Source organism: Paenibacillus sp. LjRoot153, assembly GCF_964253085.1.
Taxonomy (GTDB): Bacteria; Bacillota; Bacilli; order Paenibacillales; family NBRC-103111; genus Paenibacillus_E.
This window is the reverse complement of the sequence record NZ_CAXUQH020000001.1, coordinates 1549387-1607057: the sequence shown is the minus strand read 5'-3', so window position 1 is coordinate 1607057 and position 57671 is coordinate 1549387. Positions and strand designations below refer to the sequence as shown.

General features: G+C 47.0%; 43 protein-coding genes (2 of these 43 only partly in view). 5 read left to right on the top strand and 38 right to left on the bottom strand.

Annotated elements, in window-relative coordinates; translation table 11 throughout:
* The 5 genes from ACSQ8P_RS07010 to ACSQ8P_RS06990 form a co-directional block, all read right to left on the bottom strand.
* A protein-coding gene (locus ACSQ8P_RS07010) for a glycoside hydrolase family 66 protein (protein ID WP_436234548.1) crosses the window boundary here: on the bottom strand, window positions 1-1901 show its 5' portion. 1006 nt of this gene lie to the left of the window's left edge; 1901 of the gene's 2907 nt are visible here — the first part of the coding sequence; the start codon lies at window positions 1899-1901; the stop codon falls past the left edge of the window.
* Window positions 1902-2156: 255 nt separating this feature from the next.
* Entirely contained in the window at window positions 2157-3878 is a 1722-nt protein-coding gene (locus ACSQ8P_RS07005; RefSeq protein ID WP_436234547.1) for a glycoside hydrolase family 66 protein, read from the bottom strand.
* Entirely contained in the window at window positions 3875-4699 is an 825-nt protein-coding gene (locus ACSQ8P_RS07000) for a carbohydrate ABC transporter permease (RefSeq protein WP_436234546.1), read from the bottom strand. Before ACSQ8P_RS07000 ends, ACSQ8P_RS07005 begins: the two co-directional genes overlap by 4 nt.
* A gap of 10 nt (window positions 4700-4709) precedes the next feature.
* Window positions 4710-5591, bottom strand: a complete 882-nt coding sequence (locus ACSQ8P_RS06995) for a carbohydrate ABC transporter permease (RefSeq protein WP_436234545.1) — start codon at window positions 5589-5591, stop codon at window positions 4710-4712.
* Window positions 5592-5680: 89 nt separating this feature from the next.
* A complete protein-coding gene (locus tag ACSQ8P_RS06990; RefSeq protein WP_436234544.1) occupies window positions 5681-7024 on the bottom strand; it encodes an ABC transporter substrate-binding protein in 1344 nt (447 codons plus the stop codon).
* Window positions 7025-7205: 181 nt separating this feature from the next.
* Between ACSQ8P_RS06990 and ACSQ8P_RS06985 the strand changes: the two genes are divergently transcribed.
* From ACSQ8P_RS06985 to ACSQ8P_RS06975, 3 genes are all read left to right on the top strand, one after another.
* Window positions 7206-9020, top strand: a complete 1815-nt coding sequence (locus ACSQ8P_RS06985; RefSeq protein ID WP_436234543.1) for a cache domain-containing sensor histidine kinase — start codon at window positions 7206-7208, stop codon at window positions 9018-9020.
* A complete protein-coding gene (locus tag ACSQ8P_RS06980) occupies window positions 9013-10629 on the top strand; it encodes a response regulator (RefSeq protein WP_436234542.1) in 1617 nt (538 codons plus the stop codon). The genes ACSQ8P_RS06985 and ACSQ8P_RS06980 overlap by 8 nt, the downstream gene beginning before the upstream one ends.
* 222 nt (window positions 10630-10851) lie before the next feature.
* Window positions 10852-12330 carry an oligosaccharide flippase family protein gene (locus tag ACSQ8P_RS06975; RefSeq protein ID WP_436234541.1) on the top strand — a complete coding sequence of 493 codons (1479 nt, stop codon included), beginning with the start codon at window positions 10852-10854 and terminating at the stop codon, window positions 12328-12330.
* 72 nt (window positions 12331-12402) lie between these two features.
* On the opposite strand, the gene ACSQ8P_RS06970 is transcribed toward ACSQ8P_RS06975, so the two are convergent.
* From ACSQ8P_RS06970 to ACSQ8P_RS06930, 9 genes are all read right to left on the bottom strand, one after another.
* Window positions 12403-13182 carry an ATP-binding cassette domain-containing protein gene (locus tag ACSQ8P_RS06970; protein WP_436234540.1) on the bottom strand — a complete coding sequence of 260 codons (780 nt, stop codon included), beginning with the start codon at window positions 13180-13182 and terminating at the stop codon, window positions 12403-12405.
* 15 nt (window positions 13183-13197) lie between these two features.
* Window positions 13198-13980, bottom strand: coding sequence for an aliphatic sulfonate ABC transporter permease SsuC (gene ssuC, locus ACSQ8P_RS06965; RefSeq protein WP_436234539.1), 783 nt, complete (start codon window positions 13978-13980; stop codon window positions 13198-13200).
* Entirely contained in the window at window positions 13949-15133 is a 1185-nt protein-coding gene (gene ssuD, locus ACSQ8P_RS06960; protein ID WP_436234538.1) for an FMNH2-dependent alkanesulfonate monooxygenase, read from the bottom strand. The genes ssuC and ssuD overlap by 32 nt, the downstream gene beginning before the upstream one ends.
* A gap of 38 nt (window positions 15134-15171) precedes the next feature.
* Window positions 15172-16176, bottom strand: a complete 1005-nt coding sequence (locus tag ACSQ8P_RS06955) for a sulfonate ABC transporter substrate-binding protein (RefSeq protein WP_436234537.1) — start codon at window positions 16174-16176, stop codon at window positions 15172-15174.
* 655 nt (window positions 16177-16831) lie between these two features.
* Window positions 16832-18319 (bottom strand): protein adenylyltransferase SelO, encoded by a 1488-nt coding sequence (locus ACSQ8P_RS06950; RefSeq protein WP_436234536.1) that lies wholly within the window; start codon window positions 18317-18319, stop codon window positions 16832-16834.
* Between the two features lie 111 nt (window positions 18320-18430).
* Window positions 18431-18907 (bottom strand): DinB family protein, encoded by a 477-nt coding sequence (locus tag ACSQ8P_RS06945; RefSeq protein WP_436234535.1) that lies wholly within the window; start codon window positions 18905-18907, stop codon window positions 18431-18433.
* 18 nt (window positions 18908-18925) lie between these two features.
* Window positions 18926-19801, bottom strand: coding sequence for a sugar phosphate isomerase/epimerase family protein (locus tag ACSQ8P_RS06940; protein WP_436234534.1), 876 nt, complete (start codon window positions 19799-19801; stop codon window positions 18926-18928).
* Between the two features lie 5 nt (window positions 19802-19806).
* Window positions 19807-21093: a hypothetical protein gene (locus ACSQ8P_RS06935; protein WP_436234533.1), complete on the bottom strand. Its 1287-nt coding sequence runs from the start codon at window positions 21091-21093 to the stop codon at window positions 19807-19809.
* 123 nt (window positions 21094-21216) lie between these two features.
* On the bottom strand, window positions 21217-21909 hold the full coding sequence (locus ACSQ8P_RS06930; RefSeq protein ID WP_436234532.1) for a hypothetical protein: 693 nt from the start codon (window positions 21907-21909) through the stop codon (window positions 21217-21219).
* A gap of 72 nt (window positions 21910-21981) precedes the next feature.
* Between ACSQ8P_RS06930 and ACSQ8P_RS06925 the strand changes: the two genes are divergently transcribed.
* Both ACSQ8P_RS06925 and ACSQ8P_RS06920 read left to right on the top strand, forming a co-directional pair.
* On the top strand, window positions 21982-22113 hold the full coding sequence (locus tag ACSQ8P_RS06925; RefSeq protein ID WP_436234531.1) for a hypothetical protein: 132 nt from the start codon (window positions 21982-21984) through the stop codon (window positions 22111-22113).
* A 71-nt stretch (window positions 22114-22184) separates the two neighbouring features.
* On the top strand, window positions 22185-22817 hold the full coding sequence (locus ACSQ8P_RS06920; protein WP_436234530.1) for a DUF2306 domain-containing protein: 633 nt from the start codon (window positions 22185-22187) through the stop codon (window positions 22815-22817).
* Between the two features lie 65 nt (window positions 22818-22882).
* On the opposite strand, the gene ACSQ8P_RS06915 is transcribed toward ACSQ8P_RS06920, so the two are convergent.
* The 24 genes from ACSQ8P_RS06915 to ACSQ8P_RS06800 form a co-directional block, all read right to left on the bottom strand.
* On the bottom strand, window positions 22883-24937 hold the full coding sequence (locus ACSQ8P_RS06915; protein ID WP_436234529.1) for a Na+/H+ antiporter: 2055 nt from the start codon (window positions 24935-24937) through the stop codon (window positions 22883-22885).
* A 116-nt stretch (window positions 24938-25053) separates the two neighbouring features.
* Window positions 25054-26274 (bottom strand): ABC transporter permease, encoded by a 1221-nt coding sequence (locus tag ACSQ8P_RS06910; protein WP_436234528.1) that lies wholly within the window; start codon window positions 26272-26274, stop codon window positions 25054-25056.
* 17 nt (window positions 26275-26291) lie between these two features.
* Window positions 26292-27005: an ABC transporter ATP-binding protein gene (locus ACSQ8P_RS06905; RefSeq protein WP_436234527.1), complete on the bottom strand. Its 714-nt coding sequence runs from the start codon at window positions 27003-27005 to the stop codon at window positions 26292-26294.
* A gap of 934 nt (window positions 27006-27939) precedes the next feature.
* Window positions 27940-28179, bottom strand: a complete 240-nt coding sequence (locus tag ACSQ8P_RS06900) for a hypothetical protein (RefSeq protein WP_436234526.1) — start codon at window positions 28177-28179, stop codon at window positions 27940-27942.
* 84 nt (window positions 28180-28263) lie between these two features.
* Window positions 28264-29604 carry a glycoside hydrolase gene (locus tag ACSQ8P_RS06895; protein ID WP_436234525.1) on the bottom strand — a complete coding sequence of 447 codons (1341 nt, stop codon included), beginning with the start codon at window positions 29602-29604 and terminating at the stop codon, window positions 28264-28266.
* A 143-nt stretch (window positions 29605-29747) separates the two neighbouring features.
* Window positions 29748-30836 (bottom strand): response regulator transcription factor, encoded by a 1089-nt coding sequence (locus ACSQ8P_RS06890; protein WP_436234524.1) that lies wholly within the window; start codon window positions 30834-30836, stop codon window positions 29748-29750.
* A gap of 18 nt (window positions 30837-30854) precedes the next feature.
* Complete coding sequence (locus tag ACSQ8P_RS06885; protein ID WP_436234523.1) at window positions 30855-31124, bottom strand: sensor histidine kinase; 270 nt, start codon at window positions 31122-31124, stop codon at window positions 30855-30857.
* Window positions 31049-32653, bottom strand: coding sequence for a cache domain-containing sensor histidine kinase (locus ACSQ8P_RS06880; protein ID WP_436234522.1), 1605 nt, complete (start codon window positions 32651-32653; stop codon window positions 31049-31051). Before ACSQ8P_RS06880 ends, ACSQ8P_RS06885 begins: the two co-directional genes overlap by 76 nt.
* A gap of 178 nt (window positions 32654-32831) precedes the next feature.
* Window positions 32832-39383: a fibronectin type III domain-containing protein gene (locus ACSQ8P_RS06875; RefSeq protein WP_436234521.1), complete on the bottom strand. Its 6552-nt coding sequence runs from the start codon at window positions 39381-39383 to the stop codon at window positions 32832-32834.
* 127 nt (window positions 39384-39510) lie between these two features.
* Window positions 39511-41079, bottom strand: coding sequence for an extracellular solute-binding protein (locus tag ACSQ8P_RS06870; protein ID WP_436234520.1), 1569 nt, complete (start codon window positions 41077-41079; stop codon window positions 39511-39513).
* Window positions 41080-41213: 134 nt separating this feature from the next.
* Window positions 41214-42095, bottom strand: coding sequence for a carbohydrate ABC transporter permease (locus ACSQ8P_RS06865; protein ID WP_436234519.1), 882 nt, complete (start codon window positions 42093-42095; stop codon window positions 41214-41216).
* Between the two features lie 15 nt (window positions 42096-42110).
* Window positions 42111-43070 (bottom strand): ABC transporter permease, encoded by a 960-nt coding sequence (locus tag ACSQ8P_RS06860; RefSeq protein WP_436234518.1) that lies wholly within the window; start codon window positions 43068-43070, stop codon window positions 42111-42113.
* 479 nt (window positions 43071-43549) lie between these two features.
* Window positions 43550-44677, bottom strand: a complete 1128-nt coding sequence (locus ACSQ8P_RS06855) for a glycoside hydrolase family 88 protein (RefSeq protein WP_436239470.1) — start codon at window positions 44675-44677, stop codon at window positions 43550-43552.
* A 100-nt stretch (window positions 44678-44777) separates the two neighbouring features.
* Entirely contained in the window at window positions 44778-46277 is a 1500-nt protein-coding gene (locus tag ACSQ8P_RS06850) for a glycoside hydrolase family 32 protein (protein ID WP_436234517.1), read from the bottom strand.
* Window positions 46278-46283: 6 nt separating this feature from the next.
* A complete protein-coding gene (locus tag ACSQ8P_RS06845; protein ID WP_436234516.1) occupies window positions 46284-46658 on the bottom strand; it encodes a PfkB family carbohydrate kinase in 375 nt (124 codons plus the stop codon).
* Between the two features lie 17 nt (window positions 46659-46675).
* A complete protein-coding gene (locus ACSQ8P_RS06840; protein WP_436234515.1) occupies window positions 46676-46870 on the bottom strand; it encodes a PfkB family carbohydrate kinase in 195 nt (64 codons plus the stop codon).
* Window positions 46871-46893: 23 nt separating this feature from the next.
* The gene (locus ACSQ8P_RS06835; protein WP_436234514.1) at window positions 46894-47730 is read right to left on the bottom strand and encodes a carbohydrate ABC transporter permease; all 837 of its coding nucleotides are present in this window, start codon (window positions 47728-47730) and stop codon (window positions 46894-46896) included.
* 19 nt (window positions 47731-47749) lie between these two features.
* Complete coding sequence (locus ACSQ8P_RS06830) at window positions 47750-48682, bottom strand: carbohydrate ABC transporter permease (protein ID WP_436234513.1); 933 nt, start codon at window positions 48680-48682, stop codon at window positions 47750-47752.
* Between the two features lie 24 nt (window positions 48683-48706).
* Window positions 48707-50554, bottom strand: a complete 1848-nt coding sequence (locus ACSQ8P_RS06825) for a GH32 C-terminal domain-containing protein (protein ID WP_436234512.1) — start codon at window positions 50552-50554, stop codon at window positions 48707-48709.
* 312 nt (window positions 50555-50866) lie between these two features.
* A complete protein-coding gene (locus ACSQ8P_RS06820) occupies window positions 50867-52480 on the bottom strand; it encodes a response regulator transcription factor (RefSeq protein WP_436234511.1) in 1614 nt (537 codons plus the stop codon).
* 10 nt (window positions 52481-52490) lie between these two features.
* Entirely contained in the window at window positions 52491-54245 is a 1755-nt protein-coding gene (locus ACSQ8P_RS06815; RefSeq protein ID WP_436234510.1) for a sensor histidine kinase, read from the bottom strand.
* 137 nt (window positions 54246-54382) lie between these two features.
* Window positions 54383-55741 (bottom strand): ABC transporter substrate-binding protein, encoded by a 1359-nt coding sequence (locus ACSQ8P_RS06810; protein WP_436234509.1) that lies wholly within the window; start codon window positions 55739-55741, stop codon window positions 54383-54385.
* Window positions 55742-55960: 219 nt separating this feature from the next.
* Window positions 55961-57220 (bottom strand): MFS transporter, encoded by a 1260-nt coding sequence (locus tag ACSQ8P_RS06805; protein WP_436234508.1) that lies wholly within the window; start codon window positions 57218-57220, stop codon window positions 55961-55963.
* A gap of 4 nt (window positions 57221-57224) precedes the next feature.
* Window positions 57225-57671, bottom strand: the 3' portion of a protein-coding gene (locus ACSQ8P_RS06800) for a nitroreductase family protein (protein ID WP_436234507.1). It continues 168 nt past the right edge of the window; 447 of the gene's 615 nt are visible here — the last part of the coding sequence; its start codon lies beyond the right edge, outside the window; it ends in the stop codon at window positions 57225-57227.

The following is a 57671-nucleotide window of genomic DNA, read 5'->3' as shown; positions in this document are numbered from 1 at the left end:
GCTGCGTCCCCACTTACGGTTTGACCCGTAATGCTAGCGAACTGAGTGCCCGAATCGTTATTGACTACGTCAGTATCAAACAATAAGTTTTCATAGCCTGTGATAAAATTATAGTGATCCTTCATGCCTTCCCGCAGTGTACTTCTCATTTGCTTGCTGAAGTTGGGAAAGTAAGGATGTCCTAGCATCTGATCGGCCTCACCCATCTCAATGTGGAAAGCCCCACTGGCTGCAATCGCTGCATTCGTCAAACGAACGGAATTTTCCTCGAATGTACCGAGCGTCAAGCTATCCAGGTTAATGAAGCCAGTACTTGCCGTATCTTTTTTCAGTCGAATTGTATGGGAGCCGGCACTCAGCTGGACTACACTGTAGGCATCAAATGCCCATGTGTTCCAATCCGCTTGATCCAGGAATTCAATCTCCTTGTTGAGCACACCATCCACATATACGTTTCTCGTGGATTTGGAACCCGTATCATTAGCATAGCGGAACACTAAAGCATATTTGCCTGTTTCCGGAGCAGAAATTGCGAAATCCACATAGTCACCATTATCTCCAAAGCCATCCACAAATCCAGTTCCAGTATACCCAGTATGATTGGTGTTAGCTGCCACACCATTCAACGTAGCAGATTCAGCTTCATACTTTGTACCGAGATTCTCCTCATAGTTCATGTAAGCCGCGAGGACAAATGCTTTGCCGCCATTATTTTGACGAGCATAATTGACATAATCCTTCAGTTCGATGTAATCATCCGAGCCTTCCCAGATTTCACTGTAATCAAAATCAGTTTGGGCATTCTTGGTGACATCGGGAGCTGCCCAGCCATCAACAGCACCATTCACTACATTGAAGGTTACTACTTTATTGGACAACGAATTTGCATTCAGATTGGTTCTTAAATTGTTGACGAATCCAGCGAACGTGTTATCCAGATCAATGGTTGACCCATTATACGCGTAGGGGTCACTTCTTTGACCCATTTGATCCAGATGAATGCCGTCAAATCCTGCTGTGTTCAAAATATCTCTATACTGTCCGTAAATATGGTTCTGCCAGCTCGTGCTTGCCGGATTGAACAACCATAAGTTGGTGTTGGGATTGTTATCTACGAAATCAAAAACCAACTGATTGGCATGGGCAGCATCATAGAACATTCCCCATTGATTGCTAACGCCAGAGATGGTGGAATAATCTTGAAGCGCCGCATAAGTCATCGTATAAGGCATAGCTGCGGCATTATAATTATGCATGGAGGAGATCAGATTCTGAACCGTTGGCCATGCAATGGTCAACTTCCCGCTCCAATCCGTCCAGGAACTGTCAATAACGCCTGATGTACGTTTGATCATATTCTCATGCCGCCACATCCAGTCGTACAATTGGAACGATACGGTATGATAATCCTGCATCGTCTTCTTTACACGAGCATCGGTTGTACTGCTTGATTCACCAACCGGAAATTCACTCATGAATCCATAACGCGGATACTTTATCCAGTCATTGGACACATCAATGGCTGTAGCACCTGTCCCAGCCGACCCACCAGCAGTAATTTTTACGAAGTAGCCAATATGATTTGTTGATGGCGGGGTCCATGTGAAGTTCACCGTTGTAGAACTTCCATTCGCGAGAGATACTGGAGTCGATGTCGTATACTTTTGGGTTTCACCTTGGTAAATCGTTATCGTAACATTGTTACTATAGGAAGTGCCTGTATCATTCGTAAGTTCTGCCGAGACTGTAACCGTATTTCCCGTGTTGTACCGTGCTTTGTCCGTATATACTCGCTTTACGATTCCGCTGGTTGCGGCATTAGCTACAACGACGAAGAGCATCCCAATTGCAAGGACGATCACAGCTAACACGACTGCTTTTCTATAGATCGTTGACAACATTCATGAATTCCTCCTTTAAGATTTGCACAATTGTTGACTCCAATGGCTGTTATTTTCAAGATCTGTATTCCTGCTCACCTCCTTTTCAAGACAGAAAAACCCCTAATCGATACACTGAGAAAAATGGACATTTTTCCGTTCGATTAAGGGTTGCTAGTCTTTCATAAATTGAAGTGGTAGCTTTGTTACAGCTTTATTGTAAACCCATCTGATTGCACTTGAAACACCTTAATATTGCTATTAAGGTACGTATTTTTATTGTACAAGCTCAATAACCACTAAAGTCCATATATCAAGGTGAGGGATTGTCAAGACGAGTGTTTTGCCGCGATCTCTATCCTCTATCTCGTATTGTGCTTGCTGCGGCCTCCCCATCTCGTCATCCGGAGTCGAAATAAAGACCGATTTCACATTCGATTCAAGCAAAATAGTTAATGAAAAATCATTCTGCGGAGTTGGTTTTTCCTTCCCTGTATTCCAGTAATCGTCTGATACACCACAAAGGTTAATCAGGTTCACCACTTTCAGTCCCGGCTTTTCTTTGATTAGTGTCCAAACCTTGTTCGCTTCACCGTAAGTACTGTATGAAACCTTTTCGAAAACATATTCAAGATTATCGCCATCCACATGTGTCATCGAAACGTCCCTTAACTCTGGGTCAAACAGGACAGTAGCATACCTGATGATGAAATCGTAATACAATCGAATGTCTCGGAAGAAGGAATCAGACAACTTAGAATGATCCACATAATAGCCTTGGGTTAGCACACCTTTATTCTCACCCAACAGCAAATGGTAACCGCCACTGGCCGAGATCACTGCCGTTAGAATCAGTGCAGCATGGTTTGCTCTGTCCATGGATGCATCACCTGTCTCCATGAAGGGCTTTAAATAAGCTGCTAATATCACCGGCTTCCCCTCACCGTATTGCTGCGCCCAGCGTAAGATTTGAACGATATGATGATACCGCTCATAAGGTTTCCAAACTTCAATATAAATAACATCCTGTTCAGCGCGCGCAACCGTGTCAACCGGCCAATTCCCCACATTATTAAAAATCAAGCATAAGTCATCTATACTTCGCTGCAGCGTCATCCGAGTGTTATTGATCAGTACCGGAAAGTGCTCATCCAGCCTCACAATCTTATCCTCATTAGCTAGCTTGGATATGGCTATTTTCGGTGAACCATACGTATCCATGTGAATACCATCAAATTGCAACTCCTCAATCGTCCGCTTATACTGCTCAATGATATGGTAATGCCAAGGTGACTCTTCAGCTATGTTCATCAAGTAAAAAATGTGAATAAAATCGAGAACCTTTCCATTGCTGCCATAAAGTGCCCAATCGGGGTGCTGTTCATAAAACTCTCGACTTGCCGCATATACAGCGCCATAAGCAATCGCCTTCATGCCGAAGCTGTGACACAGGTCAATCTTCTCTTGAATCACCTTTCGGCTGGACACCTTGCCCATTAAATCGGAGTAGACTTCTACCTTGGCTACCAGATCATCATGACGATACATCCAATCGTAGAATTGTACGAGATTGATGTGAAGCTTGGTCATTTGCTTGATATCTTCACTGTCGCCAGCTTCATTCGGGTGAAAGTCGCTTAGAAATCCATATCTTGGCGATTGTCTCCAGTTCGTAACCACATCGAATGAGGTAGAACTTACCTGGAGCCATTCCTCCTTCAAATACAAATGAACATCAACTCCATAGCCTTTAAACGTTACATCCTTAGGGCTAATCATCAACTGGATGGTTTGCTGTCCAGGACCTGATCTTCCAATCTTGTGACGATAGACTTCAATCTCCAGGTTCAAATCGTAAATTTTCGCTTCCAATTCAACTTGCCCGTCATCCAATGCAAATGGAAGATCTAACTCAACGGCAATGGAGATCGGTTGATTTCGCAGGAACTGTGCTTTTACCGGATAAACATCATGGATATATGGCTTCACTCTTCTCATCCCTTCAATGCACCTGCCGTGATGCCTTTAATAAAATATTTTTGGAAAATAAGAAACGCGAGTACAGCTGGAGCGAGCCCAATCACTGCGGCGGCGGCCATTAAATTCCACTGTGCGCCATATTTTTGAAAAAAAATGGAGATGGCGAGGGGGACGGTATGCATCGTCTGACTTTGCAGGAAAAAGACCGCCTGACCGTAATTGTTCCATATCCCAAGTCCCGATAAAATCACAACAGCAGCGGTTACCGGCTTAACAAAATGAAAAGTTATTCGCCAAAATGCAGTAAAATAGGTGCACCCATCCATAATCGCAGACTCCTCAACCTCTCTGGGAAGCTGCTTAATAAAGCTGGCATAGAGAAAGACTGATAACGGCAAAGCAGTAGCTGCGGTAAGAAGAATCATCGCCCAATGCGTATTAATACCGCCAATCGATTTCATCAAGGTGTATAGGGGAACCGTAATAATAATGGCGGGAATCATCATACAAAGTAAGAGCAGTTGAAAGACAATCCGATTAAATCGACTGTTAAAACGAGCAATGGAATAGCCTGCTGCACTTGCGAACAGTACGATAATAGCCACAGATCCTACGGTAATGATCAGCGAATTTACAATGGCATTGCCAATTTTGGATATTTTCCAAGCGTTCACGTAGTTAGCCCAATGAAAATCCGGCAGCAGGATGTTGCCATCGAAGAAGGAGCTGGACGGCGTGTTCAGCGATAAATACAGCAGTGCATAGAATGGAATGAGCGATAAGAGGACCATGAGCGTTACGACGATATATTTCCCTAGCCTAAGTGTTGAGTTTCGCATCGCCTTCTCCTCACATCTCAATCTCTCTGGATTTCGTTAAGCGCATAAAGATGATTACAGGAATCACAATGACGACAAATAAAATTAACGCCACTGCCGTTGAATACCCTGTGAAACTGCCATACAGCATGCGCAAAATATAAATACTTAAAGATTCCGTGCTGTAACCGGGCCCCCCGTCTGTTAAGGCGACAATAATTTCAAATACACTCAAGGAGCCTATGATATTCGTCACGACATTGATTTGGATAGCCGGGTAAAGCAATGGAATGGTGATAGAGCGTAAGGTGGCAAAGTAACCAGCTCCATCGATTTTGCTGGATTCATATAACTCTGCCGGTATGGATTGAAGCCCAGCCAGATAAATAATCATAGTCATACCTACGAACTGCCAGACGTTGACCAACACGAGTACCTTCAACGCAGATGAACTATCGCCAAGCCAATTCGTGTTCATAAATCCTAAGTTCATATTCTCCAAAATATGATAGAGAAAGCCTCTTCTCGGCTGTAAAATAAAATACCAAACGTACCCCATAATCAATGGACTAATGACTGCCGGCAAATATACGATGGCTCTTACTACGCCCTTCCCCTTAAAATTCCGATCCAAAATAAGCGCGTACACGAGTCCGAAAATATTGAGCAGCGGCGCACTTCCGAGCGCAAAAAACAGTGTATTGTACAGATCGTGCTTGGCTCTATCATCATGGAAGAAATCGATGAAATTATGCAGCCCGACAAATTCAGCTTGGGACACACCGTTCCAATTCGTTAAGCTAATTCCTATCCCCTGTGTGAGTGGGTATATGAAGAACATCGCGAATAATAGGATGGCAGGTACTGCCATAAATTTGTGCAGATTGGTATTAATGATGCGCAAGAGATACATTGCAATCCTCTCCTAAACCCGAATGTATGAACGGCTAGTGAAAAAGGGAAGAGATCGGTGATCCTTCCCTTTTCGCAAGTTCATTCTATTTACTTAGAAGCTTTCCAGCCTTTGTCCCACGTCTCCTTGTACGTCTTAGCGAAATCAGCTGGTGTCTTATATTTGCCGGCAATCAACTCTTGCACCATACGGCCAACATCATCGCCCGAGAAGCCAGAAGGTGTATCTGTGAAGGCAATGTTCACACCTGTTTTTAGTGCTTGCGTTGCTTGATCTTGCAGCGGGCCCCAATCAGCTTTCACATCGGTGAAGGCGGAAGGCGATTTAATCGCTTCACTGTATGACTTTAGATTCTCCGCCTTGAAGAGGAAATCAAGGAATTTCTTAGCCTCTTCCGGATGCTTGGATGCAGAAGTGATCGCATACTTGGAATCCTCGGCGGATAATACGACTGGCTTACCTCCATCTTGTAAAGCAGGGAATGGGCTGAAGCCAATATTTTTAGCAAAATCCGGATTGATCTTGAGCAGATCGCCCAGTACCCACATGCCTTGGCTGAACATGGCTGCTTTTCCGGCAACAAAATCCTCTTTTTCATTATCATAGGTAGCCGTCAAGGCATCCGCATTGATCAACCCTTCATTCTTAAGCTCCATGATTCGAGCAGCGAAGGTCTCCATACTGCCGCCTGGGGCATCAAACGCAAGTTTTGCCCCATCGTTGTTAATGAACGCTTTGCGTGATTCATAAACACCATACTGCTGCTTGATGATGCCATGAGCCATAAATTCGATCAAATGTCCCATCGACCATGCTTCTTTACCAGGCAAGAACATCGGTACGACGCCTTTTTTCTTGTCTTTGATTGTTTTCAAGTTTGTTTTGAAATCAGCCCATGTGAGTGCTTCCTTTAAGCCTAATTCAGAGAAAATTTGCTTGTTGTAAAATATACCGCCCATTGTAACTGTTGCTGCTGCCGAGAACTGCTTGCCCGTTTTAATATCCGTATTCAAATCTTTGACAGCCGGCAGCACTCTCGACCAGAAGGCAGCGTTCGATAAGTCGAGGTATTTTCCTTGATCAATGTAATCTTGGCTAACGACCGTAGTGATATCAGGTACATCACCGGAAGCGAACTTGATCTTGATCACATTGCTGGCATCCTTCTGATATTCCTGCTCTACTTTGATACCTGGATTCTCTGTTTGAAACTTGGCGATCATTTGATTAACTAAATCTACCGTTTCTACTTTACCTGTCAAAAACTTTAGTGTGACGACTTCCTTCGGTTTCTCTACTGGTTTCTCTGTTGCTTTGGCCGGTTCGCTGCTTATGGTCGCCGACGGTTTTACCTCTTCCTTGGTTCCGCATCCTGCGGCAATACCCAAAATAACTGAGAAACACATGACCATGGATAGCGCTCTGTTTAACACGTTGTTTCCTCCCTTTTGTCTCACATAAGAAAACTTTGTAAACAGTTCCTTCTATTTCATCTTACTTTCAATCCAATCATTCGTTAAGACCTCAATTTTCTTGATTGGAGTGCGGTTTTTTTAGAAGTGCTGATGTTACTGAACCTGATGTGATATATTGGGCATAGAGGGAGGTAATGGAATGAAGAAATGGAGCATTAAGTTCAAGCTGCTAATCATGACTGGCCTATTAATTCTATTTTCCGTGATCCTAGTTTCCTTCGTCTCTTATCATCAGTACACCAAAGACTTCGAGAATCAGTCCACCGAAAGGGTTCAGCAAATTATCGAGCAAGCCTCTCTGAACATCGACAATTATCTCGACGACTTATCGCGTTTATCAGTCGCCCCTTACCGAAATTCGGCCGTGATGGCCGCACTTGAAACTACTCACCCCGATTCAGAGATCGAACAACTCAAGAAGACTCGTACGATTGAAGATTTTCTGGATGAGATTATGATCATTCCAAGAAATGATATTCTTACTGTTTTTGTACTAACGGATACGGCATACTCGAGCGGCAGGGTGCAGACCAACATCGATTCAAAGGTCGATTTCCACAACTTCAATTGGTATACGGAAGCGCTTTCAACACAAGAGTCTATCTTCGTCCCCGCGCATATGCAGCAAATTATTAAGAACCCGAAGAATAAGGTCTTCTCGATCGTACGGCAGCTTCGCAGCACTAAGGATACGGAGAAAATTATCGGCATTATTAAGGTGGATGCCAATTACAGCGGTATTGAAGCCATTGGCAATAAAGTGAACATGGGCAGCAAAGGCGGGCTCTTCATTGTGGATGCAGATCATAATCTTATATTTTCCAATGTCAAAGGCGGTCATGAACTGGACCTCTATCAAACTATGCTGAAAACCAGCCATTCTAAGACAACGATCCGGTTGGATAATGAGAACTATCTGCTTAATGCCACTCCCATTTCACGAGCTAACTGGACCGTTGTTGCCGTAAACGCCATTGCCGAGCTCAATCACAATGCCATCAAAACAAGAAACATCGCATTTTTAATGGCGATTATTAGCTCCTTTCTCGCTATTCTTGTCTATTTCTTCTTCATCAAAAGATATCTCAATCCGTTGCTAACCATTGTTAAGCTAATGAAAGAGATTGATCATGGCAATTTATCCGTCACCTTCCCGAACCACAGGCATGATGAAATTGGCTACCTAGGGTCCTCCTTTAATGAGATGGTTCACCGCATTCAAGAGATGCTCGAAGAGAACACGAAACTTGTCAGAGAAGTGTATGAGGCTAAGTTCCTGCAAAAGGAAGCGCAAATCAAAGCATTGTTCAATCAGATTAGACCTCATTTTATTTTCAACACACTCAATATGATCTCCCTTCTGATGCAGAGCGGCAGAGAGGAGCAAGCCGTCGACCAAATTAACAAGCTTAGTTCCCTCCTAAGGGGTATGACGACCTGGGATAAGGAAATCACGATTGGGCAGGAAGTCAGCTTATTGGAGGCTTACCTCAGTATTCAACGCAGCAGATTTGACGGACGGCTTGCATATACAATTACTATTGCTAATTCGCTTAACAGTTATTATATTCCTGCGCTGCTCCTGCAACCTGCCGTTGAGAATGCTGTTATTCATGGGTGCGAGATGAAGAAAGAGAAAACGGTCATACACATTTATAGTGAGGAAGATGATACTAATCTCTATTTCTATGTTCGCGATAATGGAAAAGGGATAGATGCCGATAAGCTGGCAAAACTACGGGAACGTGTGGAATCATTGGTTTATAACGAGGATCTCCAAGGTTTACCTAATCGGGCAAGTACGGGAGTCGGACTTGTCAATGTGAATAAGCGGATCAAGCTGAAGTATGGGACGGAGTATGGACTTACGATTGATAGTACGCCAGATGTAGGTACGTGCGTCACGATCATTTTACCCAAACTAGACGTTAGAAGGGAGAAGCCGCATGTATAAAATGCTCGTAGTCGACGATGAGTCGCTTACTAGAGATTATCTGAAGCTAACTATTCCGCAGATTAATGCCCAGTGGGAGGTTGTACATGTCGCCTCGGATGGCAAGGAAGCGCTCGAGCTTCTTGATCAATATGCCGTTGATTTAATCCTCACCGATATTAAAATGCCCGTCATGGACGGCCTGACTTTATGTAAAATCGTCTCGCAAAAGTCTCCTCGTCCGAGAATAGTCATCCTATCAGGCCATGATGAATTTTCCTTTGCTAAGGAAGCCATTACTTATGGTGTAAATGAATATTTACTGAAGCCCATTGTTAAGGATGAGCTGCGCGTCGTCCTCGAACGTATTATGAAAGATTTAGATAGAGAGAAAAGTCAGCTGCTTACCCAGCACTCGATGCATATACTCTCAGAGGATTCCAAAAATCATGTGGTCAAAAATTTCCTCAAAGCAGTCATTGAAGACAGTTATGCTGAGATCAAAGTACTCTACCCGCTTCTCTTCCGTCTTAAGGTGAGCTTAATCGAGTCTGAAGGTAATCTGATGATCCTCTCTTTGGATGAAGATATGATCATTCGGAAATCTATTCCATATGCCGATATTCCTGTATTTAAATATATTTTGCAACAAATTGCAACGGAGATTGTGGAGGAAGGACGTGTGTTCTACGACTCAGAGGAAAATACAATAATACTTGTAACTGGTGAGAACCAAGATGACCTGATTGAACAATGCCGAGTCATTCATGCGAAAGTAGCTGACGCGATCTATAGGAGTACGGGTATTACGATCACTGGTGCTATTGGTAATTGTGTCAACGATGTACTTCGCTTGAGCTCCTCTTACCGCAAAGCGCACAAGATGCTGCTGAGCCGTCTGTTAAATGGCGGCAACTCCTGCTTCTCCTTCAGCGGTGAAAGTACAGAAATGCCTTCCATTCTAGAACTGGATAAAACCATGATGGCCATTCAATCTGGATTGCTTGATGGTAGTGAGACGAACTACATGGTTTCCGTCCGGCATTATGCCGAGCTTATGGACAACTACCATCTTCCCGTTGTTTACCGGTATGGCGTACACTTAATTAGATGCATGGCAGACATGAATCCGAACTTCACAGATGAAGGGATACAAACGGCTCAGACAATCCTTAGGAAGCTGGAAAGCTTCACGCTACAGGAACCATCCAAGGAAGATGTGCTGCTTATCTTTTATGAAATTCTCAAATCCTTCAACCTGCATGCTATGTCGAGACCCACGAACGAGAACGAGCACGACCTTGTAGCTAAGGCCAAGGAATACATCTATTCGCACTATTCGGAGCCCATATCCCTCGCCATTATTGCAGATAAAATAGGCGTTTCAGCAAGCTACTTGAGCAATGTTTTTCATAAAAGCGTGAATGAATCTTATATTAAATTTTTAACTAGAGTGCGCATGGAGCAAGCCGCCAAGCTTCTAAGAGCAAGACCTGCTGAGAAGATTGTAGAAGTATCGGACAAAGTTGGATATGTAAGTGTCAAGCATTTCTCCCATGTATTCAAGCAGCACTTCCACATGCCTCCTGGAGAGTATCAAGAAAAGCAGGCTGCCGCGTTAAAAGGATGAGAAAAGCCGTCAGGGAAGATCTTCCTGCCGGCATATTTTAGGTTTAACATACTAGGGGATTTGCAATCCCCGTATTACTCTTTCAACCATTCGAGGCAACATATAATCTCCGAATATCTCCATTTATCTCCGTTTATCTTCTATTCCTTCGGTTGTCAACACCTTAGGGGTCTGCTACTCTTTGGATAACAAGACCTATTAACGGGAAAAGGGGCTACCCCCATGCTGATTCGGAATGTCATGTTAACGGATACGCAGCGATTTTTGCTTCGAAATGTATCCATCATTGTACTCGGTCTCTTCATTAATCAAATGCTCCAAACAGTGGGAAGCATCGTTCTAGCTCGTGTATTGGACGATCCTACCAAATTCGGCCAAGTGAATCTCTTATTGCAAATTTTCGGTATGGCCTCTTTGTTTCTCAATGTCGGATTCAACTCCTCCCTAATTTATACCTTTTCTAGGAAGCCGGCCCAGGCGGTACAAACCAATTTTCGCGTCGCGTTGTTCGGGAGCTCTCTATTCGGAATTATCTTTGGACTCCTGTTCGCCTTACTAGCTCCATATCTAGCGGATTTCTATCATTTGCCTGAGCTAAAAGGAGCCTTGATCCTAAGCTCGATCATGTTTATTTTCAACTCCATCATCAATATTGGCGTTGCTTCCTTCTCGGGAAACCGTGATTTCAGCGTCCAAGCCTTCTTCATGGTCATAACGACAACACTTGCCACTTCTGGTACGGTTGTCGGTGTTTTATTGCCCATTGGCTCATTGAACCTTCTCGAAAATATTTCAGTGTGGATGAGCGTAGGGGCGATCCTGACGGCTCTTTTTATTGGCTGGAAAGTTGAACGTGTGCATAATCCGAAATGGTTCGGTGGCATCCCTATGCAAGAGGTGAGGACCATGATGGCGTATGGTCTCCCGTCCTGGGCAGGGAACATTGCCAAAGCATTCCAACAACCCTTTCTGGTCATGATGGTCGGTTCCAGTTCGGTTATCGCTGTCGGTTATTTATCCAATGGATTCCGTATAACGGGCTTCATCGGCATCATTACATGGGCATTCATGATTGTCACCTTCCCATTCGTGGCCGAAAGCGCGCAGGATTTGAAAGAAAGCAAGCACCGTGGGACGAGCTGTGTCCGGTATAACAACATTTTTCTGTATCCACTGACAGCGCTCATCTGTTTATATCCCGATCAAATCAACGGTTTTCTATTCGGGGAAAGCTTCACATCCGGTGATTCCGCTGCTTATATTCGACTGATGGCTTTAGGCGTCTTATTCTCCTCCGTAGGTCGTCTTGGCGGAAGCATTTTAGCGGGAATTGGCAAAACGAAGGCCAACTTCTGGGTCATGATCGTGGCTGGGATTTTCGTCATTGCCATTGTGCCCTTCATTGCGGCTGAAAGTCCCGTCTTGGCCGTTTGGATTTATACAGGGGGATGGGCCGTCTCCGCGCTCGCGATGATTGGATTTTTCTACTACGAAAAGTTTCCGCTTGACTGGTGGAAGGCTTATGGACAGCCAATTTTGCCTACGATCGGGATGATAGTGATCATGGAAGCCGGCTCGTTAGCGAAGGCTTGGTATCCCATTTTCATCATCGCTGGTCTAGTAGGTCTACTCGCACTAACGATCATGATTGAAAAGCGCCCCTATACTGGGACCGATGTTCATACACCAGAAGCCCGCTGAATATAGGGTTACATGCAGAAAAGCACTTCAAAGGCAGTCATACCGCTTTGGAGTGCTTTTTGTTTGCAAATGCTAGATTGAATACGCGTATTTGTTATTTGCTGTAATATCCCCTAGGGCAGGATTCTGCTCCTTCACCAATATGCGATCCAGAATCAACTGTTCAAAATAAGCAAACCCGCTGTCCCGCACGCGAGGGCGTGGGAGTGTGATTTTCACATCGAGGGCGATTTGCCCCTCTTCGATTAAAATAACACGATCCGCCAGCTGAACGGCTTCCGAGACATCATGCGTAACGAGCAGCGCCGTAAACTTCTGCTGATACCACAGCCGCTCAATGAGCTGCTGCATCTCAATGCGGGTCAACGCATCGAGCGCGCCGAGCGGCTCATCCAACAGCAGCAGGCGAGGCTGCCCAGCCAAAGCACGGGCCAGAGCAACGCGTTGGCGTTGCCCCCCAGATAGAACCCCCGGCCATTCATTCGTTCTGTCCGCAAGACCTACTTGCGCAAGAACCTCCTCAGCTCTCCAGCGCGAGCCATCTCTCACGCCAACCTGAACATTCGCGAGCACGCGTTTCCAAGGAAGCAGGCGAGCATCCTGAAACAACACACGTGTTTCAGAATGGATGCCTTTGAGCGTCTGGCCATCGACCTCGATTTGGCCGCTCGAGGGCTTATCCAGCCCGGCGATTAAGCGCAGCAGTGTGCTTTTGCCGCAGCCGCTTCGACCGACAATCGCGATAAACTCGCCAGGTGCTACATCCAACTCTACACCTTGCAGCACTTGCTTTTGGCCAAAAACTTTCGCGGCCTGCTTCACTTGCAATCGAATGCCTTTACCTTCCGCCATCGTGCTCACTCTCCTTTATGGTTTCAAGAAATTAGGATGCCATTGCAGCCATGCGTGTTCCAGAAGCTTCGCTATATAGTCGGATATTTTGCCTAGTAGGGCATAGACGATAATACTTAGAATCACAACATCCATTTGCAAAAATTCTCTAGCATTCATCGCCATATAGCCAATCCCTGAACTGGACGAAATCGTTTCGGCCACGATTAAAGTTATCCACATAATACCTAGTGAAAAGCGAACCCCAACCAAAATGGAGGGCAGCGCACCGGGAATAATGATTTTGCGGAACAAATGAAAATGGCGAAGCCCATATACACGCCCCATTTCGATTAAACCCGGATCAACGGATCGAATACCGTGGAACGTATTTAAATAAATCGGGAAGAACACACCTAATGCAACTAAGAAGAGCTTACCTTCTTCACCAATACCAAACCAGAGGATGACCAAAGGAATCATCGCTAGATGAGGGATATTCCGCAGCATTTGTACGGATGTGTCCGTCACCTTTTCAAGGATAGGAAAGAGTCCATTAATTAAACCTAGGGCAAATCCGATACTGCCGCCAATCGCAAAGCCGATAAATGCTCGTTTGGAGCTGGCACCGATATACGTAAACAAGGTCCCTTTCTCTGCCAAATGAACACCAGCTGCGAATACAGCTGAAGGTGTAGATAGAATTCGGGTGGAAATGACCCCAAATTGCCCCAACAGCTGCCACAAAACAATCAGTACAATTGGAAGCGCCCAAGGAAGCAGTTGTTTAGCCAGAGACTTTGACAGGTTGGCTTTCATCGGACCGAACCCCCTTTGCTGGCTTCGGCAACTCGGTGTTGGCGATGAGTTCCCCAAACGGACTTACGTAATTCGCAGATGTGGTCGTTCGTTTCTCATTTGATTTCAAAGGCAAATGCGGGAACAGCAGCTCCGCTGTCCGATAAGCCTCCTCCAAGTGTGGGTAACCAGAGAAAATAAATGTCTCAATACCTAGGTCCGCATACTCTCTCATTCGTGCGGCAACCGTCTCCGGATCACCGACTAAGGCTGTCCCTGCGCCTCCGCGCACAAGCCCGATGCCTGCCCACAGATTAGGACTAATTTCCAACTTGGTCCGATCACCCTTGTGCAGCTCTGCCATACGGCGTTGGCCAACAGAGTCCATGGTTGCGAATATTTTCTGCGCAGAAGCAATGGTCTCGTCGTCCAGATGAGAAATGAGGCGATTGGCATCTGCCCAAGCTTCCTCTGAGGTTTCACGTACGATGACATGCAATCGAATACCAAACTTCACCGTGCGGCCTCGCTTCGCCGCAGCTTCGCGAACTGTCTTGATTTTCTCAGCGACTTGAGCTGGAGGCTCTCCCCACGTTAAGTACACATCGACATGATCTGCTGCTACTTCAATCCCAGCTGGTGAGGATCCACCGAAATAGATCGGCGGGTATGGTGCTTGGATTGGCGGATAAACAATCTTCCCGCCTTTGACTTTCAAATGTTCACCTGTGAAATCGACTTGTTCACCGGCAAGCTCTTTCCGCCAAATGTGCAGGAATTCGTCGGTCAACTGATAGCGGGCATCATGCTCCAGAAAGAGTCCCTCCGCTTCAAGCTCCTTCGCATCACCGCCTGTGACGACGTTGATCAATAAGCGACCATCCGATAACCGATCGAAGGTGGAAGCCATTCTGGCCGAAAGGGTCGGCGACATTAAGCCCGGTCTGACTGCAACTAGGAACTTCAGCCGCTCTGTCACGGGAATCAACGAAGATGCGACTACCCATGCATCCTCGCAAGATCTGCCCGTCGGCAACAGTACGCCGCCATAGCCTAGTTGATCAGCTGCTTGCGCAATCTGCTTCATGTAGCCATAATCTACTGCGCGTGCCCCTTTCGTTGTTCCAATGTATCTGCTGTCTCCGTGTGTCGGAATGAACCAGAATACTTCCATCTTCATCGTCTCCCTTATTCTTTATGAGTAGCTCGAACCTATTTCGTAGCTGGCAATACGGCGTCTTTCACTTTAATTTCTTTCGGTATTAGACCTAGTTTGAAAAAGGTATCAGCAATTTTCTGTTGTTCACTGATCAAAGCATCATCGATGGGTTGAATACCGTAAGATCTGCGTTTAGCAGCGCGTTCCAGGGAAGGAACATCAATACCTAACTGCGGAGACAACGTTTCGGCAAGCTCTTTCGGATGATCTTTGGACCATGTATCTACTTTGGCCAATTGATCTAATACGATTTTGACTGTGTCTTTATTGTTTTCTGCATAAGAACGTGTTGCTAGATAAAACTCGTGATTGGCAACGGTGTCTTTGCCGTCTGCCAAAATTTTCGCTTTAGCTGAAGTTTCTGCTGCTGAGAAGAAGGGATCCCAGATGACCCACGCATCGACGCTGCCTTTCTCAAACGCTGCTCTGGCATCTGCCGGTGGAAGGAAAACAACTTGAATATCTTCATATTTCAAACCAGCTTTTTCGAGCTGCTTCACTAACAAATAGTGCACGTTAGAACCTTTATTCAAGGCAACCTTCTTCCCTTTCAGCTCGGCAACGGACTTAATCTCCGACTTCTCCGGTATCAGGATTGCTTCACTAGCTGGACTTGCCGGTTCATGCCCCAAGTAAACGAGCGGTGTCCCTGCAGCCTGTGCAAAAATCGGTGGCGCTTCACCGGTATGGCCTACATCAATGCTGCCAACGTTCATGGCTTCTAGCAGTTGAGGACCACCTGGAAATTCCGTCCATTGAATGGTGATGCCTTTTTCTTTTAACGCTTTATCTAGCTCCCCGTTCGCTTTCAGGAAGTTTACTGTGCCGTATTTCTGATAGCCAATGCGTAGTGTTGTGCTTTTCTCCGATTTCGTTGTGGCCGCAGGCGCCTTCGTGTCAGCTGCACCCGTTGTCGACTTGGAAGCCGCTCCGCAACCGCTCAACACCGTAACTAGCAAAGTGGATAAAACGAAACTCATGATTAGATTTTTTTTCATGATAAAGCCCCCTTATTTCTTATATAGTTTGCTTACAGCTTGCACCGATTGGATACAAAAAAAGAGACACAGCACTCCCCATTCATGGAAGTTTCGCTTGTGTCTCCGGTGGTCCGGTCGATACATGATTATTCTGATAAGATTACTTGGTTTTAATTTATCAGCATTCTTGTTGTTCGTCAATAGTTTTTATGAAATAACATTCTGCCCTAAGCAACTGCCTATGAAGCGTAGCAAAGAAGGAAGACCAACCGCCTCAGTTGGCAGTGGGACGCCCCTACGTCCAGTCTGTGTTTGAAGGAGCGAGGAGGCTTACTCACCCCTTTTTTCTAATGATCGAGGAGGGCTCTGCCTCCCCCTCTCATCCAGTCTTTTTTTCGAAGGAGCGAGGATACCTGCTCAATGTTTAGATGGAAAATCTACAGTTAAATATGGCGAATTACCTGTGATTTCAGGAATAGATGGAAAAAGTCCAGTAGTTTTAAGCGGAATTTAAGGAATCGCGATTATATGACGAGATTAACTGTAGTAAATACAGCTAGTTCATTAAATATGTGATTTACGGCTCAAATAGATGGAGGAAATCCAGTTAAATAGAAAAGCCAACCGCCTCAGTTGGCAGTTGGCTTTGAGCTTTGAGCGTTGGCTCGGATTCTCAGGTCCCACAAAAGGTTTGGTACGCACAGGAAGATGGCTCCGGCAGCGCGGCATACTCAACCTGTTCAGGTGCATGTGCGAAGGGATTCGCTAGCACAGCTAGCAGTCGCTCCATCACGCCGTAGTCACCATGTTCGACCGCGGCTTCTAGCGCTTCTTCTACCCGATGGTTGCGCGGAATGACCGCAGGATTGCTGCTGCGCATCAATTGATGTGAAGCCGTTTGATCTTCCTGTTGTCTGCCTAGTCTTGCCTGCCACTGTTCCTGCCAAAGGGCAAATTCCGGCGTGTCGAACAGGACTGATTCCTCTATTTTATCAAACGTCAATGCTAAGAATGTATTCGTATAATCCGCACTGCTCTTCTCCATCAAATTAAGCAAGCCTTCGATCAGCGCAAGGTCATCTTGCTCTTCATGAAAGATTCCTAGCTTGGCTCTCATTCCCTTGAGCCATGCTTGTTGATATGTCGCGGAAAATTCGGACAGGGCACCCTCGGCTAGTTTGATTGCTTGCTCCTCGTCAGCATGCAGCAGCGGCAAAAGGGTTTCTGCAAATCTGGCGAGATTCCATACCGCGATACGCGGTTGATTGCCATAGGCGTAGCGGCCATGCGTGTCGATGGAACTGAACACCGTCGCTGGGTCATAGGCATCCATGAAGGCACAAGGACCATAATCAATCGTTTCTCCGCTTATCGCCATATTGTCCGTGTTCATTACCCCATGAATAAAGCCAACGAGCTGCCATTTCGTAATGAGCTTGGCTTGACGCTTGATCACTTCCTGAAGAAAGTGAAGGTAGCGCTGCTCACTCCCGTTCACATTCGCATCAACCTCTGGATAATGTCTCTGTATCGTGTAATCCGCAAGAGCCTGAACATCCTCGATGGCGCCATATTGTGCAGCATATTGAAAAGTACCCACGCGGATATGACTTGCCGCAATGCGTGTCAGAACTGCGCCAGGTAGTTCAGTTTCGCGGTAAATAACATCACCCGTTGTAACAACAGCTAAGCTGCGCGTCGTTGGAATGCCAAGTCCAACCATCGCTTCGCTAATGATGTATTCGCGCAGCATCGGCCCAAGCGCTGCTCGGCCATCGCCTCGACGGGAGTAAGGTGTTCTGCCTGAGCCCTTTAGCTGAATATCCACCCGCTCCCCTTGGGGAGTGATCTGTTCACCCAGCAGGATAGCCCGGCCATCCCCTAACATGTTAAAATGCCCGAACTGGTGAGCTGCATAAGCTTGCGCAAGTGGTATCGAACCTTCTGGTATATGGTTGCCAGTGAGCGTAGCAATGCCCTCGTCGCTTTGTAACGCTTCAGCGTTTAACCCTAGGGTTGCAGCCAATGGCTCATTCAGAACAATCAACTTCGGTGCGCGCCCAGGTGTGGGGTCAACCTTCGTAAAGAAGGTTTGCGGAAGTCGTGCATAGCTGTTATCAAAGTTCCAGCCTGTATCTTGTTTGGCAATGTGATCTGTCATCCTATCTCCTCTTTCTTACTCCAACATGCTCATTTCCCAATTATATCATAATCGACAAAAAAACCTCTTCATAAGCATAGGCGAAGAGGTTTTCCTTATAGTTAGTTTCTATTACTGACGCTGCGTTGCAAATCGTTTTAATAAGGTTATCGTATTAAAGTGCATACCTTCGTGATACAACGTGAAGTTTAGGAATTCTCCAATTGTATTTAGGAGCAGACCGCTGCCTGTTGTAAATGGCTTAGCCACGCGTTCATCTAAGCGATCGTGCAATACATGCTGAATCCGTTTGGGTTGCTCAGCAAGCAATGCAAGTAATTCCTCCAGCGAAGGGAGCTCCTCATTCCAATCTGCTGGTTTAGTTCCTTTTGCAAATAACCGATCAAAGTTCTCAGGTAATTGTAGAGGCTCTCCTGCAAAATGAAAAGCAAACTTCTCTTGAACCGTGTAAATATGTCCCAAATTCCATCGGATGTTGTTATTAAATCCTTCTGGCATGTGGTCAATTGTGTTTTCCGATAGTCCCACAACTGCTTTAATGGTTAATTGACGAATAAAATCCAGTTGCTTAAGAATGATTAGCTCCATAGGATATATCCTCGCTTTTTACTCTACTGTAACACATTTCCAGCACGCTTGCGCCACATTTTTCAAAATCAAGGCTTGCTCCCACCGATTGGAGAGCTCTCGACCATTTTGCCCCTTGATTGCATAAGGTGCAGGACCAAGCTCACAGACGAAAGGAAGTACATCGCCGGGCTTAGCCCCCTGCAGCCAATAGCGCATCGCTTGGGTCCACCATTTTTCATAACGCACCATCATCGCATCCGAATAACCAACATCGACTTGAATTTGCTCACCGGACGATATACGGCTATGAATCGCTGATGTTCGTTGCAGCACCATATCGAGAAGAGGCTCCGCCTTTTCTTGCTTCTCCGTCATTTCCCCTGCTAGCACATAGTGAGAGATATCCAACGTAAACCGCAGATTCGGCAGCGCTTGCGCGTATTGCGCAGTGCGGATTAAGTCTTGTGTAATTTTGCCACGATGCGTCTCTACATAAAATGGCATGCTATTCGCAGCCGACACAGCGGCGAGTCCACCTAGCAGATCAATCGCTTCTTCGTCTATCACAAAAGAGTCCGCCACCTGACCATTCACATACAGCATATCCATATCTGCGGCATGCTGAATATGCGCCGTTAAGTCACTCGGGCTGAATGGGAAACAATGTGAGCCAAAGCTCAGACTGTATTGATTCAGCAATCGTTTCCACTCATCTCTAGCATCTATCTCCGGCACTCTCGCCAAGATGCCAGTAAAGCCTGCGCCTGCAATCCGCTCCAGCTTTGCCTCCAGCGGAAGCTCATCTCCCTCCTCCCCCAGCCCCATCATCGCCCACATGGATTGATGAATTTCGAGCCGTGGAGGGCGATTAGAGCCATCATTGATCCTGGTCATATCGAATTTTCCCATCATTCGTATTAATAGCCTCCCAGGCTGCCCGCCGGTTTATTTTTATTAAGATCACCATGCGCCTCCATGTACACAGCGCGCTTCTTCACTGTTCGCTCAGCTTCTTCCTGTGCCGCACGCGCATCGCCGCCATGAACATCTTCAATCATCCAACGCTGTCCAAAGCCTGCATGCACAACCTCATCTGCCCAGTCAAAATCTTGAAACGTCGTCATGAGCGGATCCTTGGCGATATCGCGGCAGAATTCCCATTCCTCGCGCTTACCTGGCGGATACTTCATCGCTGCTTTCTCTATGGCAATCGTCAAGTGGGAATAAGCTTCGGTCCCCTCAAACAGCTGTGCCGTCATATCGTACCACCCCGTCCAGTTCGGGAATTGATACACATCGTACCCTTTCACGCGTAGTGCCGCCTCGCCGAACCAGCTGTGGCGAACCTCATCCCACATATGCCTAGCGGTATCGCGATAAAAATGCCATGGCTTGCCCTCTGTTGTGAAATGGACATAAGCCACGCCTTCTGCTGGAGACATCTCGAAATACCTCGACAGCATCATCGTCATGAATCGACCCTCCTCATTGTCAGGGATGGCAAACCCTTGCATTTTCACAACTTGTGACTGAAAACGACTGTCCCGCGTACTGATTTGCGGCATAGCAAATGGCTCGGTGGTGATCCTAACAGATGAATCCACAGGAACACGCTCTTCCCATCCTGTTATTCCGCCAGCAGCTGTAAGCAGTTGTTCCACATACATTCTCCAATGCTGCGCTTGTTCCTTCTCCGTGTCCGATGCGGATTGCAGCAGATATTGAAGCGCCTCGCGCCCCCAGTCCATTTGCTCCTCACGGTCAATGAGCTGATGCTTCATGATATGAAGCGTAGGTTCATCAACGAGAGGCTGTGCTTTACCTTTATAGGCATGAATGGCCGCAATTTGCGCAGGCTTCACGACTTCAAAAAGTGCCGTCAACAAACACAAGGTCGTCGCTGAATTCAGTACTGTTTGCATGAGCTCGTTCAGTAATGCATCTGGACATTTATCGAATGCGACCGTGCTCATCCGCAGCTGCTTAATTCGATTGCGGAATTGATCGTGATGCTCCGCGTCCTGATAGCTTAAGCGAGCAAGTGCTCCTTTTATTTCATATTCGGGTCTAGCCGCCATATGAGCGGCCTCAATTCGCATAAGTTGGCGATCGACATAAGCAATTCGTTGTAAGGTTTTGGCTGATTCCTCTACGGACATGCCGATACGATCCCAATCCTTGATTCCCATGAATGGATGCAGCATAAGTACCCCTCCAGTATCTTTGCACTATATATGAACTCATTAACTTATCATAGTGTTATTTACTATAAGAATACATGCATTGAATCACATACAATTTTGCACTAAAATACATAACATTGCGAATTACATTTCCTCACCAGGTCCGATAAAACCTAGTCGAACGGTCATTGCCCATTTAGCAATTTTCAGCGTTTCCGCTATGGTCGAATACGATAACATCGATTGTTTATCGGTTCCTTGCAAACCCCATACCACGATACTTTCATCTCGTGGGACTTTGACGCTCTGTTGTAATTTCATTTCACCTGTCAGGCCAATTCCCACAGGTTTATCCACTCTGACTGCCGAGCTATAGTAACCATTACGTTCGATGATTGCATATTCCAGTTCGCTATAGACAGCACCGTTAGGATCTTGACGATCCTTAAACGAATAGACAAAATCACCTTCAAAATGGTAATTACCCATCTTGTCTTTGTCTTTCTCCATCATGATCATGCTCATGCCCGCTGACGTATTCTTCTTCACGCCATCATTCCAATAATCGAAACTGACTGCAAGCTTCTGTTGCGGCCCATCATATTGAAGAGCAATTGAACCTGACATCAGCCCCATAAATGGCTTCAACTTTTCGTTATTTTTATCGAATAACGGTTCCGGAGAAGCTGACCATGTTGAACTGTCTGTTTTATCATCCACCTGAAGCTCAGGAGCACTCATAACTTTACGGCTTGAGACGTCATTCACAACGGCCCAAGTCATCAGACCCGCCAGTACGATGACTAAAAGTATTTGCGGTATTTTAGTTGTACCCATTCCTATGCACCTCCATGAAGTTATAAATGCTTATATTTTATAATACTACCACAATTTGGAGGTTTAATATGTATGATATTGACATTCGCATTGTTTCGCGTATTGAAAATCGGTTGGGTTTCACTGGCGGATATTCGGCAAAAAGACGTCATGCTGGCAGGGATACTTGCGCATTCCAGCACTTTAGATTCTTTTAAGAAATAAATAAGCAACTGTTTAGATCTACGATTTACAATAGGAGAGGAGACAGTATATCACGGGGGATAAAGCCATATATGAGTAAAAAACTAGGAATAATCTCGATTATCATCATTATGGCGGTTGCGATCGTGGCGATATTCCCTTATGTCACCTTAAATCCAGCGAATAGTCGCGTTACGCTTGATGTGAATTTTCCGTTGCACTACATTGTGCTGACGAGTCATATTTCATTTGCTTTGGTTGCGCTGGTTAGCGGCTTGTTCCAATTCCATGCACGCTTTCGCACCAACTATCCGGCCTGGCATCGAGCGCTCGGACGCATCTATGTCTTTAGCATCATGCTTAGCGGATGTCTAGGTCTTGTCTTAAGCTTCTACGCAGAAAACTTCACGAAAGCCATGGCGTTCCTGGTCTTAAGTGTACTTTGGCTGATCACCACGTGGAATGGTTTCCGCTTTGCGGTCAAAGGGCAGCTCGCCCAGCATCGGATCTGGATGATTCGAAGCTATGCCGTCACACTCGTTGCCGTATCTGCCAGGATTATCGTGCCGATCTGTATACTCCTTTATCTGGCCATGCATGGGTTCCATCTTCCTGAAGGCGGCCGAGAACAGATGGTTGCCGAGATTCTCAACATCAACGTGTGGTTCAGTTTAATCATCAATCTTGTTGTCGTGGAATGGTATTTGCTGCGACGGAAGAAATGAGAAAAAGGACTTTCCGCCTAGTCCTGTGACTAGGGGAAAGCCCTTTCCTATAGAACGTATCCATTCTACTCCTCGCTATTGTCCAAAATGAGCATTTCCTCATAATTGATCGCCTGCAATAATTCAAGAACAGTTCCGCTTGAGATTTGATTAGCCTCTTCCAACTCTTGGATCCCATCCCGCTTCATCTGTACACTTCGCAATTGAACAATCTTCAGTTGATGTAGGAATTCAGCTTCCGAATGCGCACTTAACCACTTACCGTCGTGTTTCTGACTGCGAGCGTAGTGTTGGATAACGAGCAGCGCTTCTAACTGATGCTTCGGCGATTGCTGTTTGCGAATGGCTTTAACGGCTGCCTCTTGCAGCTGCTTCTCAATCGATTGCAACTCTTCAAACATATCGGAGACGGACCTAAATTTCTCTAGAATACCATCTCTCCGATGCTGCTGAATTTTGCGATTCAGTAGACTCAACTTCAATCTAACCCAGAGATATTGCAGCCTTGCAAGAAAGAACGATTCCGACTGCGGCTGATGCAATAAAGTAAATACAGACTGCAACTGCGGCGAAATGACACCTTGCGCAATCAATTCCGCCAACCTAGCGGCTTCGGCTGTTCGCCCAATTTGTTGAAGTTCACGAATGTAAGACCCCGATACTTTGACCGTTCCATAACAGTCCATCCGTATTTGCTCCTCTAGCTGTTGAACAACCGCGAGAGTAGCATCGTAGTTATCCTCATTTTTCTCCGATTTGAGCGCTTGAATCGTTCTCTTAGCCAGCAGAATACTTGCTTCTTTCAACGACAAGGCTGCTTGGTCGGAGGTTACCGCGGTAACTGACTTTCCAATAAACGGCATAGCGAATGTAGCAGCTAACATGCTGATCAAGATGACACTGGCCGAAATAAACAAAATGGTATGGCGCAGAGGGAATGGCGTCCCATCTGATAATTCAAAAGGGATCGATAATGCCGTTGCTAACGTGATCGTACCGTGGACACCGCAAAAACTAGCCGCAAGAGCGAAACTCCTTCTGCTCGTATGAGTATTCGAGTCTGTCGTCCTTTGTTTAGAAGGAACGAACTCATCATGGAAGAGATAAACCCAGATGTATCTAGCCGCAAATAGCGCCGCGTAGATCGCAACCGCTAAGCCAAGCTCCTTCAAGATAGAAGCCTCACCACTATGTACTAATCCTGTTATGACCTCTGGCAGCAATAAGCCGAGCAAAGCAAATACAAGTCCATTCAAAATGAAGCTTAACACTGACCATGTATTGGTCGAGATGATGTCCAGTTTGGTCGTTGTTTGCTGTAACCGATCACGTTCTAACCCGTGCACAATCCCCGCAACAACGACGGCTAAGATCCCTGAAACATGGATTTCCTCAGCAACCATAAAAATCACAAACGGCGTCAGCAACTGAATAGTGACGAGCGAGTTGACTTCTTCCAGCCCTTTCCTTCGTAAAAATAGCCTAAAATTCACTAAGACTGCGCCTAGGACCAACCCAACGATAATACCACCTATAGCTACTAGCAGGAATTCCCAAGCTGCTGATCGGACCGAGAAGACACCTGTCATCACAACCCCTAAGGCTACTTTGAAGGAAACTAGGCCTGCTGCATCGTTTAACAACGATTCCCCCTCTAAGATCGGCATTAAACCTTTTGGGAAAGTCCGCCCCCTTGTCATCGACTTCACAGCAACGGCATCCGTTGGAGACATGACTGCTGCTAACGCGAAAGCAACGGGTAGTGGCATCGCGGGGATCAAATAGTGAATAAAATATCCGATACCTATGACAGTAAACACGACAAGCCATAATGCCATAAGCAAAATAGGCTTGCGGTACTCCAACAATTCTTTGCGTGAGATGACACGTCCATCTCCAAATAAAATGGGCGCGATGAGACAGACCATAAAGGCTTCTGGTTCAAAATCGAAATCCGTAGGAACGAATGGCAGCCATGACACCAAAGCGCCCAAACCAATTAAGTAGAAGGGCAGCGGGATTCGGGGATAGCGCTTATTAAGCAGTGTAGCTGTTACGATTACTGCTGCCACAATGAATAAAGGCAACAAAAGTTCCATCAGTGCTTGCCTCTCTTTCATTTCCTTTTAAAGGAATTATTGGGTAGCATCCGCTATAATCCCTTGTTCTATTCCATGAGAAATAGAGCAGTCAGAACATCCTGACTGCCCCTTTGTTTCCTTGCACAGCAAGAAACTTAGTACCAACTTGTAAACACCGAAGAGGTTCCATATGCCAACGGCACTGCTGCTCCCATCATCACAATCGGTCCCCACCAAGTAAACATCGAGATGCCCGCCACTAGGCTAATGACCATCATCGCTGGCAGCACTAAGATGGGAATGGCTGTCTGAATGGCTTGATGTTTCATCGGATCTTGAATTGGGAATAGGGACATGAATGGTGCCGTCAGTTCAGCTTTGCAGAACGATTTGCGCCAGAAAACCAGCAGGATAGCCGCAAGAATCCAGACGAGAATTTTAATCGCACCTGGCAAAATAAACAGAGCTCCACTGATGACGACAACAAACTGAATGGATTGCCGCCATTGCAGACCATTTCGGAAATACGATTTCACTAATAGCTCAGCAATGCCAATGCCGGCTCCTTTCCCTTTGAGCAATCGCTGCGATCTGCTGAACAGAAGAGGGTATCTGCGAGTCGGCTTTCTTTTGCGCTCCATCACACGAATTAGCATGAGAGAAACGATCCGCATCCGAGCATCGCGCTCGCGCGCGACATCCGCGAAGAAGGTGCCTTTTTCACACAGCCGCGTCCTCGTTAGAAGTAGGAATGTTGCAATCAGTACCACAATTGCGATCCAACAATAGAGCATTTGACCCGATATCTTTGTGACCACTAGTTGGAATACGAATGCGCCGCCTGCAAAAATCACAATACGCAGCAACCATAGCAGGAACCGCTGGAATCGAAGCGCTAGCAATTGTCGAATTAGCCCTACATTCAGTTTGAGCATATAAGTCAGCAACCAGAAGCACACGACTTGCGTGATGCTATACGAATAAACAGGCACTAATAATGGCAGGAAAAGGAGCGTTGCCAGCATCGAAGTGACGGCCTGCAGAACTACCGAATACCAATAGCCGAGATGCATGAGATGTCGAAACCAGCCTTCATTTTGCCGGAGAAACAACTGATCTCCTTCTTCAACAAAGTAACGCAACGTGCCTAACCATGTGAAAATGTAGAAAAGTGTAGCCACCGTATGTATGGATATCCCGCTTAACCATGCAGGAGGCGTCATGTACCACGCATAATAGTGATAACCCGCCACGATCAGAAGCGGAATGACGAAATAAATGGCGATGACCCAATCCACGGCCATTCGCAAAGCTCGATACTGAAATTTCAAATCCGAACGTACTCTGCGTGTAAAAACCTGAAAGCTACTGTTCAAACCGCTCTCGCCCCCTCTCATAATAAGGAATGGAAGCAGTCGAACAGAGTAGCATCGGGCATGTCACATTGTTTTTGAATGTCTTGCAGGGTACCGTTCGCAACCAACCTGCCACCCGAAAGCAGCACAAATGAACTGCAAATCCGCTCCGCTGTATCTAACACATGGGTACTCATTAGAATACCTGCCCCACGCTGCCGTTCCTCTTCCAGCATCCCCAAGAAATCCTTGATCGCCTTCGGATCTAGCCCAATGAAAGGCTCGTCCACGATATACACATCTGGTTTATTCAAAAAACCAAGAATGAGCATGATCTTCTGTTGCATCCCTTTGGAAAATTTCCCAGGCAATTGATGCTTCTCATCTAATAGCCGGAACCGATGCAAGAGATCGTCAGCCCGCTCTAAGAACACGGCGCGATCTAACTCATATACCGATGCCGCAAACTCCATGTGCTCCCACAACGTCAATTCATCATACAGAATTGGATGCTCGGGAATATACGCATAACTTTTGTTTTCACCCATAAAGGAGATTTTCCCTTTAAAATCCTTCAATAAACCAAGAAGGCTCTTAATTGTCGTGCTTTTGCCGGCACCGTTAGGACCTAACAATCCCACGAGCTCCCCTTGCCTCACTGTAAAATGAATCCCCTTAATAATATCCGGCACCTCATCGTAGCCGGCCTGTTCAATGTATACATCTAATACCGCTAATTGTTCATCTGACATTCCGTGACTTCCCTTCCATCTTCATCGTGCAACCCATACACATTGCTTTGCCATCATCTTATCATGAAAGTTTGCCCAAAGTATGAAGGTTAGATAAAAATGAAAAAACCTTTAAGCGCGATTCCCCTTAGACGAGCGACCGCGTTAAAAGTTGTCTATTACACATGGAGCTTACACGTATTGAAACCTAACATGAAATGACTAGTACCATCTCAAAGCAACAGGCAGACATTGGATAAACAAAACTAGGTTCTTCATATGTTTCATCACCGTATTCACCCTTTCAAAAAGACAGAAAACGCCTATCCTGTGGTAGGATAGGCGCCATTGCCTCGAATATTAGTTGCACATCATCGTGCGGTTAATTAGAGTATACATGTTGATTCATGAAGTGTCAAGTATCATTACATAAGAGCTTATATCTTTCTATAATTTGTTGATAATCATAATTATATGTCATGTAATATGACATAACATGACGCCAAATAACTTCCATTTCCCGCTCTTGCACAGCCTGCGCGCTGCATGGACTTCACGGACTTCACAGACTTCACCACCATCCGTCGGTTACACGTTGTCCACACTCTCACTCACCGAACCACTTGTTCACCTTTCGCTGACAACTAACTGGATAACCTACATCTATTTTTTTGTAATTCAACTAAAATAAGTACTTAAATGTAACATGTACAGCTAATTTAGCCAAATTCCTTCCTTTCAATCATAATGAGCTCGATTAGCTGTAGGAAATCCAGTTATTCCTCATAAATGCGAAAATCAGCTGTAATTACCTGCAGAAAATACAGTTATTTCATCATAGCAGCTACTAGAACAAGTTGAGCCAGAATCGGCGGTGGCTGTATTGGGACTGGTATGGGGATGATGAGGATGTTACGAAAATCAAATTACATGTGCCCGATGCTTAATTCCCGCTTTAGAGCATCGCATCTCGCTGAACATCGCTTATCTCCTGCACGCTATAACTATTAATGATGGCCGCCGCAAAGGTTACACGATTGTTCCGGAAATAGTGATACAACATGCGTGCCTTCGCGCACTCTTCGTCATATCGTGAAAAGTTCAAAAAATCGTCCGCCGTCCAACCTTCACCACGCAGACTCTCAATGGATTCAGCAATTTTACTAGGAATGATTGGTTTTAGTATCGTAGACATCGGAACACTCCACCTCTTCACTAGATTCTTACACTCTAGTAAAAGGATACCCAACTCTAGCACAACTTAAACTAGAACGCTCGCTTAAAACTCCACATAACTCGTCACGGACTTGCCTGGCAGCGTAACCGTAATCTCACCGCCAGTCACAGCCATATCCGTCAATTTGGCCAGATCCTCCGTGGCGCTGGTGCGTCTTCCTGAAACATTTGCCAACGTCAGACCGCTAATCGTCGTCGTAATCGCCGACGTGCTGTTATTGATCAGCACAACGGATGCGCGCCCCGTCCCATTCTTCCCGCCGATAGCAACAAGATTGCTGTCGCTTGAAGATGCCAGGATGCGAGTATCGTCCGGACGTAGGTAACGGCTGAATTGCCCCATCACATAGAGTCTTTTGTTCACTGTGTACGCATTATTGGCCCCTAGATTAATGAGCCCTTCACCTGACGTGCTTGCAGCCGGATTCACCGCCCACCAGTAAAGCCAGCCTCTCTCACCTCGCTTTAAATCAGCGGCAATCATATTCGCCCACTTCAACCCATCCGTGATACTCGGATCATTGGCCGTTTGGAAATTGCTAACCTCCGTCGCAATCAACGGTTTACCATAATGGTTCACATCGACATACGTACTGTAATCGTGGACAGAGACAAAATCCAGCTTCGCACGCGTCGCCGCACTGAAACTGTTCATATAGTTGTTCGAAGCAGTTCGATTAGAGCCCTCTGGCGCACCGACCAACACACCTTGATTCAAGCTGTGAACCGCATCAGCAACCTTCGCGGATACTTGATCCAATTCACTGGTCGTATACTGCGCCGACGCATAAGGCGTCGCTAAATCGGGTTCATTTTGCACACTGACCCATTTAATATTGAACCCGAATACATTCCGATAATGATCCACATACGTCTTCATGTAATTAGCGAAATTATCGTATTGCGAGGTGCTCAGATGCCCGCCATTGTTAGGCGAACCATTCGTTTTCATCCAGCCAGGTGGACTCCAAGGCACCGCATAGAACTGATTCATCCCGCGATTTTCCGCTTCTTGAGCGAACCATCTTTGATGCAGATCCGTGTTCCAATCCGTCACGCCTGAAGAAGGCATGAATGTCGTTTGCACAGCATCCTGCGCAGCCGTATACGGATTGATCTCCATCCTGACGATCGATAAACCCGCATTAGAAGCATCCGTGCGGAACAGTTTATCTAAAATTTGTCCTTGTGTGGTTGCATTGTAATTCGTTTTCAACTCATTCACTGGGTGATTGGCTGCAGCACCGAATCCCCATATCGTTTGGTACGTCGTGTCTTTGTACAGCGTCACTGTACTTGCTGCTAAAGCTGGGGGAGCCACGCTTACCAACATCGAAATCGCTAACCCAATTACACCATAAACCTTCTTTCTGTGTGAAATCATTCTGCATGCACCTCTTTTCTCAAATTTGGTCCACGTTCAACCTCCCTAAACTTATACTGAAATCGCTTTCAACACACTGAGGTAAAAAGGTTATTTACTGCACGAATGCGATGCAAATACATACAAAATGCCTGCAATGTGCCTTATTCACCTCCAAACCGGTCCTTATATTCCATCGGGTTCAAGCCATGATATTGTTTGAAGATACGGGAGAAATGAATGCTGTTCTCATAGCCCACCTGTAGGGCAATCTCGTAGCTCTTCAAGGAAGAAGTGAGCAGCAAATCCCGTGCTTTGCGCATTCTTACGTTGACGCAATACGTCCAGATCGTCATCCCTGCCTGCTCTTTAAAAAGCTTCGCTAAGTACGAACGACTCATCGCGACATGATCCGCTAACTCTTGTAAACCCCAGTTCTCCGCATAATGTTCCTCGATATACCGTTTGACTTGGTCGACGACGCTCTCCTTCTGCAGATTCTTCGCCTTGCGTGCGCGATCCATCAGAATATTCGCCGCTTGCTCCAGCCTTCTCACTGCACATAAACGGAAATACTGCCGCACGTCGGAGTGCTTCAGGCTATGCTCGCCAAGCTCGACGTCCTCGCCTTCCTCATACTTCACATGGATGTCCTGTTTCTTCAACTCTTCGATGACAAGTGACGTCCACGCCATGGACAGCTCATTCAGAATCTCATAACGTCCTTCCACCCACGACTCCAACATCGCCAAGGTGTCTACGATAATCAGCGGCTGCCCGTGCAAATAAACGGACAATACCATCTCCAGCCAGCTGTCCAGCATCGGCTTATAGACGGGCAGCTTATGCAGCAGAAGCTGATTCGCCTCATTACGCCGGTTGCTGCGGATGCGGGCGCTGGCCTTCTGGACAGCCTCTTGCAAGAGGGTGCTATCCGTAGGCTTCAGCACATAATCGACGGCGCCAAGTTCAATACTCTTTTTGGCATATTGGAAATCATCATAGCTTGAAATCACGATACAGATCATCCAAGGATACAGCTGATTAATCTCTTTCATTAATTGCAGCCCATCCACAAGCGGCATCCGAACATCCGTCATGCAAATATCTGCGTAATGATCCTTGAGCCAATCCAGCGCCTTTCTACCGTTCGGGAGCATTCCTGATACCGTGACTCCTTCCATTTCTGACACTTGTATCGACAGGCTTTCACGAATGAGATCTTCATCGTCCACAATAATTAGTCTGTTCATCTGATCGCGCTCCCCTTTCTACGTATCCAAACTATCTTGTAATGGCAATAAGACTTCAACAACCGCTCCCCCTGCAACTGGATCATTAAAGAACGTAATCTTAGCTTCCCCCGCATAAAAGATATGCAAACGGTAAATCAGATTCGATAGACCGACTTGATTGTGCCGATACTGATGGGCATGCGAATCCGCTTGCTCCTGCGTTAATCTGACTAACGTCTCCGCCGAGAATCCAGGTCCATTATCAGCAACGGTGAGAAGCAGCTTGTCCCCGTTATCCCCCTGCACGACTTCCCCGCGAATATGGATATGTACGGATTCCCCGTCGTTTCTCTTCCATGCTTAATACTGTTTTCCACCAGAGGCTGCAGAAGTGCTTTGGTACATATCGCCTGCAAATGCTCCTCAGGTACCTCAATGCTATAAGTGACTTCATCTTTGAATCTGACTTTCATAATCGTCAAATAATTCTCCAAGTGCTTGATCTCTTCTTTGAGAATGACTTTCATATTTTTGAAATCCGACGTGTATCGCAGCATATTGGAGAGATTGACCGCTACATGACCAATATGCGACTGCTTCGCAATGACAGCCATGGAATTGATCGTTTCTAGCGTGTTATATAAAAAATGCGAATTAATTTGCGACTGAAGCGCCGAAATCACAGCCCGATGCTGCAAAACACGCGTCTCCGCGTGATCATGAATGGATTGCTCCAGATGACCTAGTAGATTGTTAAAGGAGATGCTCAAATCAGCGACCTCATCAACCCCCTCCACCTCAGCCCGCAAATGGAAGGAGCTCGTCAATTGCATCGCTTTCATCATTTTACGCAAACCTAGAATCCGTCTTGTAATGGAAGAAGCGGCAAAATAGGTAAGCAAAACCGAAATAATCAGGGCAGAAATCGCAATTACAATCGTGACATTTCTCGTGTAGTTAATGCTTTGGGCTATTTCTTGATAGGGCAGGATCGCAATAATTTTCCAACCTGTCATCTGAATGGTTTGAAAAATAATGAGTTCTTTTCCCGACTTGTCGAACACAGAACCCTCCTGCTGACCTTTCACCGCTTGCACAATATGGTCATCCATCTGCCCCATCACCTCTGCGGAGTGAGAATGATGAATAATCGTACCCGCTTGGTCCATAACGAGGGCTGAGCCCGTTTTCGCAATATTAATTTGAGACATGACACTCTGAGACGGCTTTAGTGAGATATCGATTTTCAAATACCCATTGCTCAGCTGCTTAAAAAGGGTCAAGACAGGGATCTTCATTTTCTGATTCGCTGCATCGATGTAATTCTCGGAAATGCCGGTTATAAATTTAACCTTCTCATAATTGCCGCTTTGAGCAAAATAAGGTTCATTTTTAATCGTATATTTTAAGGGAAGGGCGTACGTATTGACGAAATGCTGCTCAAACCCGCTCGGATTATACAAAGAGACAGATAATACCTCTGGATATTGCAAAAATAAGCGATTCAAATAGTTATCTTTGATTCTCTCATACGTACGAATGAGCTCCGAAGATACATTGGGGGAAGAGACACGCATCCAATCCCGCACTTCGAGACTGTTGCTCAGCATAAGAAAAGCTAACTCATACTCCGAGTAATAACGATTTAAGTTCATGTTGGCTTGCTTGAGGACTTGCATACTCAGATGATCGATATCTTTACGAACAGAACTTCTCGTCTGCATATAGCTGGAAATACCAATCGTTGAAACTGTAAAAATCAGAATGGTGACGATGATGGAGATGAGCCGCCATTTCAGGGAACGCTTCAGACTCTTGACCATATAGTTAATCAAATTGATCTCCCCTTGTAAACAGACGGTGATGTGCTTAGAGTGTCGTAGTTAAATAATATGCCCATTTTCGGTCCTGAGCAATGAGGTAAGCGTTTTATTCACTGCAGGGATCGTACTTTTTTGTTTAAAATACGACAAAAACCGCGCCTATGAATAGGCACGGTTGGAGTCCTGCAACTTATTGGTAAATAAATTGGAATAATCTGTACAACATAACAGCAGTTTCAGCTCTGGTCGTATTGCCCAGTGGATTCACTTTGCCGGCGTTGCCTTCGACTAAACCTTGTTGAACGAGGGCATTAATGGACTGGACCGCATAAGAAGCGATATCAGCTCCGTCCGTGAATTTACTTGCATTGTTCGCTGTAGGCAATGATTTGCTCACTTGAGCCAAGGCTCTCGTAATCATAACGAACATATCCTGACGAGTGATATTAGCTTGGGGGTTAAAGTGTTGATCGTCTACACCGTTGACAATACCGAGTTTACTCGCGATGCCAACAGCTTTTTCATAATAAGCACCTTTCTGAACGTCCGTAAAATGCGTCTCAGACGTCGCTTGTAACCCAAAGGTTTCGACCAGCAATTTCGTGAAGTCTGCTCGTGTAATAGAAGCCGTCGGATTGAAAGCTTGAGCAGTAACCCCTTGTATAATTCCTTTCGCAGCAAGTGTTTCAATAGCATGGAAAGCCCAGGTTGTGGAAGCGAGATCCTGGAATGCTGGCTTGTTGTAAGAAACTGCATACATACTGAAATGATTCGTGCTGAATTCAATGCTGCCAGTAGCAGCGTTGTAGCTGCCTGTTGGAACTAGTTGAGCTTCACCCTGTGCATTCACATACCAGACATTTAACAGTTCAGGATGAGCTTTCTCTTCTGGAGAAAGCGTATAGGGAATGCGAACAGTAACGGTAGCATCCTTGTTTTCGAATTTCATCGGTTGGCCGGATGCCGTGAATTGCAGATCGACGACGACTCCTGTTTTACCTTTCAGATCGGTTTGTGCAGGGAGTTTATCTATCGAAATGTTGATCGTAAGCGTAGACTGCCCAGCCGCTGCTGCGTTATTAGCAAACATATTGCTAGGTAGAACAACTGTGCCGAGTTCCGTTGATATTTCAAGCCCATGCTTTGAAGTTTGCTGTGTCAGATACTCCGTTGGCAGTTCAAGTGCGTAGCTGTTAGCTCCTGCCACTTGCGGTACATGCAGCGTTACTATTGAAGTCGTTCCACCCGCTTGTGGATCCGCCTTCTTAAAGGCTTCTTCAAGTGTTGTTTTATTAATTGTTGCTGTGGCTTTCCCATCTACCGTTGTAAGGCTTGCTGCTGGGAACGTAATCTCTGCTGCCCCATTATTGACAGTAATAGTCGGCTTCTCAGGCTCTGATTGCGTCCCTGTAGATGGCCCTGTTGGAGCAGGAACAGCTTGCGTTCTGACATTCAAACTTGGACCGCTTGTTGACCAATTGTTCGCCGCATCTGCAGCTTCAACCTTGAAGTCATAAGCGGTATCAGCAGTCAATCCCGTTACCTGCCATGTCGTGTTTGGCGTAGTTGTAACTACGTTGCCATTCATCAGCAGTTTATATTGGGTTACACCCACAAGATCAATTGCTTCACTCCAAGACAGTTGTACGGAAGTTGTAGTCACATCTCCTTGGATCAAAGCACTTCCATCAGGCCATCCTGGTGCTGTTGTGTCTAGTGTCGGAGGAGCAACTTGTGTTCTGACTTGAAGCGTTGGACCATTGCTTGACCAATTGTTCGCTGCATCTGCCGCTTCAACCTTGAAGTCATAAGCGGTATCCCCAGACAATCCCGTTACCTGCCACATCGTGTTCGGTGTAGTTGTAACTACGTTGCCATTCATCAGCAGTTTATACTGGGTTACGCCCACGCGGTCAATCGCTTGGCTCCATGAGAGTTGAACGGAATTCGATGTCACGATGCCTTGTGTCAGAACACTTTCAGCAGGCCATCCAGGTGCTGTTTTATCACTTGGAACTGGGATTTCTGGATCATCCGTACTCGGCCCGAACACTGTCGAGTTCCCTAGGAAATCCTGTGCTTCTACTTTGTAAACGGCTGCTTCGGTATCCTGCAGCATAAGGCTTGTTGCTCCCGCAACGGAAGCCGCAAACCCGCCATTGCGATAAAGGTTATACTGCATAATCCCAACATTGTCCACGGCGGCATCCCACTCTAGGGTGATTTGATTATCTAATCTTGTGGACGTTATGCGTGAGCCGGTCGGCCATTGCGGCGTAATTGTATCAGCCACCATCGTACCTTCGTAAACTTGCAGCGGCTCGGAAACGTTCCCAGCTTCGTCCACTGCTCGAACTTTAAACATATAAGCGGTTTGTGCCTGTAATCCGTTGATGAAATAACTTCGAATATCATTCGAGACTTCGATGAGCGTCGAATCATCCTGCTCGATACGGTAGCTCATCACGCCCGTATCATCCACTGCCGCAGGCCAGTTCAACTGAAGGCCAGATGCGCTGATAAGCGTGGGATCCAGCTGGCTTCCGTTACTCCATGTTGGCAGCGTCACATCTCCAGCAAGTGTCGCCGTGGAGAGTACCGGGCTGCTCACTGTATTGCCTGCCGCATCGCGGGCCACGACATGGAATGAGTAATTAGTTCCCGGTGTCAGAGTGGTCACCTCATAAGTCGTGTCGGTTACGGTACCCAGCAGCGCAGCGCCCTGGTACACATCGTAGGCCATTACGCCGTAATTGTCATCTGCGACCGACCAATGCAGTCTTAGCGCTTTGCGACTCACATTTTGTGAGGTCAAACCTGCGCTTGTCGGCCATACTGGACTAACCGCATCAACGGCAGGCGTCGTGAGCGACGCAGATGGCCCGTTAGTTGACTCTAACGCGATGTCTACCGCTTCCACCTTGAAGGTGTAAGCAGTCGCAGGCGCTAAGCCATTCACCTGATAGCTGTATACATCCGATGCGACGGTCGCAATGGCAACACCATTCTGATACACCTTGTAGCGGTTAACACCGGAAAGATCTTGCGCACTTGGCCATGTTAAGGTCGCTGTATGCGGGGCAACTTGTGTTACCGCCAAATTCGCGCCTGTCCACGTCGGTGCTGTCGTATCCGTTGGAAGTTCTTCTGTTCCGACTGTTAGATAAGGTCTAAATGCGACATTTGCTCCCGCAGCTTCCTTCGAATAGAAATCGACGTTCTGATCCAGCCAACTGTCGTTTTGCAGCTTGAAGCTGATTGTCCCGTCGCCGCTTTTCTCTGCAGCTGCTTGACTTGTCACACTGATTTTCTTCCAATATCCGGCATTTCGCACGATTGTACTTGCGATCAGCGAGCCATCCACTGGCTTGTTCTGCCAATTGATTGACGCTCCACTGGCATCGGTCACCTCTCTCCAGTTGTCGCCTGTGCTGTACAGATCCATGCTAATGTCCATATTCGCCGTCTGAACCGCAAAAACATAGAGATTCAAGGAAGCATCGTATACATTCCCTGTGACCGAGGTCAGCGGGAATTTTAAATATGCACGTCGGTTGTTACCTGTGTTTTTATTCGCATCGCTACCCGATACACCAGCTGCATTCTTGAAGCGCAAATAATCCAGATTATTCGTTGTTCCCGCTTCACCTAGCGTGCTAGGCGCTTGAATGAACGCATCGGCGCTCGGATAAATCACCGTCTGCTTGCGAACCACGCCTTGGTACGTCGTAACCGAAACGGCTGGTCCATTCGTCGACCAACTTCCGGCGGCATCCCCCGCTTCGACGCGGAACGAATAGGCCGTACCGGCAGTCAAGTTCGTCACCGCATAGGTTTGTATGTTGCCAGCGACGGTTGCAATTAACGTATTATTAGCAAAAATCTTATACCCTGTAACACCAATCTCATCAAACGCTGCTGTCCAATTCAAATTCACTGCATGGTCAGCCAGCCCGCTGTACGTTAAGCCCCGATTAGCCGGCCATGTCGGATGGACTTCATCTGGTCCTGCTTGAGTTTTAATTGACAACCCAGGACCTGTTATTGACCAGTTATTTTTGCCATCCCCCGCTTCAACCCTAAATACATGCGTCGTATTCGGTGTCAAGCCGGTGATGGTAAAGCTCTTCACCAAAGCTGGCAGCGTCACAACCTGCTTACCGTCTTGGAACACACGGTATGCGGTCACTCCTCCGCTGTCTTGCGCAGGGTTCCAAGTCAATTGAAGCCCCGTCGTCGTCACATCCGAAGCGGACACACTCGAAGCAAGGTCCCACGTCGGTGCTGTCATGTCTTCTACACCCAGCGTACGGAAGGTGACGATCGGTCCGCCGACAGACAAATTGCCGTCGCTATCTTTCGACTCCACGCGAATTGTATACAGTTTGTTCGGGACTAATCCCACAACGTCATAGCTCGTCCCGCTCACATCTGCCCAGATTTGTCCGTTCACATAAATACGGTAGCCATCTGCCCCATCATTATCCACGCCATTTGGCCACGAAAGCCGTACTCCTGTTTGACTGAGATCTGCAACCTCAATCGCAGAGCCTTTATTCCACCCCGGCAGTTCACTATCTACGCCGGAAGTTGTCGACGTCACGATTGGCTGACTAAGCACGGACGTGTTGCCCTGTGTGTCCAACGCTTGCACCGTGAATGAGTAGCTGTGACCTGGGGTTAAACCCGTGATATCATAGCTCGTCACGTTCGCTGGTACCTGTTTGACCAACTCGCCATCCTTGTAAACCCGATAACCGGTAACCACTAAATTGTCATGCGCACTTGGCCATGTTAAGCTGACCGACGTTGGCGATGTATTGGAAGCACCGAAAGTGCTGCCATACGGCCATACTGGCGCTGTGATGTCTGTATTTGGAACAGGTAGCGATAATGGTACAAAGGTTTCCGTCGTTCCACCTTGCAATGGTACTCCCCATACGACGGAAACTTTGTTATCTTGACCTTGTAATAAAGAAGCTTTTACCGTCTGACTTACGCCACCCTTGGTAACGATAATGTCATAGTCCCCATAAAATCCACGTGTTTGAAACTGACCATTGGCATCCGTTGTACCCATCTCGTTCGTCCACCAAGTTCCGTAGATCAGATTACGCCATTGCTCGCCTGAAGGCTTTAATGTCCAATCTGATCGGAATAGCGGAGCATTATTCTGCCAGTGCGCGCCGTCCCAGAACCCCCACATCGTAAACGATTTCACATTGGGATGGCTAAACGAAGCAAGCAGGATATCTCTTGTAAATTCCCCTTGAATATCTTCTTTAGGTGAATTTACGTCAAATTCCGTGATGGCGATATCAGGCGCATACTCCGTGAAATGAGTAAGCTGATTATAGAAAGCCATCGGACTCACCGGCGTACTGCCGAAGTGCGCCTGAATGCCAATGCCATCTATAGGAGCACCATTATCTTTCATCGATTGCAAAATACCTGAGAAATTCGCGATTACCGGCGCATCTACGCCAAGAATCTGCGTTTCATTGACGTAAAGTTTAGCCGCAGGATCAGCTTCTTTGGCCATTTTGAACCAATTCGCCATCAGTGCACCTTGGTCGGCGTACGTATTGCGAATCATGCTGTTCAGAACAGGCTCATTCAGCACATCCCAGTTATATAATCTCCCCCTGAAGAAGCCCGCCAGCTCATGGAAGTGATCTTGGATACGCTTCTCAAGTGATGTCTTATTGCTCACAAGGCCTGGAATATCTGCCGGTAAGCGCGTAGACCCATCCCATAGCAGGGCATGTCCACGAATATCAAAATGATTAGCACCTAACCAATTGTAGAGATTAACGGTTCGGTTTCGATCTTGTTCCCACCATTGCCACTTCATTTCATTTTCCATGACGACAGAATTAAAATTCTCTTTCAGCTTGGTTCGATACGTTTCTGCATTCGCATCCGTCCCATTAATCATCGTGCTATTGACCGCTGTACCAAACTTGAAGTCATGCTTCGTCATTTTCACTTGAACACTTGCACCCTCAACAGGATGACCGTCAGTGTCCTTCACTTCGACCTGCATATCCCCTTTGCGGATCTGCTCAATACGCTGATTGGCTTCTGCACGCCATGGCGCGTCCTCTTCCATTCCTTCGTAAATCACCGGAGTGCTTGGCAAGCTATCAAATGTAACCGCTTTCTTATAATTCACAACTTTAAGATTAGCGATTTCTATCTCCTGAGGCTTATAGCCGAGACGGAAGGCAATCTGTGGTGTGTTCACTTCCATTAACAAGGCAGCTTTAATTGGCACAAGAAATTTCTTCCACTGCGTAGGAACCGTTAAGGTCTCAGTAATCGACTTTTCGAAATTTCCTCTTTTCTCCATCACCAATGCTACTGTACCTTCAGCCGTTTCAACCGTAGATCGCAGCGTTCTTGCATAGAATGTCGCCAAAATAACATCGTCTTTCTCAATACTTGCTTCAATGGGGAGTACATATTGCAAAAGATACGTACTAGCTGGTTGCACGTTCGTCGTAAAGCGCAATGCTTCTGTAAACGCTTGCCATTCAACCGTTGAATTTGCAACCGTTCCGTAAGCCGCAGCCTCCGGATTGAGCGCTGCTCCCTGCTTTTTAAGATCAGAAATAAGCACTTCACTGCCAGGTAATTCCGCCAGTTCCTCTTCCGTCAGTGCTTGCGCCATGGAAATCTTCGGTTGGAACGGTACAACCAGCATCGCGCCGATTAACAGGAGAGAAAGTAGTCTTCCCATTTTACCCATTCTCATCATCACCTATCTCATCCTTCCTTCATTCACATCCATTATCAATAAAAGATGACCCACCTGAGCAAGTATCCTACCAGCTTCAGATGGGCATGTGTCATAGTCATCGACTACCTTACTTCTTACGGTTTGCGTTATACCAGTCAGTCAATTCCTTAATCGCTTTGTCTCCACCTTGTTTCTTCCAGTTCGCTACATACTCATCAAAGTAGTCCAGCGGCTTCTCGCCGAGAATAATTTTGGCAGCTGCCTCTTGGAAGGAACCTTTATAACCAAGATCTGCGTTCTTCGTCAACGTTTCGGAAGGCGGCATACCTGCAGTTGGATTCGGAATACCTTCTTTACGGGACGTTTCGATCGTCTGAATCAGCTTGTTGTAAGCTTCATCGTTATTGATCAATACTTTCTGAGCTTGCTCATGGAAACCATGCATTTGGAACACAGCGGAACGCCATTTCAAATCAGGATCTTTGTCTGCATTGTACTTAAGTGTTGTGCCCTCTTTGGTGAAGGATTGCCCTTCAATACCAAGCTCCGTGAATAATTGCCCTTCTTCCGAAACGAGCCAATCGAACATTTTCACAACAGCTTCAGGGTTTTTCGTATCTTTGTGCACGACAAACGTTTTCAATACTGGTTTCTCAACGCGTCCCAATTTCCCATCATAGCCTTCACCTCTTGGTGTCGGAATGCCGAGTACGTTAGGCTTTTTATCAGGAAGCAATTTGCTAAGTTCCTTTTGCCAAGGATCCCATGCGCCGAATACGACGTGGTTCCAAGAACCTACGAGGTCGGACTTAATTTTTTGATCCCAAATCGCCCGTGTGTTCGTTAGGAATTCCGTATCAATCAACTTCTCTTTATACATTGTATTCAGCATGCCCAACGCTTTTTTCATATTCGGGTTCACATAGCCCGGCATAACTTCGTTATTGTAGAGACTGTTAGAGTCCAGATTCACCCCATACATGCCGAAAATGTTATCAGCCCATTCGAATTTCTCACGGGAAGCGAAAGGAATTTCATCCTTCTTACCGTTTCCATTCGGATCTTTATCACGGAAAGCACGCAGCATATCCAGGAATTCAGCAGATGTCTTCGGCTCCTTAATGCCTAGCTTATCCATCCAATCCTTACGTACATAGATGACACGTTCTGCTGGTGCATTCCCTTGCGCGAGTTGTGGGATAGCGAGGATTTTGCCATTCAGTGTAACCGCGTCCCAAGCGGATTGCGGAATGTTTTTCTTCAAATTTGGACCGTATTTATCGATTAATGGCTTCAAATCCATTGCTAAACCATTGATAACAAGATCAGAGGTCTCAATACCCCAAACCATATGAACGTTAGGAATATCGCCAGATGCGAACTTCAATTTCAGCTGATCCATGTAGTTTTCATGCGGGAGGAAGGTGATGTTTAGATCTGTATTTGTTTTTTGAGCGAGATATTTAACTGTGGCCAGTTCCATCGACTTCCCTGCTGGAATCTGTTGGGCGTTATTGGAGACGAATATGCTAATTTTCTCTGGTGCAGCCGGTGTTGTGCTCTGACTTGCCGCAGGTGTCACGGAAGGTTGTGTCGTTGTTGCCGTGGAGCCCTTATTTGAAGAACAGGCAACTGTTGCACCTGCAAGACATACCATACATACAAGCGTCACCATTTGTTTCATATTTACTTTCATCGAGTAGACCCTCCCTAGTTTCTTAATTATAGTTTAGTTCGTTTCTTATATACATCTGGACATTTCTGGCATGCGTGGAATACGTCGCACCACCTCCTTAATCGAGTCAAGTCGAGACTAATTTTCACCTAACCTTATTCCTTAACTGAACCCAACAGTGCACCTTTGATGAAATGCTTTTGCAAAAATGGATATACGATAATAATTGGAAGCGTGGCAATGACAATTGTCGCCATTTGCAATCCTTGTGGGGTTACTGCCGTGGAAAGTTCCAAAATCGATTGACCTCCGGCAGAATCCATATCGAATTGTGAAATGAGCTTATACAGATACAATTGCAAAGGCTGCAGTTCTCGATCGGTGATGTACAAAAGCGGGCCCAAATAGTTGTTCCAATGCCCCACCGCGTAGAATAAAATCAGCGTGACGTTGATCGGCATGGATAATGGCGCCACGATACGCCACACAATGTTGTATTCAGACATGCCATCCACCCGGGCTGCTTCAAAAAGCTCCTCCGGAATCGACCTCATGAAGGTGATGCACAGCATCATATTAAACGCGCTCAGCGCACCTGGGATAATCAGTGACCAGATACTATTGAGCAGGCCTAGGCTTTTGATCAAAATGTACATCGGTACCATCGGTGCCTGAAAAATCATCGTGAATATGATGAAGAGTAGAATCGCCTTGCGGCCGCCTAGCCACCCTTTGGATAGCGGATAGGAAGTAAGAATCGTAAGTGCCATGTTGATTGCCGTGCCAATCAAAACGATCTGAATTGTGACCCCAAACGACCTCCAGAACACCGCATTGCGGATGACAAAGTCATAGTTGTGAAGATTAAAACCTACAGGCCAAAGTGATACTTCGGAATGGATAATCGCTTCATTGGAGCTGAGTGAGCCGGCAATGACATTCATCAATGGGATAGCAACTGCCGCACAGAAGAGCAGTAAGAGAAGTGCATTCGCTGTATCAAAAGCGATTTCACCTGGTGTTCGTCTAATTTTCATCGTCGTGTCGCCCCTTTAATATAGCCCTTCACCGGTTGTCCATTTACTCACACGGTTGGCAATAACGAGTAAGATAAAACCAATAACCGATTTGAACAATCCGATGGCTGTCGTTATGCTGTACTGACCTTGCAGAATGCCCGCTCGATAGGTGTAGGTATCCAATACATCCCCCGTCTCAAACGTGGCCGGATTTAGAAACTGATAGATTTGCTCGAAGCCCGAATCCATGATATGTCCCATTTTTAACATCAAAAGGATCATGATGGCCGGCAGCAAGCCCGGTATCGAGATATGTAAGAACTGCTTCCAACGATTCGCCCCATCCATCCTCGCTGCTTCATATAAGGAAGGGTTAATGCCCGCAAGCGCAGCGATGAAAATGATGGCGTTCCAGCCCATTTCCTTCCAGATGCCCGAAAAAATAATGATAGAGCGGAAGTATTCCGGTTTCTGGAGATAAGCAACGGTATCACCACCGAAGGATGAAATGACGTGATTTATTAGTCCCTGTGTCGGTGACAGCAACATATACGTGAGTCCGAACACGATCGTCCAGGATAAAAAGTGCGGTAAATACAGCACGGTTTGGGTGATTCGCTTGAAGGCCATCGATCGCACTTCATTGAGCATGATCGCCAGTAGGATCGGCAACGGGAAGGCGAACACAATTTGATATAAGCTGATTAACAGCGTATTTCGGAGCAGCCGTCCGAACTTGTCGTACGTGAATAGTTGCTGGAACCATTTGAACCCAACCCATTCACTTCCTGTGAAGCCTTTAAAAATGTTGTAGTCCTGAAAGGCGATGAAGCTCGCCAATAGGGGTACATACTTGAACACGAGGAAATACAGCAGCCCAGGAATCAGCATGATATAAAATGCGCGATGCTGCAGAACGTATTTCCACCAACCTTTCTTCTTCGTTGCACCGGTTGACCGCTGGACAACCTCATTTACAGTAGCGGATTTCATCTGCTCTCACCTACACTATCTATTTGTCTTATGTGTTAATTATAGGTTTCAGGGCATGGGACCAACAATGAGGGCGGATGTCGATTTACTGTAGTAAAAGTCTTTTTGTGGAGGAAGGGGAGCAACACCTTAACACTCCCCTCCATTACCAAAATGCCATCACTCTCTCCGATCCCCCCGCCTCATAGTGGAAAATAAATGGAAATTGTCTAATTCTGGCTGATTCATCTGTTTATTGAAACTAGAAAGAAATTATGTAGCTAATTTCGCCCAAATCGATAGTTTCGGGCGGATCGGCTCGAATTAACTGGAGGAAATACAGCTATTCGCTTCAAAAGCGTGTTTGGCGCGAAATTAGATGTAGGAAATCCAGTTATTCTTGCCGGAGTGCTGGAGCGCGACGCATAAACGCAAAAAAGAGCTGTCCTCCAGCAGCTATAGCTACTGAAAGACAACTCTTTTATCAATTTAACCAAACCCTACCAGAACAACTCGCCATGCCCTAGCAATCGGGAAAGACCCTCTACAAAATAGTAGTCGCCGTAGATAAGCGGTACGTCGATGTTTTTCCCCTCAGGATAATGGCTTGTACCATGGGTGACTAACCCTTCTTCGGTTTCGGAATCCCACGCACCGTAGTTCGTGTACAGCGAGTGCAAGATGCGCTCCCCCGCTTCGCGGTAGAGGGATGCCTCTTGGCTGCTCACTTGCTCCGCGATCAGGAGCAAACCGCAAGCCGCACACGCGCCCGCAGAGGAGTCGCGGTACGCCGGAATGCCATCGGGCAAGCGGAAATCCCAATGTGGCACATGATCTTCCGGCAGGTTCGCCAGGAAGAAATGCGCAGCACGCTTGGCCGCATGCAAATATTTCTCATCGCCCGTGTACTTGTAGCTGAGGCTCATACCGTAAATCGCCCACGCGGTTCCACGCGACCAGGCCGATTCCGGCGCAAAGCCTTGCCCACCGTTCACGGAAAGCTTCTCACCGGTGGCCGGATCAAAAATCACGATATGATTCACCGATCCATCGGGACGAATAAAGTGATCAACCGCCATATCCGCATGTCTTACCGCGATTTCTTTGAATCGCGGGTCGCCTGTAGTCAGCGTAGCCCAGTGCAGCAACGGCAGGTTCATCATGCAGTCGATAATGGCCCAGCCTGCATTGTCTTCCCCTTCGCGCCAAGGGTTCCACGCGCGAATGTAGCTGCCCTTCACGTTGAAACGCGCAGCCAGCAGATTCGCCGCGAGCAAAGCGCGGCGCTTTGAATCATCTGCACCAGTTAGCTTGTATCGTGCAACACTCGTCAGGGTCCACATGAATCCGATATCATGATCCAGACGATAGTAATCAGTTACGACTTGATCCAATTGTTGCTCGCAAGACTCAGCCAGCTGCTTCAGTCCTTCATCCTTCGTATCACGATATAAAAGCCACAGCAACCCAGGCCAGAAGCCGGCTGTCCACCAATAGGCAGGCTCCAGCTTGTATTCTCCGCCCACACTTGCATGTGGAAACCCGTCACCAATTCGCTTGCTGGTTTTGCCTACTTTTGCTATTGTTTGTGCCCAAGCTTCTTGAGCCCAATCTTTCTGAATGGTCATCTGAGACACTCCTCACCAGGTTTGTTGAAACGTTTAACCTATTATACCACCTGGCTTTGAGAAATGCTCGACCTGTTTAAAATTGGTTATCCTGTTCGATCTACAACGACAACTCCCATACGTCCAAGCTTTCCAAACAAGCTTCTCCATGCCTAGCAAAAAGCTTAATCCCCAGACTGTCACCATTCGGATATATCCGATTCGTTATCGTTTTCACCCCGTTATTCGCGAACAGCTCCAACGAAGATCGATCCACGAACAGATGCAGCTTGATGTTCCCATCCTCCATCGGTTCCACCTGTACTTCGCTCACACCAGCTTCACCTGAACCCGCGTGCGTACGATCAACGCGGAGTGTCTGCTCCGCGACCGAGTACGCAACTTCCGTGTACGCAGAGCCATCCTCTGAGCAACGAACGAGAAGTCCAAACACTGTCTCCACGTCAGATTCCTTCGTGTTAAACACGGCAATCAGCTCTAGCTGGTCGCTTTGAACAGTTTCCAATGAAACGGTCGAGTCAGCTGGTATCACCTGTCGATCGACGAACACCCTGCCCTTCCGCAGCACTGCCAGTTCCGCCACAGGCTGCATCCGCAACGTGCCATCCTCTGCCAGTGTCAACTCGCGCGGCAAGGTAAAAGCCCCCATCCAGCCATCTACTTGCTCCGGCATTTGAGCGCCCCAAATGTTCATCCATCCCATCAGGATGCGCCGTCCCTGTCCGTCCACCAACGTTTGCGGCGCATAGAAATCGAACCCATAATCCAATCGTTCGGCATCACGGTAATCGAATTTTCCTGTTTCATAGTTTAATTTGCCAGTGAGATACATCGTTTTTGTAGCTCCCATGTTCATCGGGGAAATAATGAGCACATAGTCATCCCCATCACCTAGTGGAAATAAATCAGGACACTCCCACATATCGCCCATCATGCCGTTACTCTCTGCTGCAATCCCGAGATAGCGCCATGTGAGCAAATCAGATGACGTGTACATCAGCGCTTTGCCCAAGCCATCCTTTCCATAACCAACAACCATGTACCACTGACCGTCATGCTGCCAAACCTTCGGATCGCGGAAGCCGAACCCACCTTCCTCCGGAGCGTCACCAATAACAGGATTAGCCCCCGATTTGGTAAAAGTAACCCCGTCCGTGCTGGTCGCGAGACACTGAACCTCCACCGGCGTACGTCCATCTACATGCCCCGTATAGACCAATGTCAGAACGCCGTTATCATCGACTGCACTGCCGGACCAACAGCCATAACCACCTGTTTCCCCGCTATCATAATCTTCGGAAGGCGCCAACGCGATGGGCAGGTGCTCCCAGTGCACCAAATCCTTGCTTTTGGCATGCCCCCAATGCATCGGCCCCCACTTCGGCTCATATGGATAATGCTGATAAAACACATGGAATTCCTCGTTCCAATAAATAAGCCCATTCGGATCATTCATCCAGCCTGCTTGTGGCATGAGGTGATAGCCTAGCCTGAATCTATCCTCCGTAGCTAACTCGGCAGCTTTGTTTAACGCTTGATTCGCTTGTTCCACACGTTCCATGTGAAGCTGATGTCTTTCCATTTCTACCCGCTGACTCATCCTCGCTCATCCTCCCTCTCTCCATCTCGCATCAATGCGCGAATCTCCTCCAATGTACCCAGCGACGGAATCGCACCTTTCCGAGTCGTCGCCAGAGCTCCCGCTGCATTCGCAAAGCGCAATGGCAACCGAAGCTCCTCTTCGTCCCACAACGGGCAACGCCTTCCCCTTCTCCAACACGCCATATAACAATGCCCCGAAAAACGCATCACCAGCACCAGTCGTATCTTTCGTACGAACGGGGAAGCTCTCCATCTTGCCCCACCAATCCTTCATCTGATAAAAAGAACCAGCCCCTCCTGCAGTGGCCAATAGCAAGGTAATCCTATATTGTTCAACTAGTTTTCTCGCTGCCTTTTCTAAATCCTGCTCCGCCGTCAAGAAGATTAGCTCCTCCTTCAGAAACCTTTACCACATCTGCGAGGCTTAATCCCGATGAATCCCGTTTTCTTGCCGAGCTTCGCCAACGCGGCTACCACATTCACGGGCGCTCCCCCCGGATTGCGCTCATACAACGGCTGTCCCGCTTCGGATCGACCATACGGCGTGAAATCAATTAAGCACTCCCCAAGCGCAACTACATCATAGTTCATGCCATACGCCCCTTTCTTTTTCCCTAACCCTTAATGCCCGACATCGTAATCCCTTGAATATAGTACCGCTGCAAAAATAGAAACAGTAGGAGAATCGGCACGGTAGATAGCGTATTCGCCGCCAATACCTTAGACCAATCCGTCCCCTCATTCGAGGAAAACGTGGAGATCCCGACTTGGATCATCTGCATTTTCTGATCATTGATCACAATGAGCGGCCACAGATAAGAGTCCCAGTTACCTAGGAAAGTCATCAGTCCGAGCGTAATTAGCGCAGGCACAGCCGCCGGAAGCACGATCGCTACAAAAGTACGCGGCAAGCTCGCTCCGTCAATTCGTGCGGCCTCCATCATTTCGTTCGGAACCTCGGCGAAAAATTGCCGCAGCATAAAGATGCCGAACACGGACAACATCGAAGGAATAATAAGTGCTTTATACGAATTGAGCCAGCCCAAATCGTGCATCAGCAAATAGTTAGGCACGAGTGTTACTTCACCTGGGATGATCATCGCTGACATGAATAAGGCAAATACGACCGTTTTGAAGGGAAATCTGAGCTTCGCAAACGCAAATGCCGCCATCGAATTAATGATCAGGACCAGCATCGTTACGATCGAAGCCACGAACAATGTATTCCAGATATAGCGTAAGAACGGATTACGCGCATTGAAAATGACATTATGAAAGTTCTTCCACGTCCATTCTACGGGAACTAGTAAGTGAATATTCAGCGATGTATATTTGAAAAGCTCCTGATAGGGTCGAAAAGCCCCAGTAACCATCCATAGGATAGGAGCGACAGAAATCAGAGCAATCACGATCATGACGATCATCGTTACGATGTTTGCTAGCCTCTTCACAGCGAATCCCTCCTCGTTGTTAGTCTGTGTCTTTGTTAAAAAGCTTCATTTGGATCAGCGAAATGGTCAATACAATCGCGAAAAGCACAAACGCCGCCGCCGTCGCGTACCCCATCCTCATTTGCGTGAAAGCCTGCTTATAAATATAGAATACAACCGTTTCTGTTGAGCTATTGGGGCCGCCATTGGTCAGTACGAAGACTAAGCCCGAGAGCTTGATCGCATCGATCGTCGTCATGATGACCACGAAAGCCATCGTCCGGTTCAGCAGCGGAAGCGTGATTTTGGAAAACTGCTGAATTCGTGATGCGCCATCCACTCTAGCTGCTTCATAGAGATCGGGTGAGATATTGTTCAAGCCCGCTAGGAAAATGATCATGAAAAAACCAGCGCCCTTCCAAATTCCGAGCACAATAATACCGTTCATTGCTGTTTTCGGATCGGATAGGAAGCTTGTTACTGGCATGTGCAGTGCTTTGAGCACACTGTTCAGGAGGCCAAATTCTTTGTTATAAATAAGCTTAAAAACCGTTGCCGCCACCGCCGTTGAAATAATAACCGGGATAAAATAAAGTGTTCGAAACAGCCCTGCTGTCGCCGTTTTCTTCTGAATCAATAGGGCCAGCCCTAGCGCAATGCTCGTTTGAATCGGAATCACAATCAGAGCAAAATAAAAGGAGTGCTTCAAGCTATTAAAAAAGGCGCGATCCTTCATAAGATGCACATAATTGTCCATGCCGACGAACACATCACCGGCGCCGACTAAGGAATAGTTTTTGAAGCTGATAAAAAAAGCTTGCAGCATGGGATAGAACACGAAGACAAGCAGCAAGACTATCGCCGGGAATATAAACCAGAAGGCAGTAGCTTGCTCATGCTTGCGAAAGCTTTGCGATTTTTTCTTGCTTGAACTAACCGTTTTTATTGTTTCCATCGTTTCTGCAGTAGCCATAACTCACCTCTCCATTCACATCTGTCATTTGCCATCAAAAACATACACTTGGAGACTCGACATGACCGTTCCATCCTGACTAGTCGCCTTGATTTCAGCCTGCCCGGTCTTGACGCCTTTCACCGTTGCCCCTCCGTTAACCACTGAAACGGACGCGATTCCTTCATCGCTAGATGTCCATTTCAGCTCCTGAGGTGCGCTCAGGGGAATAACGGATGCTTCGATAAGTTGGCTGCTTTTCACCGCTACATCAAGCGTAGTTTTGTTCAAGACTACTCTTTGTGGCGTTGCGCCATCTACATCTTCCTTCCGCCAAACCGTCTCCATCGGATAAAACTGTGCCTTTTCCAACGTGACATTGCCCTCGGAAGCGGTTAGTTCTAATCGATTACTCGTGGGATCAGGGAAGATCAGGCTAGAAACAACAGCCTCGCCATCATTAGCAAATACCTCCAAACTAGCCTCATCAACGAAGAATTGAAGCTTAAGCTTGCCATCCTTCAGCTGCAGTGGTGCCGATACTTCCTCGGCGAAACCTTTCTCGAATGAGGTGATACCCGAATGGGTTCTGTCTATCGTTAGCTTTTCCGTCTCAGCATCGTAGCTGACTTTCGTTGCTTGATCAGTTCCTTTACGTAGTTGAAATTCAACCTTGCTATTCGGCTGAACCGTAAGCTCCGAGATTAGCTCATAAGATGTTCCTTTTAAAGAATCAAAAGGATTAACCCCTGCGACTAACTGCGATTTCTTCACCGTTATTTCTTTGCCGCGCAGCGTCTGCAATTCCTTGATCGGCTCCTGAATCAAGCGTATGCCTTGATCAGGAATATTCCTCAGTCTCAGCTCGCGCGGGATGGACATATTGCCCTTCCAAGCCCCCGTCGGCATCGCGAACGGATAGCGCCAGTTGGACATCCAGCCCAGCCAAATGCGACGTCCATCCTTTGCCGGAATATCCGAATAGGATACAGCGGCATAGAAGTCCTTCCCGTAATCCGTCCACAACACATCAGAAGCTGGATTGTCGTTCTTGAACGTGTGCCCGTCAAATGTTCCGACGAAGTATTGGGCTGTGGAGCCTTTGGTCGTGTTGTTGCTACCGATGCTTACGGCTAACACCCATTTCTTCGTCTTGGAGTCTTCTACAGGTAGTTCGAACAAATCCGGACACTCCCAAACCGCTGCGTGCGAGCCTTGATCTCTTCCGAACTCACTTGCGAGCTTCCAAGCTTTCAGGTCCGGCGATGTATAGAATTGAACTCGATTGTCGACCGACACCACCATCACCCACGATTTCGTAGGCTCATGCCAGATCACTTTGGGATCTCGAAAATCCTTCAAACCCGGATTCGGAATCACTGGATTGCCTTCATATTTGGTCCACGTCCGGCCTTTATCCGTGCTGTAGGCTATGCTTTGCGACTGAAGGCCGCCTTTGAAATGCGTAAATATCGCCACCAAGCCCGATTTGCCGCCAAAGAAGCCACTCGTATCCTTCGCATCCACGACCGCGCTGCCCGACCAGATTTCACCGAGCGAATCGCGAGAGAGTGCAACTGGAAGGTGCTCCCAATGGATCAAATCCCGACTAACAGCATGGCCCCATTGACCGCTATTTTGATAGAACTGATGATATTCCCCATCAAAATACACCATCCCATTCGGGTCACTTAGATTACCTGACTCCGGTGATAAGTGATACTGAGGACGAAACTTTTCCGTATAATAAGTCGGATCCTTTGCATAGGAGAAAGCCACTTCCCCCGCGGAGTCCGTCGATATGTCATCACCTGCTACCAAAGCCGTCACCCCCCAACCCAGAAGTACGATCGCGGCGGCACTTGCCACCCATAATCCTAATTTCTTTCGCATGGTTCCTCCCTCTACTGGCTGTCTATTTCGATGTATCGTTATTGTACCTAGTCAGCGAATAGAAAGATTTCAATATCATTGGGAGTTGTGTTTTAAAATAATTTGCATGAGCGTGCCCCGTCCTCGCTCACCCCTGTTAGCGCTGCTTTTTAGACGGCTTGGCGCGCCCCCGATAACTAACTGGAAAACCTCCCGTTATTTTTCCGATTTCAGCTGGAACCTCCTGTTATTTTGTACAACGCAGCTCTAGACTTAGCTAGACAACAAATAGCCCCCAAAGCCATACACATACATGGCTTTGAGGGCTTTGTACTAATCATTTACTCGCAATTCCTCGCGATACTCCTTCGGTCCCTTCCCATAAAACTTCTTAAAAGCCGTACTAAAATAGCTCGAACTCGAGTACCCCACCAATGTAGCAATATCCGTTAGTTTGAGCTCACTTTCTTTGAGCAAATCCGCAGCCCTGCTCAAACGTAACCTCGTGACATAATCACTAAAAGTCACACCCACACTCTGCTTAAACAATCCAGATAAATACGTTTCATTAATATGAAACATATGGGCCAACGAGGCTAGCGTGAGTTCATAGGAAAAGTTCTCATCCACATAATTGCGAATAGCTTCCATCATTTGCTGACCGCTAGAGAACCTGGTTTTCCTCACTTCCTCCATGACCAGCCTGGCCATTTCGTGCAGCTGCTCGAGCACCTGCTCCCGGGAGGAGTAATCTCTCACCGTCATCTGGCAGTTCCAGAGATAGCTCTGCAGAGACATATCTCCGAGCTCGAATTTCTTAGCAATGGCGTTAAACAAGAGAATGATGCGCAGTGTCAAAAAGGTGAACACAAACATCGGCGTATCTCGATCCGCAGCGAAAATAGCGTGCAGCTGCTTAGTAAAAGCAGGCATATCGAGATTTTCGATGGTTTGCATCAACCTTCTCTCCACCTCCGGTGAAAAGGCGTGCGTCATGGCGAGCATATTCCGATCCGGCTCAGCCTTATCGGAATGGATCGTGCCCTGACTCCAAGCCAGCATGCTAGATGCATAGCCGTCTTTGAGCTGCCTCAAGCCATTAATAGGCTCGCCAATACCGAGCACACTGTCTACTTTGAGGTAGCTTTGGATATCCCGCTTCAGCTTGCGCACGAAGTCAGTCAAGAAGCGGTCATGCTCGGCATTTTGAATGCGAATGACAAAATGTATCATTGCAGGGTGACTCATCGCGTAGAACGGATAGATATGCTCCCATTTCTGCGCGGACTCCCGACATAACATCTGAAAAGCCAAGTACAGCAAGTCTTTCCGCTCGCTCCAATCGTCCAAGCGCCCTGGTGGAATCCGCATCTCTACGGTGACAAACTGAGCATGAACATCATCAACCGCTAACGCTGACAACTGCAGCTGCTCCATCCGTTCCTTCATGCTGGATACACTGAACCATTCATCCTTCACCAGCTGCCAAAGAAGCTGCTCCTGCATCAGCCCCAGCTGTTGATGGTTTTTGATTTCCTCTTGATCTTGCTCCCGCAAGCGATTCCGGTCATCTTCCAATTCCGCGGCCAGCTTGCCAAGAAGTGCTGTTAGCTCACTGCGAACTACAGGTTTGAGCAGATAATCCTTCACCCCAAGCTGAATCGCGGCCTTCATATATTCAAAATCCGAGTAGCCCGAAAGCACAATGATACGAAGCGCTGGGTACTTTTCCTTGCATGCGCTAACGAAAGCAATCCCATCCATTTGTGGCATACGCACATCAGTAATGACAACATCCGGTAGAGGGTGCTCCTTAAGGAGCTGCAGGGCTTCCAGACCATTAGCCGCTTCCAGAGCAATTTCGAAACCGGCGGATGTCCAATCGATTTTGGCTTTAATACTGTTGCGAACGCCGACCTCATCATCAATCAACATGATTCTGTACATCTCTCAGTTGTCAGCTCCTTATTAGCGGCAGGATCAGGTTAAGTTCCGTCCCCTCACCAAGCTTGGAATACAGCTCTAAATGAAATTGCTCACCATAATTCAGTCGACATCGTGATAAAACATTGCGAAGCCCGATACTCTGCCCCTCGGAACTGAGAATCGCTACAGGATCACCCGTTTTGATCTCTTCCCGTAGATTTTGAACCAATTCCGGAGATATGCCAATGCCATTATCCTTCACGGAGATCAGCAATTTATTCTCCTGCAGCTTCGTCCTTAGGGTAACCCGCGCAACGCCATCCTTCTCTAAACTATACTTCACCGCATTTTCTATCAGTGGTTGAATGATGAATTTGGCGATCAAGAAATGGGCAGCCGCGGAGTCTTCTTCAATCACAATCTGCAATCGCTCCTCATGCCTCAAATGAAGGATAAACAAGTAATCCCTTATATACGCGATTTCTTCCGCTAGTCGGACCAAATCACTACCCAGGTTGAGCGAATATCTCATCATTTTCCCCAAAGCTTCCGTCGCATCCATCACAAGGTCTTCCCGCTTCATCGCGGCCAGACCGCTAATGATTTCAAGCGTATTATTATAAAAATGCGGATTGATTTGCAGCAGCAGTGCTTTGTACTCAGCATTTTTCCTACGCAAGTTCGTCTCGAACTCCGTCTCGATCAAATAGCGCAGCCGATGAGTCATCTGCTCGAAAACCCCTGTTACATAGTTCACTTCACTATGACCCACGCCTACCTTCGGCATCACGTGCAGCGCTTGATGAAACTCCCCGCGCTCTACATGCTTCATCGCTCTCCCCATTACACTTAGCGGCTTGGTAATGCCTGCGGACAGCCATAAGGCTGCCAATATCGCAACGATCAGTAACAAAACACTAACAACAAGCATCGTTTGGCGAATATGTGTGATTTTTTCATATAATTCGGCCTCAGGAACACTCCCGATAATTGTCCAATTCTGAGCAGGCAGCTTGCGGAAAAAGAGCAGATTCGTCTCCCCCTTCGCGTCCATTGGGAAAATCCCACTGACATCCCCGTCAAAACGCGCATCAATTTGCTGAAGCCCCTTCCCCAGCATGTCCCCGTCTTCGGACAGATTTTGATTCAGCACACTGCTGCCTTCATGCGTCAGCAAAACGACCTTCCCCGTCTTCCCCACATGGATCTTTTCAATGGCATTGCGAAGCAGGGTTGTTGGATAATTCACCTTGATGAAGCCCATATTTTTGAGCGATTGCAGCTGTACGAGTGGAAAAAGGAAGCTATTAATCGAACGCGCCCTCATAAATTCGTCCGACTGATCGACATCTTTGTGTGCGGTCGTCCAACGTTTATTTTCATTCATAAAATCCTGAAACCACGCGCTGTTCTTATAGGTTCTGTCCTGCGTCCACACACCGCCAGCATCCTCGGCGAACGCACTAATGGAAATGCCGCTGGAGTTGTTCACCCCATAGGAGGAGAAATACTCCCGCAATCGTTGCTTCGTGAGAACGCGTTCCTGAATCGTACTATCTGGATTCAAATGTACGGTCAACCAATCCTGCGTCGTTCGGGCGCTCACCACCTGATTGCCCGTATCCTCGACCTGCGTAAGCAACGTCCCCACATGCGAGGCGAACTGCTCGATCGTTTGAGATGTTGAAGCTTCGATCGACGACTTGATTGTTTTAGTCGCTTCCTCACTAAGGATATAGGCCAAAGTGGCAAAAGGGAGAAGTAGTAGAACCGAGAAAACCGCCATCAAACGGCTCCTCAATGAGAAAAACATGATATCCCCCCGTTCTGTCGGATACTTTATATCATACCTCTGGGCCGTCTGTCGAAACAACGACAAAGAGACGATCATCAAAATGATTCGTCTCACTTATCTGGAGCTGCTTACTTCTTCTGCTGTGCTAGAACATCTGCGTACGCTTTATCAATTGTCGTAACGGCCTCTGCGATGGACGCATCAATGTTTCTTTTGCCAATCGTGACATCCTCAAACATTTTGTTCACAGCGTCTGACATTTGCGGGAAGATCGGCGTGATTGGACGCGGTCTGCCATACTTCTGATTCTGAATAACGAAGATGTTCTTCGGATATTCATTCAGCTCTGGGAACGCCTTCGCAGAAGAATAACGGGATGGGATATCTTTCGTCATACTTGCATACGTTTTCTGACCTTCTTCACCAGTTACCCAGTTAATAAACTTCCAAGCTTCATCTGGATGCTTACTTTTCCCTGAAATACCGAGGGCCCAGCTGCCGTTGGCTACCGCTTGCGCTGTTCCTTTTGGCAATGGTGCAATATCATAGTCTTCGCCCAACTTGAAATTAGGGAATTTCTCCTTCAAATTAGCCAAGGACCACGAGCCGTCAATCGTAATGGCCAGCTTGCCGTTCGGGAACGGATCCGGTGGATACTCCAATGCAGATACTTTATCTTTGTTGTACAAATCGGAGAAGAACTGTACGGCTTTTTTCGTTTGAGGTGAATCTAGGTAGCCTTTGGACGTTTTACCATCTGGGCTCATGATCTCGCCACCCAGCTGCCATATAATTGGATACTTGAAGTAAGCTGTACCTCCCGCGTTACCAAAGCCCTGCGCAGGATCGATACCGAAGATTCCCTTTGCTGGATCGTTCACTTTCTTGGCAGCATCCAAAACTTGATCCCATGTCCACGGTTCATCGGGGTTTTTGGAAGGAAGCGGAATGCCTTTCGCTTGGAATAGCTTCTTGTTATAGAACATCGCAATCGAAGACTCGGTTAGCGGTGCCATGTAGATTTCATTTTGATACGTGTAGGTAGCTAGTGTTGATTTCGGAACATCCTCCATATTGCCATCTGCTTTGAAGTACGTCGTCAATGGCTTAAGAGCTCCCGCGTTCGCATACGAACCAACGGTTGGCGCATCAAGAGCCATGATGTCCGGCGGACTTCCGGAAGCGATGGATACACGTAATTTCGTGTCATAATCCGAGTATGGAATCGGTGTCATTTCCACGGAAATATTCGGATACTTTTGCATAAAAGAGGCTACTAACTTGTCGTACGCCGCATTCTCCGTATCATTCCCCGAGTTTCTCCAGAAGGTAAGTTTTACTTTTTCTTCTTTTTTCACGGCTGTGTCTGTTTGGCTTGGTACTGATGACGATGATGCTGTGCTCCCGTTATCACTTTGCGAAGAACATCCCGCCAACAAACCACCAACCACGATAGCGCTTACGACTGTTTGACTGAGCTTTTTCATATGATTATTGCCCCTCTCAATACTCTATTGTTGTTCTTGTCATCATCTTATCAAAGGGGACGAAACATTAAATTCAAAATGCTCTGCTTCTAACTTATAAAATTATCATGCCTTGAGGGGAAAGTAAAAGGGATAAAGTGTTTATAGGGACATATAGCCGCCTTATCATGTGATCTTATAAATTCTTATATGGCAAAAAAACGAGCCCCAATGGGCTCGCTAGTTTGGATTGGCAATTGTAGTCTCGCGCTTCCTAGCTTGAACAACCTCCAACTCCGCCTTCTGCGACTGGTGACTTCCGATACGAAAAGCTTGCCAGCAACTGATGCCAAAGACGAACATAGCGGTAATAAACCAGCCACGAATGCCGAAATGAGCGACGATAACGCCTCCTAGAAGTGGGCCGGTTAAGCTGCCAAGGAACATCCAGGAATTCACCATGGCGAAGGTCTGCCCTTCCATGCCCTTGCGGACTAAGCCCCGCACCTGGGCTTGAATATTGGGCATCATGCCCGCTACGCATAGTCCGAGTGTAAACCGACACGCAAGTATGAGCGGATAAAGGTGCGTCACCGCTTGCACGACACAGAGGAGAAACGCGGTGCTGGTCGCTATTTTGAGCAACAATAAAGGTCCTACGCGATCGGAGAGCATGCCCAGCAATGGGGAGAAAACAATAACGGCAAGAGAGGTCGCCGATAAGGTGATGCCGAGCAGCCATTGATCGTTGAGAAAGGCGAGCGTATGCGTGGATTGCCGCACGTAGTAGGGGATAATCGGATTCGTCCCCACTAGCGCGAAATTAATGCATAGGGCACTAAGCAGCAGCGAGGGGAGCGGCTTCATCCGCCAGATGCGCTTCCAGTCCGATAGCAAGGTGCTCCGTTCCATTTTAGATACAACAGGTGCACGGGGGCCCTCTTTGACAAAACAAAGTACGCTGACGGTCGCGAGCAAAATGCACACACTCATAGCCGGATACGCGCCTCGTACCGAATAAAATGTAAGCATAGATGACGCAATCAGGGGTCCGATTAGCGATCCGGTCTCGCCCATCATTTGCATGGTGCCAGCCGAAACGCCAACCTTATTCTTGGCAGCTCCAATCAAGATCAGCACCATGGTGAATGGCAGGATGCCAGTGAAGCAGCCCTGTGCCAATCGCAGTAGCGCCAACTGCCAAGGCTCGGTGGCAAATGACATGCAAGCCGTAACGAGGGTCATCCCAAATCCGGACCATAGCATCACAGGCTTACGCCCGTAGCGATCTCCGATGCGACCCAGAAAGGGCATGAGCAGCATCATAATCATGAAATTGGCCGAGAATATGGCACCTGACCATATGTAAAGCGAATCCCCACTCACATGCCCAACCTCCTGAAGGAAGCTGGGCAAGAGGGGAACGAACATGCCGTGCGCGGTTGATACAAGCAATTGTACAGAGAGCAACGCTGCAAACTGCCGGTTCCACGAGTCCATCGAACTAGAAAGAGCCTTCGATGATACTCTCGTTCAATGCGCGTCTTCCATTCGGCAGCTCACGCTGCTGAAAGTCCTCGGCCAACGTTTCAGGTGCCCCACGGTAGCCTAATGCAATCACTGCATGAAGCTCATACTCCGCCGGAACTTGAAGCACTTCACGTGCTTTTTCTCTGTCATAGCCGCCAACAGCGCGAGTAGCCAGACCTAACAAGTGCGCTTGAAAAGCAATGGATGCCCAAGCTGCACCTGCATCAAACGCATGTGCACCACTAGGTTCACCATCCTGGCGGAACTTGTTAGACAAGATCAGCAACAGAACAGGAGCATGATCCGTCCACAAGCGATTGTTTGGCTTAATAAACAATTGAAACTTCAGTTTCTGCTCCTCTGTTTGGGCAACTACGAATCGCCATGGCTGCAGATTCGAGCTGGAAGGCGCCCAGCGAGC

Coding starts and splice junctions, on each gene's coding strand:
- ACSQ8P_RS06860 (WP_436234518.1), bottom strand. CDS start 43,070: ATGAAATCCGCTACTGTAAATGAGGTTGTCCAGCGGTCAACCGGTGCA.
- ACSQ8P_RS06870 (WP_436234520.1), bottom strand. CDS start 41,079: ATGAAAGTAAATATGAAACAAATGGTGACGCTTGTATGTATGGTATGT.
- ACSQ8P_RS06945 (WP_436234535.1), bottom strand. CDS start 18,907: ATGGAGCTAATCATTCTTAAGCAACTGGATTTTATTCGTCAATTAACC.
- ACSQ8P_RS06985 (WP_436234543.1), top strand. CDS start 7,206: ATGAAGAAATGGAGCATTAAGTTCAAGCTGCTAATCATGACTGGCCTA.
- ACSQ8P_RS06815 (WP_436234510.1), bottom strand. CDS start 54,245: ATGGCGGTTTTCTCGGTTCTACTACTTCTCCCTTTTGCCACTTTGGCC.
- ACSQ8P_RS06980 (WP_436234542.1), top strand. CDS start 9,013: ATGTATAAAATGCTCGTAGTCGACGATGAGTCGCTTACTAGAGATTAT.
- ACSQ8P_RS06830 (WP_436234513.1), bottom strand. CDS start 48,682: ATGGCTACTGCAGAAACGATGGAAACAATAAAAACGGTTAGTTCAAGC.
- ACSQ8P_RS06905 (WP_436234527.1), bottom strand. CDS start 27,005: ATGTCAGATGAACAATTAGCGGTATTAGATGTATACATTGAACAGGCC.
- ACSQ8P_RS06805 (WP_436234508.1), bottom strand. CDS start 57,220: ATGGACTCGTGGAACCGGCAGTTTGCAGCGTTGCTCTCTGTACAATTG.
- ACSQ8P_RS06820 (WP_436234511.1), bottom strand. CDS start 52,480: ATGTACAGAATCATGTTGATTGATGATGAGGTCGGCGTTCGCAACAGT.
- ACSQ8P_RS06840 (WP_436234515.1), bottom strand. CDS start 46,870: ATGAACTATGATGTAGTTGCGCTTGGGGAGTGCTTAATTGATTTCACG.
- ACSQ8P_RS06810 (WP_436234509.1), bottom strand. CDS start 55,741: ATGAAAAAGCTCAGTCAAACAGTCGTAAGCGCTATCGTGGTTGGTGGT.
- ssuC (WP_436234539.1), bottom strand. CDS start 13,980: ATGAAAGCCAACCTGTCAAAGTCTCTGGCTAAACAACTGCTTCCTTGG.
- ACSQ8P_RS06865 (WP_436234519.1), bottom strand. CDS start 42,095: ATGAAAATTAGACGAACACCAGGTGAAATCGCTTTTGATACAGCGAAT.
- ACSQ8P_RS06940 (WP_436234534.1), bottom strand. CDS start 19,801: ATGATGGGAAAATTCGATATGACCAGGATCAATGATGGCTCTAATCGC.
- ACSQ8P_RS06915 (WP_436234529.1), bottom strand. CDS start 24,937: ATGAAAGAGAGGCAAGCACTGATGGAACTTTTGTTGCCTTTATTCATT.
- ACSQ8P_RS06925 (WP_436234531.1), top strand. CDS start 21,982: ATGATATTGACATTCGCATTGTTTCGCGTATTGAAAATCGGTTGGGTT.
- ACSQ8P_RS06900 (WP_436234526.1), bottom strand. CDS start 28,179: ATGTCTACGATACTAAAACCAATCATTCCTAGTAAAATTGCTGAATCC.
- ACSQ8P_RS07005 (WP_436234547.1), bottom strand. CDS start 3,878: ATGAGAAGAGTGAAGCCATATATCCATGATGTTTATCCGGTAAAAGCA.
- ACSQ8P_RS06975 (WP_436234541.1), top strand. CDS start 10,852: ATGCTGATTCGGAATGTCATGTTAACGGATACGCAGCGATTTTTGCTT.
- ACSQ8P_RS06875 (WP_436234521.1), bottom strand. CDS start 39,383: ATGGGAAGACTACTTTCTCTCCTGTTAATCGGCGCGATGCTGGTTGTA.
- ACSQ8P_RS06935 (WP_436234533.1), bottom strand. CDS start 21,093: ATGCTGCATCCATTCATGGGAATCAAGGATTGGGATCGTATCGGCATG.
- ACSQ8P_RS07000 (WP_436234546.1), bottom strand. CDS start 4,699: ATGCGAAACTCAACACTTAGGCTAGGGAAATATATCGTCGTAACGCTC.
- ACSQ8P_RS06890 (WP_436234524.1), bottom strand. CDS start 30,836: ATGAACAGACTAATTATTGTGGACGATGAAGATCTCATTCGTGAAAGC.
- ACSQ8P_RS06950 (WP_436234536.1), bottom strand. CDS start 18,319: ATGACAGATCACATTGCCAAACAAGATACAGGCTGGAACTTTGATAAC.
- ACSQ8P_RS06825 (WP_436234512.1), bottom strand. CDS start 50,554: ATGCGAAAGAAATTAGGATTATGGGTGGCAAGTGCCGCCGCGATCGTA.
- ACSQ8P_RS06895 (WP_436234525.1), bottom strand. CDS start 29,604: ATGATTTCACACAGAAAGAAGGTTTATGGTGTAATTGGGTTAGCGATT.
- ACSQ8P_RS06930 (WP_436234532.1), bottom strand. CDS start 21,909: ATGGGTACAACTAAAATACCGCAAATACTTTTAGTCATCGTACTGGCG.
- ACSQ8P_RS06920 (WP_436234530.1), top strand. CDS start 22,185: ATGAGTAAAAAACTAGGAATAATCTCGATTATCATCATTATGGCGGTT.
- ACSQ8P_RS06970 (WP_436234540.1), bottom strand. CDS start 13,182: ATGGCGGAAGGTAAAGGCATTCGATTGCAAGTGAAGCAGGCCGCGAAA.
- ACSQ8P_RS06955 (WP_436234537.1), bottom strand. CDS start 16,176: ATGAAAAAAAATCTAATCATGAGTTTCGTTTTATCCACTTTGCTAGTT.
- ACSQ8P_RS06855 (WP_436239470.1), bottom strand. CDS start 44,677: ATGACCATTCAGAAAGATTGGGCTCAAGAAGCTTGGGCACAAACAATA.
- ssuD (WP_436234538.1), bottom strand. CDS start 15,133: ATGGAAGTATTCTGGTTCATTCCGACACACGGAGACAGCAGATACATT.
- ACSQ8P_RS06850 (WP_436234517.1), bottom strand. CDS start 46,277: ATGAGTCAGCGGGTAGAAATGGAAAGACATCAGCTTCACATGGAACGT.
- ACSQ8P_RS06995 (WP_436234545.1), bottom strand. CDS start 5,591: ATGTATCTCTTGCGCATCATTAATACCAATCTGCACAAATTTATGGCA.